Below are 57,671 nucleotides of genomic sequence, written 5' to 3'. Positions count from 1 at the left end.
CCGCGCGCGACTTCTGCGGTGTCACATCGGTGATATACGCCATCGCCGTCGGCACGCTCGCCGAGGTAATGCCGGAGATCACGCGTCCGACGAACAGCCATCCCAGCGTCGGCGCCAGCGCCATCACCAGGTAATCCGCGCCCAGTCCGAAATTCGACAGCAGAATCACCGACCGGCGCCCAAAGCGATCTGAGAGCGAGCCCAGCAGCGGCGAAAAAAAGAACTGCATCAGCGCCCATACCGTCACAAAGACGCCGTAGATCTCCACCGCCCGCGACTCGTTGCTGCCGATAAAGTCGGTCACCAGTCTCGGCAGCACCGGCGCGATCATCCCCATCGCAAACATATCCAGCGAAATGGTGACAAAGATGAATGCCACCGCCGCCCGCCGGCGTCCCTGGCTCTGCTCTGATCCGTTTTGCAGAGAATCGCTTCCGGCCGCGTTCTTCGACTTCTCCGCGGCTGACTTCTCTTCACTTCTGTTCGCCATACTTCCTCGATTGTCTCTGATCGCGCCACTGCGTGCCTGCAGAAAACGGACCCCTGCGGTTTTCGTGACCGGCTGCCTGTTTTCAGGGGTATTTCCGCCGAGTTCTCAGCCGCGTGAGCCTCCGGCATGGTTTGCTACCCTTTCCCCATGTCCGGCTCACGCTCCCTGCGCGCCCACGTCCTGCTCTTTGCCGTGGTCTTTATCTGGGGAGCCACCTTTGTCCTCGTTAAGGACGCGCTGCACGATATCTCTCCGCTGCTCTTCAATTTCCTGCGCATGACGCTGGCCTTTCTCTGCCTCGCGCTCTTCTATCGCCGGCACTTCCGGCGCATGAGCCGCCGGTCGTTCCTCAGCGGCGCTGTGGTCGGTCTCTGTCTCGCCACCGGATACCAGTTTCAGACCGCGGGACTTCGTCTTACCACGCCATCAAAATCCGCTTTTATTACCGGGTTGGTCGTCGTCCTCGTTCCGCTTCTCTCCGCGACTCCCTTTCTTCGTCCCGGCGGCGGAGACCCTCCCCGCTGGAATGCCTGGTGTGGCGCCCTCGCCGCTTTTGCCGGCATCGTTCTGCTCACGACACCCGCCCGCTCCGGCTTTGCTTTCTCCGCCATCGGCATCGGAGACCTCCTCACCCTCGGCTGCTCGCTCGGCTTTTCACTCCACGTGCTGGCTCTTGCCCATCTCGCGCCGAAGATTGCCTTTGAGCAGCTTGCCATTCTCCAGACCGGCTTTGCCGCGCTCTTCATGGCGATCAGTATGCCGCTCTTCGAGCGGCCCTTCGTTCACTGGACGCCTCGTCTTGTCACCGCCCTTCTGATCGCCGCCGTACTCGCCACGGCCGTAGCTTTTACCGTCCAGAGCTGGGCGCAGCAATACCTGCCTGCCACGCATACGGCTCTCATCCTTGCCTTTGAGCCGGTCTTTGCCTGGATCACCTCATTTCTGCTGCTCGGCGAGCGCCTCAGCCTTCGCGCCTCCGTGGGAGCTCTGCTCATCCTCGCCGGTATTGCCCTCACTGAATTCCTTCCCGCCGCCGTACAACCAACCGCTCACGAAGGGGTTCCACTGAAAGAAAGCCGCTGAACAAAGGACCGGCTGCACTTGTTTGTGACTGTTCCGCCCGCATCGGCGTCTAATAGCATTAACCAGGATGAGAGTTACGACCGATTCGTCCATCCCGCCCATATATCCCGCTCGCTTTATACTGGGGAGCAACACTTTCTAAGGCTTGCAAAGAAGATTCGAGGTTAGACCTGAAATGAAATCTCTGTCCGGATGGCTCCGCTATCGCCGTCTCACTTCCACCTTTACGATCCTCGCCACCCTTTCGGCCGGAATCCTCATCGGCTCCGTCGTGGCGCACGGCGTACGCGGCCAGGAATCCAAAGTGGACAGCACGGATGCAACGGCTCTGCAGATTCCCGCTCCGCGCCAGTTGCCCACCGATTTCACCCGCATCGCAAAGGAAGTCGGCCCGGCGGTCGTCAACATCAGCACAGAGACGCTGCCCAAACAGTCCTTGCAGCAGCCGCATCGCCATAACCCTCACTCCATGCAGCCTTTTCAGCAGCAGCCGCCCGATGGCGGCGACGGTGGCGATGACGATCAGGACCAGGATCAGGGACAAGGACAGGGCCAGGGTGGCCTGCAGGACTTCTTCAACCGCTTCTTCGGCATGAATCCCGATCAGGTCCCCGACCAGAGCGGCCAGGTGCGTGAATCCCTCGGCTCCGGCTTCATCGTCGATCCCAAGGGCTACATCATTACCAATAATCACGTGGTCGAAAAGGCCGACAGAATTATGGTTCGCCTCGCCAGCGATCCCGACGGCAGCCAGCCCCGCCCGGCAAAAGTGATCGGCGTGGACAAGTTCACCGACATAGCCGTGATTAAAATCAGCACCGACCGTCCTCTGCCGACCGTAAAACTCGGCAACTCCGACGGCTCCGAGGTCGGCGACTGGGTCATTGCCATCGGCAGCCCCTTCGCACTCTCCAAAACCGTCACCGCGGGCATCGTCTCGGCCAAGAACCGCACCCTGCCCGGTGGCGGAGCCGCCAGCCAGTTCCAGCACTTCATTCAGACCGACGCCGCCATCAACCCCGGCAACTCCGGCGGCCCGCTGCTGAACATGGCCGGCGAGGTCATCGGCGTCAATACTGCCATCTATACCCAGTCCGCGGGATACGAAGGTATCGGCTTCGCCATGCCGTCCAACACCGTTATCAATACTTATAACCAGCTCATCGGACCTGAGCACAAGGTCATCCGCGGCAGCATCGGTATCAGCTTCCAGGCCAATACTTCAAGCGCCGTCAGCCGCATCTATGGATTCAAATCCGGCGGCGTGCTCATCAGCTCGGTCCGTCCCAACCAGCCCGCGGCCAATGCCGGCCTCAAGGTGGGCGACATCATCGTCTCCATCGACGGCCAGCCCATCAAGGACGGCGACGAGCTGGTGTCGAACATCTCCTCGCGCCACCCCGGCAGCACGATTGACATCGGTTACCTGCGCAACGGCCAGGAACAGCATGCAAAGGTCACCGTCGGCGACTGGGAGAAGGTACAGGCCGGCGCCGGCGCCGATGATGACCAGGGCTCGGACAACAACAGCACGCCCGACACCGCGCAGAGCAGGCTCGGCGTTACCGTGAGCAATCTGCCCCAGGGAGCTCCGCAGACCCTGCACGGTGTTCTCATTCAGTCCGTCAAGCCGGGCTCGTTTGCCGATGAGATCGGACTCGATCAGTACGAGGGTGGAGTCATCACCTCCGTGAACCGGCATCCGGTGCGGAATGTGAATGACTTCCAGACTGTCGTCGCCGCCATTCACTCCGGGCAGGACATTGCCTTCGAGATCGTCGATCCGCAGCACCCAGGGAACGGCAGCGCGTACATCGGGGGCACCCTCCCGTAACGAAGCACAGGAATCAGACTCGGCTCCTCCGGTACAGGGGCCGGGTCTGGTTTTTGTTGCATTTTTCAGGATTCGCCGTTAGTCTGCACTTTTAGCGTGGTGCGGGCGGCCGCGTAAGTCCCCTGTTTTGAACACCGGCGTCTTCAGCAAATCAGGAGATGGCAGATGTTCCCGGAGATTTTCGCGGAAACGTACTGAGACCGGAAGCTGGAATCTCAACATGCCCGTACCTCTCGTCCGTCATATCAGTCGTTGAGGTTTACCGCATGGTTTCTGTTCGAACCTGTCAGATGGTGCTGTTGAGCGCAGCGCTTGCTGTCACCCCCGCATTTGCAAGCCGCTCCCACCGCGCCGCCACGGCAGGCCACTCGCACAGCCTGCACAAAAAGCACCATGCCGCTGTGCATATCGTTCGCGGCCAGCGTGAAATCGCTCCTGAGCGTGCCCGTGAAATTCAGGAGGCGCTGATCCACCAGAACTACATGAACGGCACTCCCTCCGGTCAGTGGGACACGGAGACCGAATCGGCGATGCAGAAGTACCAGGCCGATCATGGCTGGCAGACGAAGCTGACCCCTGACTCCCGCGCGCTCATCAGACTGGGCCTCGGTCCCGATCACCAGACGGGTGGCCTGCAGACCGCCGCGGATAACAATAGTGGTCCCGCGCCTGCTTCTCCTGCAGTGGCCCTTCCCTCTTCGAATTTCTCGAATACTCTCGCGGACGCGCACTCGATTCAGAACTAGCAACGGTTCAGAACCAAAAACAAAGACCACAGAGGATCATCCCCTGTGGCCCATCGTTTTTCTGCGGTCTGTTCCTCTGAATCAGCCTTTGCTCGCTGCCAGGTGCCCGGAAATGCGCTTTGCCGTGTACATCGCACCGTACGCAAAACGTGTCAGCGGTCCGAAGGAGTTCGCCGAGGCCACGCCCACGAAATACAGCCCCGGAACCGAAGACTCGAAGGAGCGGTTCAGCACCGGCGTGTCCTCAATCGCATGAATCTCATGCCGCAGCGTGTCATCCAGGAATTTCAGCCTCTGCAGAGAGACGCGATAGCCGGTTCCGGCAATCACATGATCGACCACCAGCTCCTTTGCATCGCCGTTGCTGCCGATCTTCAGGTGAACCTGGTTTCCTTTCACCTCGGCCTGCATCAGCTCAGTGCTCATGTGCAGCGGGACGCGCCCTACCACCTTTTCCTTTACAAACCATCCAGGCGCGGGCCCCAGATGCCGCCGCACCACGCGGAAGCGGAAATCCTGCGGCATGGCGTGAAAGACCAGAGGAGCATCGGTGCAAAGCCGGGAGCGCCAGCCCAGTCCCAGTCCTGAGCGCGGCTTCGTGAGGCGCTCCATCAGCGGGCGGGGCTCGTTCGGCGGATCATGAAACGTGATCGCCTTCCGCCGTGCCACGATCTCCGCCTCTGCGCCCTCGTCCTGCAGAATCGCGGCGATATCCACCGCCGAAGCGCCGGCTCCCAGCACCGCAACTCTGCGGCCTTTGAACGGCGACAGATCTCCGTATGCCGAGCTGTGCGTCACAAACTCGCGCGGAAGCGACGCCAGCTCCGGAGGCAGCCATGCGAAGTGTGTAATGCCGGCGGCCACGACGACCCGGCGCGCCAGTACCTTCTCGCCCGTCTCCGTTTTCACTTCAAATCCCTGCGGCACGCGCCGAACCGAAGCGACGTTGACCGGCTCCAGGTGAGGAACCATCCGCTTCTGAAACTCCAGCCCATAAGAGGTGAAGGTATCCACCGGAACAGGAATACCCACATCCGCATACGGCTGGCGTGTCTCATCGCAGTAATGACGCAGCGTGAAGGCCCCGTCCGGATCGTAAAGGCTTGAGGCAAAGCCGTCGGACTTCAGCAGCATGCCCTTTGGCATCATCGTCTGCCAGCTCTGCATCGGGCGGCCGAAGATGCGATAGCTAACTTTTTTCTTATTGAGATGGGCAGCAATGGAAAGCCCGTAAGGCCCGGCACCCACAATAACGACATCGATAACCGGTGAATTCACGGTCACGCTCCTGTCCGATCGAATTCTGACACTTTTTCTGTAACAGCCGGATTCACATCCGGTGAACGGATATACAGATTTGCCATAGGGGAGAGAAATACGCTGCAGTCTGTCAAGCTCTGCGCAGCATGCTCAGGCATCAGCATGCGTGACTATAGTAGCCTTTTTTCGTTTGGCTGCTCATGCCACGAACGTGCTATTCTTGCCACCCCGGATCAGAGATACTGTCGGTATCATGGTATCGGCAGATTGCTACAGGCGATACCTTCCCCGTCTATCTCAGCACCTGTGACAACACCTGCAGCTGGCATCGCGCAGCGTTGCCGGCGAACGACCTGCGGCATTCTGAGACTCTGAGCCATCATTCCGGCAGAAGTAAGCACGAGCTTTTTTGAACGACCCACAGCAACCCGCCGTTCTCCTGGCAGCCACCGTATGGTGGCCTCTCTCCGCGCGCATGGCGATGCGGATGATCGCCTGTGGCTGCCGTGTGTCGGCGCTCTGCCCGCGCGGCCACATGCTGCGCCACGTGCACGGCCTCACTGCAATCTACCGTTATCGCGGTCTCCGCTCCATGGCCTCTCTTGAAGCGGCAATCCGCGCCGCCCGGCCCGATATCATCGTTCCCTGCGACGATCGCGTCGTTGCGCAGCTTCATGCGCTCCATACACAGCATCCCGACCTGCGGCCGCTGATCGAATCCTCTCTGGGATCGCCTGCCGCATACAGCATCGTCAGCCAGCGCGAGCTGCTGCTGAAGACCGCTCAGTCTCTCGGCATCCGCATTCCCGAGACGCGATGCATCCGCTCCGAAGCCGACATTCACTCCTGGTTCACCGGCTCCGCCTCTTCTGCCGTCATCAAGCTCGACGGCACCTGGGGTGGTCTTGGTGTCGAGATCGCTCACTCCGAAGAGGAAGCGGTCACCGCCTTCCACCGCTTTTCCCGTCCACCCGGCCTCGGCACCGCCATCAAGCGTCTGCTCATCGACCGCGATCCCGTCGCCATCTGGGGATGGCGCACCCGTACGGCCCCGGTCATCACCATCCAGCAGTTCATCTCCGGACGCCCGGCCAATGCCATGCTGGCCTGCTGGCGCGGTGAATTACTCGGGCTCGTCAGCGTCGAAGTCCTCAGCTCACAGGGCGCTACCGGAGCCGCTTTCATCGTCCGCATTCTCGATAATCCGGAGATGGCCGAGGCCGCGCGGCTGCTCGCCTCCCGCCTCGAGCTCACCGGATTTTATGGCCTCGATTTCATGCTCGATTCCGCTACCGGCCACGCCTGGCTGATCGAGATGAATCCACGCTGCACGCAGCTCGGCCATCTGCCGCTGCCAAAACAGGGTGACCTGGCCGGTCTCCTCTGCACCCGGCTTACCGGAAGACCCTGCATCAGCGGCGAAATCCCCGTCACCGGCGGAATCGTCGCCTTCTTTCCGCAGGCCATCTCATGGAACCCGCGCAGCACCTTCATCCGCAGCGGCTATCACGACGTTCCCTGGGAGCAGCCGGACCTGGTGCGGGAGCTGCTCCTCGACATCTGGCCCCGCCGCCAGTGGCTCTCCCGCCTCTATCACCACTTCCGCCGCATGCAGGCACCCGAAGCCGCCGACTTCAGCGCACAGGACTCAGCCGCCGAAAAATCTCCGGATGCTCTCTCTGCTTCGCTCTCGTCAAAGGGTTCGCGCGGGCCGTCGTCCTCTGATCCGTCCTAACGCTGGCCTGCGCCGACTCTCATCGCCGGCTCCCTTGGAACAGCTCGCACGCCCGTGACTCCTGCTGCTGCGCTCGCTCCCGATACCTCCGCCACACGAAAGATCTCGAAGTCGGCTTCAGGAAAGGTGCCTGACCGGCGCGAGAGCAGCGGCTCCTGCGTTCCGCGCAGATAACGCGAGAAGAAGGCGAGCGCATACTGGCCGATAATCGCATGAGCACGCGCCGGAGCGATCGTGCCCGCTCCGGTCCGCGACCGCAGCGGTGAATACAGTGCGCGATCGCTGAAGTTCCAGTGGCTCGTTCCGTCAATCGCCAGCCGGAAGCCTCCAAAGCGCCGTAACCCGGCCTCCACCGCCGCACGGTTCTCACGGTCCATCTGCCAGTATCTCTGCGCCGGCTCAGGAAGCGATGCAAGCTCACTGTCCGGAGGAGCCATCATGGTTCCCTTCTCGTACATCAGCATCAGCGGCTTGTTCAGCCCACGTGCCAGCACATCGCCGAAGCTCCATCCGTCCATATTGAGCGCCGCGCGAATGCGCCCATCGAGATAACATGCCTCTTCTGCCGCTGCGCCGCCCAGCGAGTGCCCCAGCGCTCCCACCCGGTTCGCATCCATGCTGCGATACCACTGGCTTCGCGGATCGTTGTTCAGGGCCAGCATCTGGTCGAGAACAAAAATATCGTCCTCGGCCTCGATCCGCGTATAGCGGCTGCCCAGCGCCAGTTGTTCCTCAATCGTCGAATGATCGAAATTCCCGATATCCGGCGCCCCGCTCGCATCCGTCACCTGTCCGTCTGGAAAAGCCACCCTGCCTGAATACCAGGTGTGATCGATCGAGACCACAATAAAGCCGTGGCTCGCCAACTCCTGCATCAGGAAGGTGCTTTGCGTGCGCTGTCCCATCCATGCCGGATTGAAGATCAGCAGCGGCCACGGTCCGCCATGCGAAAACAGCGGAGCATCGGTGCGGGACCGCGTGCGCAGCACCGACTGGTACGACGAGACCGGCGTCGTCTCCTTCCAGCGGCGATACACAGCGAACGGATGATTTGAAGGGCGCGCCGGATACCAAAGCTGCACCATCAGCGGACGTCCGCCGGCATCTTTTCCCTGCTGCTCTCCGGAAAGCGGATCGCCGGAGGTGTCGCGGCCTGTATCCGTGAAGCAGAGAAGGCTCGTTCCTGTGGCGTAGGGTCCGGTTGGCGTGGGCAGATGAAACATGGGCAGCACGTAGCAGAGCACGCACGAAGCCGCCGTCAGCAGCAGAGCCACAAGCCCGGTTCCCCGCAGCGCGACCACCGGTGCCACATCTTCGGCACGCACCGCGAGGCTCACAAACAGCAGCAACGCCACCGCCAGATACAGCGGTCCGAGCTGCCAGTGAACGCCCTCATAAATGGCATGAACTGCCGTCACCACCAGCAGCAGAAGAAAGAACAGGTGCGTCTCGCGCACCCCCAGCCGCATGCCTGCCAGCAGCGCAAACGAAACAGGCACGACGAGGCAACACATTAAAAATTCAAGAGGCCGCATAGCTCACCCGGTCAGCAGGAGCAATTGCCGAAAGAGTCGGAAGTTTTCAGGCGTTTTCCTTGTACTCGATCAGCTTCTGTCTTCTGCCTTGCCTTGCATTGAGATCGAACTGCAATTGCCCGATGCCGATGGGGATCTGCTGCAGATGAGAGTGGATACCGTAGAGGAGGAGGGTGAGTGGGGAGGCCGATTTCCAGCGTGCATGCCATGCAGAGCGCATCGACAGAATCAATAACAGACCCGTCCAGACTGCGACAGGCAAAAACGACCGCCACAGAATACTCGCGGCAATCGCACTCAGCAGAGAGATGGCCCAGAACCCCCCGCGAAGGAAGTTCTTTCTTCGTTGTGGCTGCCAGAGCGGGTCCGGAGTGTTACGAAACCGTCTGGAGACTTCAGCATATGCATGACCGGCGCGAAGTGCGCGCTTCCAGTACTGGCTGAAGCGTGTCATCGCCAGGTCATGCCCTGTCATGGGGGTGTCTGTATGCAGAATACTATAACCCTTCGTGCGCATGCGGCGGCACAGTTCAGGCTCCTCGCCGGCAATCAGCGTGGCGTCGTAGCCTCCGACCGCCTCCAGCGCTTCGCGCCGCATCAGCACATCACCGCCGCAATAGTCGGTCACTCCGGGCGCAAAGACCCAGTCAAGATCGAGAATGCGGTTGTAGACAGACTTTTCCGGATGAATCTCGCGGCGATGTCCCCACACCGCGGCAATCTTCGGATCGGCGGAGATCGCCTCCATCGCATGGCGCACAAAATCCGGGTGAAGAATCGTGTCGCCGTCGAGAAACAGAATGTACGCCGACCGCGCCATCGTCCATCCGGCATTGCGGCCCAGTGCCGCCGTGGGGCGCTCAGGATGCAGCTCCGCGACCCTCGCGCCGGCCGCAGCCGCAAGCTGCACGCTGCCGTCGGTCGATCCTGAATCCGCGTAAATCACCTCAATCTCGCCTTCGACTCCGCGCAGCGCGCGAATCGAATCGAGACAGCGCGCCAGCCGCTGCCCCTCATTGCGTCCGATGACCACAACGGAGAGCGCGGGAGCCGCCGGAAGCGCGTCGGGTTGCCTCATGGCAGCCTCTGCGGCTGGAATCGGTGTCTGCATCAGATCACCGCCTCCATCTGCGTCGTCGCGGCAGCAATCTCCACGGGAGCAGCCTGGTTCCGGTCTTTGCGCGGCAGGATGCGTGCCGGAATCCCGACCGCAATCGAGTTCGACGGCACGTCCGTAATCACCACTGCATTTGCGCCGATCGCCACATCGTCTCCGATATGGATCGGGCCCAGAATCTTCGCGCCCGCGCCGATATCCACGCGGTTGCCGATCACCGGCGATCCGCGATGTCCGGTATGACGAAGCCCCACCGTGACCCCGTTGCGAATCACGCAGTCATCTCCGAAGACCACATCGCCGCTGATAATGATGCCGCCAAAGTGGTCGATCCGGAATCGCCGTCCCAGCGTCACCTCGCACGGCAGCTCGATCCCGGTCAGAATCTCCGAAACCGGCTTGAGCAGCTTGTACAAAAAAGAGAATGGCACCCGCAGCAGGCGGGGGCGAATGCCGTAACGCCAGCGTCCGAAGCGGTAGACCACCATCACCCACAGACCCTGGCGCGCAGGATCGCGCTCATAGGTACGCCAGTCCTCGCGCAGATTATCGAACACAGCCGGCTCCCGGCGCCGTTTGTCGCGTTATAAACGAGCCGTATGCCGCGCGGATTGAACGATCAGGTGCCACACTCCGCCTCCGGCTTGTCTTTCTTCTCGGCAATACCGAACTTCTGCAGCTTGTAGAGAAACGCCTTGTACTCCAGGTTGAGGCGTGCGGCCGCCTGCCGCCGGTTCCAGCGCGTCGACTCCAGCGTATCCAGCAGCAGCTTCGCCTCAGCCTGCCGTGACTCCTCCGCCAGCTTGTCCATCGACGAGACATTGCCGTTCCCGGCGAAGCGATAATTTTCCGTCAGGCTCAGCACCGGACGCGGACGGCTCTGCTCCATGTTTCGCGCCAGCTCGTCCACCAGCATCGTCGCGCTCTGATACACCAGATAGCGCCGCATCACGTTTTCCAGCTCGCGGATATTTCCCGGCCAGTGATACTCAAGCAGAATGCTCTTCAGATCCTCGGTCATCATCGGCGCTGCCGTTCCAGGCCGCAGATGCCGCCGCAGCAGATTCTCCGCCAGCGGCAGGATCTCGTCCCGGCGCTCGCGCAGCGGCGGAATCACGATATTGATTACGTTGAGCCGGTAATAAAGGTCTTCGCGGAAAGTTCCCTGCTCGATCGCGCGGCGCAGGTCGCGGTGCGTCGCCGCCAGCACCCGGACATTGACCTTGATCGTGCGGCTGCTGCCGAGCGGCTGAATCTCACCGTCCTGCAGAACCGTAAGCAGTTTGGCCTGCAGGCGAACGTCCATATCGCCGATCTCATCCAGCAGAATCGTGCCGCCCTGAGCAATCTCAAACCTTCCCGGCTTATCGGTCACCGCGCCGGTAAATGCGCCCTTCTCATAGCCGAAGAGCTCGCTCTCCACCAGCTCCGAAGGCAGCGCCGCGCAGTTCAGCTTCAGAAACGGCTTGTTCGCCCGCGGCGAATACGCGCACAGACGGCGGGCCATCACTTCCTTGCCCACTCCCGTCTCGCCGTGCAGCAGCACGGGCACATCGGCCAGGCCGACGCGGGTAAGAAACGCGGTCGAAAACAGCGGCAGGCTGTCATCCGCCATCTCCGGAGCCGGCATCGGCTGATGCTTCGCAGCCTTTTCGGCAAGCGCTTCGGCAGCATGCACTGCGTGCCGCACGGTGTCGCACAGCTCGCTCAGCGTCGACCCTTTGTCCACCGTGCGAAGGTTGGCGTTTCTGACCGGAAGCTCCGGCAGATCGCCGTGGATGGCATCCGCCATCACAATAATCTGCAGATAAGGATGCAGCGTGGAGATTTCCGTGAGTGCGCTTACGTCGTGCTGTCTCCGCATGCTGACCGGAAAGAGAGCCACGGCCGCGGACGCCGCCGGGTCGCGCAGGTAGGAGATGGCATCGGCGATCTCCCGTATCGGGAGAACGCTGAATTCCTGGTCGCCAAGGCGGCGGTAGAGATCCGAATTTTCACCAACGAGAACAATTTCGCCAGACATATTGAGGTAGTAAGGACCCGAAGAACTCCGCATAAAGAATGGAGAAAAAGAAGCAGGACACTCTGATCCGGCACCGGTCTTTATATATATACAGAGCGGAGTCCGCTCCCGTGCCGGTTGCCATTCCCACCCAGACCGCTTCAGCAAATCTCTGAAGCCTGTTCTCTCTGCGCGGGAACTACTTCATTAGTACCGGTCCGTTGGAAGGAGGGCAATAACGCTTTCGTGTCGATTACCATCGTTTTTCTCCACGCTCCATCCGCGTAACCAGAGTAAGTGTAACCCCATCCGCGTCCCTTCCCCTTTCTCTTTCAAAGCCTGACTCCGCCGCCATCTCTGCTTTTGTTTTTTGCAGAAAACAAGAGCGCCCTTCTATGGAGAAGCGGACTCCCTTCTCGTGGCGCGAAGTGCAGAAAAAGCAGCGCAGAGCCGCATGATTGCTGCCTCGCCCACTTATCTGTTTTCCATCCGTCTTTTTCAGCGTCCGAACGACGCACTCCCCAGGAACATTTCTTGCCGTTTGGGAATCATGGATAAATTTGGGAACATCTCCGGCTCGATCCACAGCGAGAAGTTCAACAAAATGTTGCCAATTGCTCTTTTCCCGGTTTGGCACACCGATTGCACTATGTCCAGGCATCAAGGTTCCGTACCAGATGGCCGGCGCCTGGAAATACATAACGTTGGGTAACAAAAAGTGCCAATTAACCGAGACATATACCCAAACCTGAAGCTGAGGATGTTCACCAGCGGGATTCGACAGAATCGCCTGGCGAAGATGCTGGGCATCGACGAAGCCCACCTCAGCAAAATCGTTAACGGATTCCGCGAACCCAGTCATGACCTTCGGACTCAGATCGCAGAGATACTTCACAGCGATCCCGAATGGCTCTTCCACAAGATGCTGGTGACCGAGGAAGGCCTGGTCATCGATAACCAACCCGCGTACCCGAACAAATAGATTCGGATCGCCAGATACACCTTTTTAACTGCTACCTCCCCGTTGTGTTACTTCCGACAAATTTCAGTCTGCTGCGATCAGTTCCTGTAACTGACCTGGGCTGAGCCCGGATGTCAATTGAAGGAAACGAGAGAGATCATCATCATGGAATCCACCACCTCAGCTGCTTCCGCATGGTTCGCACTCCAGACGCGCTACCGCTTTGAAGAGCGGATCGCGACGGAGCTCGAAGCCAAAGGATTTGAGAGCTATCTTCCCCGTCTGAAGGAAACCCATCAGTGGAAGGATCGCAAAAAGGTCCTGGATGTACCGGCGTTCGGCGGCTATATCTTCGCCCGTTTCGACCCCTCCCTCCGGAACCGCGTGCGCGTTCTGGAAACGGCCGGTGTGGTTCGCGTCCTCGGCCATCATGGCCGGCCCGAGCCCGTTTCGGAGCTGGAGATCGAAGCCCTGCGCCTCGCCCTTGAAAGCGGAGTGCAGTGCGAGCGCCATGAGCACCTCGAGGTGGGATCGAAGATCTCTGTGCGGCGCGGTCCTCTGGCCGGTCTCAGCGGTCAGGTTATGCGCCTCGGAAACCGGGTGAGGATCTTCGTGAATGTCGTTTCGGTGCACCAGTCGATCTCGGTCGAAGTACCCCTTGAAGACATCGACCCGCTCGACATCCCTGCCGAACAGCTGCCCGTTGTCTAGGGCTGTGACGCTTATGCCTGTAGCTGTGTATACCGCTCCCCCAGAGAACGGAATCAGAGAAATGCAGAATACGACTTTTAATACAGTGGCTGTCCTTGGGGTCCCGTTTCACAACGTCACAATGGACGACGCCGTCTCCTTCATCGACAGAAAGATCGAGGAAGGCGGGTTCCATCAGGTTGCGACCGCAAACGTTGATTTTCTCATGCACGCCATCCGCGATCGCGAGCTGCAGGAGATTCTCTGCTCCTGCTCCCTCGTCGTTCCCGACGGCATGCCCATCCTCTGGGCCTCGAAGCTGCTCGGCAGCCGCCTGCGCCAGCGCGTCTGCGGTGTCGATCTGGTCCCGCGCCTGGCCGAGCTGGCCGTGCGGCGCAACTACCGCATCTTCCTCCTCGGCGCCAGCGAGTCCGTCTCGCAGCGCGCCTCCGAGAAGCTGAAGCAGAAGTATCCCGGCCTTCAGATCTGCGGGCGTTATTCCCCGCCGGTCCGCCCGCTGCAGCAGATGAATCATGACGAGATTCTGCAGAAGATCGAAACCGCCAATCCCGACATCCTGCTCGTCGCTTTCGGCAACCCCAAGCAGGAAAAGTGGCTCTCGATGCATCGCGACCGGCTCAAGGTCCCTGTCTGCATCGGCGTCGGCGGCTCGCTGGACTTCATCGCCGGGTCGGTGGCCCGCGCTCCGAAGTGGATGCAGCGCGGCGGCCTCGAATGGCTCTATCGCATGCTTCAGGAGCCGAAGCGGCTCGCGCAGCGCTACATCGGCGATGCGCTCGGACTCGCGGCGCATATGCCGCAGCAGCTCGTTACTCATGCCATGCAGCCGCGGCAGGTCACCCGCTCCGGCATCTTCGCCGACCGCACCGAGAACACCATGGTCGTTTCGATCTATGGCGACTTTGCAGGAGGCACCCTGACCGAGTTCAGCACCATCGCCCGCGATGCCGTCTTCAGCGGCATGAACCTGGTCCTGAACCTCTCCCAGACCACCTATCTGAGCGCCGATGCGCTGGGCGAGCTGATCCATCTCCGCTCCACCCTGCTGCCCGGCCAGCAGCAGCTCTGGCTCGCCGAAATGCGTCCGCACCTGCTCCGTCTGCTGCAGGCAGCGCGCCTCAACACATACTTTATGACGACCTCCAGCGTGCGCGACGCTCTCTACCGCACCGCCCGGGCCGAGCAGCGGATGCTGGCCCATGCCGCAGCTCTTCCCGGACACGAGTGCGTGGCTCAGAGCGGTGTGCAGGTTCGCGTTGAGCTGCTGCAGGGGATCTGCCAGCGCGTAGCCGCCGCCAGCCACCCCTCCCATGACGGATTTACCGGACCGACAGGCACCGTTGGTGGGTATACCTTCAACACTTCTGTGGGATAACAACGCAGCCGGGATTAAGAGACACTATCAGCGTATTTAGCTCAGGTTAAGCCATGCCAGCGATCGTATTTGCAGCGTTAATAGCATCGATATACCAGATAAAGCGCCGCGGCGTAAGCGAAGCGGTGCTGCGGGTCTATCTGCCTGCGCTGCTGCTGATCCCCGGCATTTATTCCCTGCGCCTCTCGCACCTGCCGCCTCTCAACTTCAGCAGCCTCGCCATCTACCCCATCGGTATCGCTCTTCTCTTCGGCCACATGCGCGAATGGAAGCTGACCCGGACCGATCTCTGGGTGATGGTCTTCATGGCCGGCGCGTTTTACTCCAATCTCGTCGCCACCGGCATGAACGATGCCATCTTCTTCATGTTCGACATGGTGGCCTCCGCGCTCTTTCCCTACATGATCGGGAAGCTGCTGCTGGAACAGCCGGGAATGCGTGAGCGCTTTGCGCGCCGCTTCGTTGGCCTTATGTTTATCGCCGCCGTGCTCTCCCTCTGGGAGTTCCGCATGGGAACGAACATCTTCACCACCGCCTTTGCCAGCTTCTTTCCCGGCCAGCAGCCGTGGCTGATGCAGGTTCGCGGCGGATGGGTTCGTGTCGCCGCCTCCTATCAGTCCGCTGAGCTCTGCGGCATCGTCTTCCTGGGCGCGCTGATGTTCGGACGCTGGCTGGTCTTTGTCGATAAGGACAGGCCGGAGAAACGGTACTTCCGCGTTCGCCGCTCCGTCATCATCTTTCTGGCCCTCGCGCTCGGCGTCTTTATGTCGGAGTCGCGCGGACCCTGGCTGGGTGGAATCCTCGGTCTCGTCATCGCCCAGGTCGGCGCCTCCAAAAATGTGCGCCGCGCGGTCACCATCGTGGGACTGCTCCTGGCCATCGGCGGCACCGCAGGCTACTTCTATGCGCAGAGGTACACTGCCGGCTCCATTTACGACGCCGACAACCTCGAGCAGGAAAGTGCCATTTACCGCCGTCAGCTGCTTGAAAACTACAAACCGATCGTCGAGCAGGGCGGATTCTTCGGATGGGGCGCCGTCAACTTCCCCAAGGTCCCGGGACAGAACTCGGTCGATAATGAGTTTCTCCTCGTACAGATCACCCAGGGCCAGCTTGGATTCTGGCTGTACGTGCTGCTGTGCGGCGAGGCGGCGTTCTCTATCCTGCGCGCCACGCAGAGAGGCACCAATCCGGTCGATCTCTGCTTCTATACCTGCCTCGGAGGACTGCTGGGCGGTGAATTGCTCACCCTGACCACGGTCTACATGGGCGGCCAGACCTATATGTTGTTTTTCCTTGCGGTCGGCTGGAGCCAGTCGCTGCGTGAGACGCAGACAGCCACCGCTACAGCTCCACAACTCGCGCCTGGACGGTTCGCCTTCCAGAAGGTTTTTGCCTGAACGGACAGGACTGCAACGTGACAGCGGAAATGAGCACTATGATTTCGATGACTTTGACGGCGATGGGAGCCCTCCTGGCGGTTGCCACGCTGCCGCTCGTGCTCGAGCTGCTCACGCTGACCGCGGCCTTCCTGCTGTTGCGCCGCCGCCGGCAGCTTTACCCCGGCAGCGCTCCGGCGCCACGTCTGACCGTCGTGGTCCCCGCTCACAACGAGCAGGGGCTGGTCGGCGGCTGTGTTGCCAGCCTGCTCGCCTCCGCCGCCGGATGGGCAAAGGTGATGGTGATCGCGCACAACTGCAGCGACGCGACGGCGAAAAATGCCGCCCTCGCCGGAGCCGATGTCCGTGTTTATGATGACCCGGCCATGCGCGGAAAAGGGCACGCTCTGCGTTACGGATTCGCGAAGGCCATCGAGGAGGGCGCGGAAGCCGTTCTGGTCGTCGATGCCGACTCCACTGTTTCGGCCGGCCTGATCTCCGCGGTGCTTCGTCATCTTCAGGATGGCGAGGCCGCAGTACAGTGCCGCTATGAGATGCTGAGCGCGACCACAAAGACGAAGAGCCGGCTCACCTCACTGGCCTTTCGCGCTTTTACATACATTCGGCCCATGGGCCGCGAGCGGCTGGGCTTCTCCGCCGGCATCCTCGGCAACGGATTCGCGCTGACCGCCGATCTGCTGCAGCGCGTGCCCTACGAGGCCTTCTCCGTGGTGGAGGACCTTGAGTATCACATCCACCTGCTGCTGGCCGGTGAGCGTGTCCGCTTCATCGGCGAGGCCATCGTCTCGTCCGACGGACCTTCTTCGGCAGCGGGAGAATCGGTGCAGCAGTCGCGCTGGCAGGGAGGCCGTCTTCGCGTGGCCCGCGTATGGCTGCCCAGGCTGTTCAGACAGCTCCTGCGCGGCCGTCTCCGGCTGCTGGAGCCCATGCTCGATCTGGCCGGTCTGCCGATGGCCTTCGGCGTGGCGGCACTGGTGGCGGCCTGTTTTGTGCCGATTCTCTGGGTAAGGATCTACGCTCTGACTTCGCTCGCTGTGGCCGTCATCCACGTGCTCACCGCGGCCTTCGCCGGACCGGATGTGGCCGGCACGCTGCGGGCGCTGGCGATGGCGCCTTTTTATATTCTCTGGAAATTCCGGCTGGTGCCGGGTCTCCTGCGGGCCTCCGGCGCGCAGGCTACATGGGTAAGAACGGAACGCAGGACATCACTTTAAAGGAACGGTAAGGGACGCGGATCGCAGATACAGAAAACTTTGTCAGTGACGATTTTCTGACGTAACCGCTGAAAGGTTGTCTTCACATGAAACACGCATACTCCTCCATTCCGGTTTGCATGGCGCTGCTGCTGGGGCTTTCCCCGGCCGGCATGCGCGCGCAGCAGACGCCCGCACAGGCCGTGCCGGTCAGCACCACCGGCGCGAAGCCCGCCGCGGACCCGCAGCTGAAGATCAGCCCCCTGCGCCAGCTGCAGGAGTTCGAGCCGGCCGCCGACGCTCAGTACCAGATCGGCGCGGGAGACACCATTGATCTGTACGTCGCCGGCCATCCTGAGCTGAGCCACCCATACACCGTCGGACCCGACGGACGCATTACGCTGCAGATCGCCGGATCGGTCACCGTCGTGAACATGACGCGCGACATCGCCGCGAAGGCCGTCGCGGATGCGCTCTCCGCTTACTACACCAGCCCGGCTGTGACCATCGGCGTCGAGAAGTACGGCTCCAACACCATTATGGTCTTCGGCGCTGTGCAGCATCCCGGCGTGCTCGACTATGAAGGCACACCGCCCACGCTGCTCGATGCCATCGCGCGCGCCGGCATGACCACCGTTCCGGGCTCGAAGGACGGACTGCCCGAGCGCTGCATGATCTACCGCGGCAACGACCAGGCCGTCACCGTCGAGCTGAAGCAGCTTCTGACCAGCGGCAATCCGCTCTCCGATATCCGTCTGCGGCGCGGCGATATGGTCTTCATCCCCATTCAGCAGCAGCAGTTCATCTCTGTGCTCGGCGAGGTGCTGCGGCCCGGACCGGTGCCCCTTACGGGCGACCTTGATCTCAAGATGGCCATCACCGATGCCGGCGGCCTCGGCGAAGGGGCCGGCTCGAACCCCACCATTCACATTGCGCAGACCGCCACCAACAAAGAAATCACCATCTCCTTCCATCAGCTGATGAAGCCCGGCGGCGGCAATGAAATCAAGCTTCAGCCCGGCGACATGGTCTTTATTCCCAAGAGCGGCTTCTATAAGCTGACGTATCTGGTTTCGAAGATCAGTCCGGTTGCCACCATGGTTTCGCTCGGAGCGCTGGCAGCTCCTTAAAAAGAGCGCGGCTGTCTGCCCTTTCGATTCTTGTTGTTTTTTATCTGATTCAGGTATCTGCTTTATGGCCCAGGGAAACGATCGTATGTATATTACCCAGTTCAATCCGAACGATGCGCGCAGCACGCAGTCTCCGACTACGCCGCACCAGCCTCTGCGTCCGCCTTCCAAAGGCTCTGCACTGAAGATCAATATCCTCCGCAGTCTTCGCCTCCACGCGGTCACGGCGATCCTCGTCACCGTGGTGGTGCTTGGTCTCGGACTTGCCGTTCTGCTGCGGCACGGGCTCATGTACTCGTCGACGAGCACCATTTACGTCTCTCCGACCTTCCCCAAAACCCTCACCGAAGATCACGAGACGGAATATCCCTACGACTCCTACGTCGCGCAGCAGGTGCACTCTATTACCCGCTATGACGTCATCGCCGACGCGCTCCACCATCTGCCTCCGGGCGTATGGCAGAAGCCCGGCGAAGTGGAGCAGTCCGCCGTGCAGCGTCTGCAGGAGACGCTGGAGATCAAGCGCATCGGTATCACCTATCAGGTTGGTATCGAGCTGACCGCCATGCGGCCCGACCATCTGGCCGATATCGTCAATGCGGTCACCCAGTCTTATCTCACCAAGGCCAAGGAAGAGGAGTTTTACGGACGCGACGAGCGCCTCGCCACTCTGCGTGACACCCGCGACGAGCTGCAGAAGGAGCTCGACGCCAAGCTGCAGGAGCAGGCCGCCATCACCCGCCAGCTCGGCGTCGCCGTCATCGGAGCCAGCACGCCGGCCAACCCCTTCGATGAGCAGCTCAACAAGCTCCGCACCGACCTGGAAACGGCGCACGAGCAGCGGATCGATGCCGAAGCTCAGCTCACGACGCTGCAGGCGGGAGATCCCTCCTCGCCCAACTCCGCGCTCAGTGCGGAAGCCGATTCGATCATCGCCAGCGATCCGCAGCTCACCGCCCTCAAATCGGCGCTCGGACAGAAGCGCAGCTCTCTGATGGAGCAGCTCGCCGGCCTCACCCCGAACAACCCGCTCCGTCTCCAGACCGAAGCCGATCTCGCTCAGATCGACAAGGGCCTGAAAGACATGCAGACCGATCTGCGCCGCAAGGCTGCCATACAGCTACAGGAAAAGCTGCATACTAACGTCAACCGCGCCGCCACCATCGAGTCGCAGCTGCAGAACCAGCTGGGGAAGTACACCTCCGCAGCCAATACCGCCGCTCCCCGCTTCCAGCGCGCCGATGAGCTCAAGGCCGACATCGACCGCCTCCAGGCTCGCTACGCGCAGGTCGACAACCGTATCGACGATCTCGAGATCGAAAGCACCTCGCCCGGCTCCGTGCATCTTTTCTCGCCCGCGCTGCCGCCGCTCGGGCCGGAGCCCAGCAAGTCGAAGAAGCTGATTCCGCTGCTGATTCCGATCGCTCTGGTGATGGGCGTCCTTTCCGCCATCGCCTTCGACTTCTTCGATCCTCATGTCTACACCGCTGCCGACGTCGAAGCGGTTCTTGGCTTCGCTCCCATCGGCTCGCTGCTCGACGATCGCGATGTGACTCAGCTCGTCTTCGATGAGTGCATTCTCCGGCTCGCCGCCGGTGTCGATCACGCCACGCGTGTCGCCGGAGTGCGCACCTTCGTCATCACCGGCACCGGCTCCCGCGCCGGCACAACCCTGATCGTCGAGAACCTGGGCAGCACCCTTGCCCGGCTCGGCCGCAAGACCATCACCATTGACGCCTCCGGAAACAGCAATCCGGTTGCGTACGTCACCGTTGGGATGAACGACAACAACGCTGCTTCGGGAACCGGCGACGGCATCCCGTCCACCTCCACTGCGCTCAATCTGCAGCCGGAGACGGTCTTCTCGCAGTCGCTGCCCGCCCGTCTCACGCCCCTGTCCAGCTTTGTGGCCCGGGCCTTCCAGGATCTGACCAATGAGTACGACATCGTGCTCATCGATACGCCCCCGCTGCTCAGCTCGGCGGAGACCGAATATCTCTCGCGCTGCGCCGACGTCACGATTCTGGTGGCCGAGGCCGGCAAAACCACCAAGAGCAAGCTGACCCGCGCCGCGCGTCTGCTCGAGCGCCTCGATGTCTCCGGCGCCGCCGCGGTCATCAACAAGGTTCGCCTCGTGCGCGCCGAAGACACGCTGAAGCACGATCTGCAGGAGTTCGAAAAGCGGACCAACGAAACCAATCTTCGCTGGAAGCCGGGCAGCCGTCAGGCAGCGGCCGCGGCAGCCGCAGGAGGCTTCCCCTTCGCGCGCACTTCAGAGAAGCAGGCAGCGGAAGAGCCGATCAGTTTTGCGGGAAAGGGATAGGAGCAGATTTACAGAGACCGATACCACAAATGGTGTACTCTGAATAACCCCTCACTACGCCGAAAATATAGTTCACTACAAATAACGGCAATCTGACTCCCCCGATGATGATTGGTCGCCCCTTCTGCGGTTCGAGCGTGTGCAAATGATAAACAGACACAATTCGCAGAATCCGGTTCCGGACCTTCCCTCACCCGTCGAGTCGAAGACGTCGCGGACTTCATTCGAGATCGAAGTGGCGCGTCTCTGGCAGGAGGTTCTCGGCTTCCACGTCACCGGACACGACGAAAATTTCTTCGAGATGGGCGGCACCTCTCTGCTGGCCACAAAACTTCTCACCCGCCTGAATCAGGCCTTCGAGCGCAATCTTCAGGTCGCCTCCGTCTTCGAATATCCCACCGTCCGCTCCATGGCCGGGCTGCTTGCCGGAAATGCGGTGGAGGAGCCGGTCACGGCTCCGGCGGCTGCTGCGCCTGCCCGTGAGCCGCGCCGCTCCACATCGGCCGATATCGCCATCATCGGCATGACCGGCCGCTTCCCCGGAGCCGATACCGTCGAGCAGTTCTGGAATAACCTCTGCTCCGGCGTGGAATCAGTCACCTTCTTCGATCAGAAGGATCTCGAAGGCCGCGACCGGTCGGCACAGCTTCCCGATAACTATGTCGCCGCGCGTCCTATTCTTGAAAATCCCGACCTGTTCGATGCGGAGTTCTTCGGAATCTATCCGAAGGAAGCCGAGCAGATGGACCCGCAGCACCGCGTCTTCCTTGAATGCGCCTGGGAGTTACTCGAGCGCGCCGGATACGATCCCACGCACACCAAAGGTATGACGGGCGTCTTCGCCGGCTGCAGCATGAACACTTACTTCATGCACAACCTCGCGAACGGCCGCCGCTTCCTCGAAGACTTCACCGGTTCCTACCAGGTCGGTTCCTATGTCACGATGCTGGGCAATGACAAGGATTTCCTGCCCACCCGCATCTCCTACAAGCTCAACCTGAACGGACCCAGCGTCGCCGTGCAGACTGCCTGCTCCACCTCGCTGGTCGCCGTCTCCCAGGCCTGCCAGAGCCTGATGACCGGCGGCTGCGATATGGCGCTTGCCGGGGCTGTTTCGATCACCTTCCCGCAGCGCCGCGGTTATGTTCCGCAGGAAGGCGGCATCGTCTCGGAAGACGGTCACTGCCGCCCCTTCGATCACCGCGCCACCGGAACCGTCTTCGGCTCCGGCGCTGCCGTTCTTTTGCTCAAACGCCTCGACGACGCCATCGCCGATGGCGATCAGCTTCTCGGCGTCATTCGCGGATTCGCCGTCAATAACGATGGCGCCAACAAAGTCGGCTACACGGCTCCCGGCGTCGAAGGCCAGTCCCAGGTCATCGCGCGCGCGCAAAAGATGGCCGGCATCTCTGCGGACTCCATCAGCTACATCGAGGCACACGGCACCGCGACGCCGCTCGGCGACCCGATCGAGATTGCCGCACTCAGCAAGGCCTTCAGCCAGACCACCGGCGAAAAACAGTTCTGCGCCATCGGCACGGCCAAGGCCGGTATCGGCCACCTCGACGTCGCCTCCGGCGCTGCCGGACTCATCAAAACCGTTCTTCAGCTCGAGCATCAGAGCATCCCGAAGCTGCTGCACTTTGAAAAGCCGAATCCGCACCTCGGTCTCTCTGATACGCCTTTCTTCGTTCCCACGGAGACCCTTCCCTGGCCGCGCCATGGCCGGACCAGCGAAAAAGGTCCGCGCCGCGCAGGGGTGAGTGCCTTCGGCATCGGCGGCACGAATGCGCACGTCATCGTCGAGGAAGCGCCCGAGACTGCCCCCTCCGACGAAGGCCGTCAGCATCAGCTGCTGGTCTGGTCGGCAAAAAACTCCGCCGCTCTTACCGAGCTCACCTCCAGCCTCGCCCGGCATCTTGCCTCCGGCCCCCGGCAAAGCCTCGCCGACATTGCCTTTACGCTTCAGGCCGGCCGCAGTGCGCATCAGCATCGCCGCGCGCTGGTTGCGTCCTCCGTCGAGGAGGCCGCTTCTCTGCTCGGCCGTCCCGACGGCGTGCTCAGTGAAGATCGCCCGCTCGCCCATCCCGGCGTCGTCTTCTGCTTCCCCGGCCAGGGGATACAGACGCCGCAGATGGCCCGCGAGCTCTATGAGACGGAGCCCGTCTTCCGCGCAGCCCTCGATGCCTGCAGCGAAAAGCTCCGCCCCTTCCTCGGCGAGAGCCTCATCGATCTGATCTATCCCGCTGTGACCTCGCCTGAAGCCGCGGCCCGCCTCAGCGAGACACAGTATGCGCAGCCGGCCATCTTCGCCGTCGAATACGCGCTCGCGCAGCTCTGGATCTCCTGGGGTATTCGTCCCGATGCGATGGTCGGTCACAGCATCGGCGAATATGTTGCCGTCTGCCTCGCCGGTGCGCTCTCGCTCGACGACGCGCTGCGCCTCGTCGCAGAGCGTGGACGCCTCATGCAGCAGATGCCGCGCGGCTCCATGCTGGCCGTACGCACCGGTGAAGAGCGTCTTCTCGACCTTCTCAGCGCCTCGCCCGATCTGCAGCTCGATCTCGCTGCCGTCAACGGCCCGCAGCTCTGTGTCGTCTCCGGCCCTGATGCCGCCATCGATGCCTTCGTGGAAACGCTCGACAACGAGCGCATCGCGCACCGCCGCCTCATTACCTCGCACGCCTTTCACAGCCGCCTCGTCGAGGACGCGCTGCCGCCCTTTGCCGAAGCCGTACGCACTGTCTCCTTCGGCAGGCTCGGCATTCCCTGTGCCTCCACCCTCACCGGCAGCTGGCTCACCGATCACGAGATCGCCGATCCCGGCTACTGGACCCGTCAGCTCCGTCACACCGTCCGCTTCGCCGACGCCATCCACACCCTGGCAAAGACGCCCGACCGGGTCTTCCTCGAGGTGGGTCCGTCCGAGACGCTGACCCAGCTCATGCGGCAGACACTCGGAGCCACTGCGAGTGATCCGGCCGCACACCGCTATATAGTGATGGCTTCTCTGGCAGGCACGCGCGACGGCGCACCGGCCAACAAAGCGATTCTGACGGCCCTTGGCCGTCTCTGGAACGCCGGCATTTTCCCCGACTGGACCAGCTTTCATGCAGGTTTTGAACGGAAGCGTGTTTTGCTTCCTACGTATCCATTTCAACGCAGGAGCTACTGGATAGCTCCGCCGCAAGAGGGCCCGCTCGCCGCCGATGCAACATTTGTACGCACGGCTTCACTACCTGTCGAACATACTTTTGCTGAGGATTCGATCATGGCTTCACCGGTTGCAGGCCCCGCCCCTGCAGACAAGATAGCGACGCTGAACGAAATCAGATCGCTGATTACCGACCTCTCCGGCATGGAACTGGGCGATGCTGATCCGGACTCGTCATTTCTTGAGCTCGGCTTCGACTCGCTCTTTCTGACGCAGCTCACTCAGGCTATTCAGAGCCGTTACCGCGTCAAGCTGACCTTCCGTCAGATCATGGAAAGCTATCCGACCATCGCGTCGCTTGCCGCGCACATGGAAGAGACGGCAGCGCCTGAGCTGCTCTCTGCCTCCGTGGCCGCCGCTCCGGCGCCTCAGAGTTCCACGGCCTCTTCTGCCGCGGCTGCAGTCGTTCCGGCATCAGTGGCAGTGCCGGCGACCGTTCCGGTCATCGCTCCAGGTTCTTCTGCTGCCTCGCTTCCCGCCGGCAGCTTTGAAGCGCTCTTTGCCGCGCAGACGCAGGCGCTCGCCAGCCTCTTTCAGCAGCAGCTCGCCATTCTGGGAGCCGGTGCGCCCGCACTTCCGGCACCTGTACAGCCCGTCGCGGCCCAGCCTGTCGCCGCACCCGTTGCCCAGCCGCAAACGATCGCGGAGTCGGCCGCTGCGGCTCCGTCCAAACCCGTCTTCACCCCCTTTAAGCCGCTGCAGCGCGGCGAAGATAACCGGCTGAATGAGACGCAGCAGCAGTACCTCAACACCTTCATTGCCGATTACAACCGCCGCACCCTGACCTCGAAGCAGTTCACGCAGCAGCACCGCTCGGTCTTTGCCGACGGCCGCGTCGTCTCCGGCTTCCACGCCCAGATCAAGGAGCTCATCTACCCGCTCGTCGTCGATCGCGCCAAAGGCGCTTACCTCTGGGACAAGGACGGCAACCGCTACATCGACATCCTCAACGGCTACGGCGCCATCCTGTACGGCCATTCGCCCGACTTCATCGTCGACGCCGTTCACCGGCAGCTCGAGCTTGGCTTCGCCATCGGTCCGCAGACCGAGCTCGTCGGCGAATGCTCCGAGCTGATTCGCGAGCTCACCGGCATGGAGCGTGTCACCTTCTGCAACACCGGCTCAGAAGCCGTCATGGGCGCCATGCGCCTGGCCCGCACCGTCACCGGCCGCAATCTTATCGTGATGTTCTCCGGCGACTACCACGGCAGCTTCGATGAAGTTCTGGTCAAGGCCGTCGGCGGTCACCGCACCATGCCCGCCGCTCCCGGCATTCCCCGCGAAAGCGTCGCCAATGTGCTCGTCCTTGACTACGGCACGCCCGAGAGCCTGGAGATTATCCGCCAGCGCGCCGGAGACATCGCCGCCGTGCTCGTCGAGCCCGTACAGAGCCGTCATCCCGAGCTTCGCCCCGCGGAGTTCCTCCATGAAGTCCGCCGCATCACCGAGCAGAACGGCGCCGCGCTCATCTTTGACGAGGTCGTCACCGGTTTTCGCACCCATCCCGGCGGCATGCAGGCCGTTTACGGCATCCGCGCCGACCTCGCCACCTACGGCAAAGTCGTCGCCGGCGGATTGCCCGTCGGCATCCTCGCCGGTCGCCCCGCTTTCATGGACGCCCTCGACGGTGGCTCCTGGCAATACGGCGACGAGTCCTTTCCGGAGGCCGGCGTCACCTTCTACGCGGGCACCTTCATGCGCCACCCTCTGGCCATGGCCGCCGTCCGCGCCAGCCTGCGCCACATTAAAGAAGAAGGCCTCGCCCTTCAGAATGGTCTCTCTGCGCGCACCGCGGCCCTCGCCACGGATCTGCAGAAGATGTTCGCCGAGTTCTCGCACCCGTCTTCGCTTGAGACCTATGCCTCGTGGTTTTACTTCCCGGCGGCGCACGAGCCCTTCCTCTCGCGCCTGCTGCACTTCCACCTGCGCCATCGCGGCATTCACATTCAGGAAGGCTTTCCCTGCTTCCTTACCACGGCGCACACGCCGGCCGATCTCGACTTCGTCCGCGAGGCCTTCCGCGACAGCCTGTCTCAGATGCACGCCATGCAGGCGTCCGCACATGCAGAGCCGCCGACCATCGACGCGCCCGCTCCGGAATCCACCGCGCCTGTCGCCGAGTCCGTCCGCGAGTTCGCCATTACCGAGCCGCAGCGTGAGATTCTGCTGAGCGCCGAGATGGGTGAAGACGCCAACTGCGCCTTCAACGAATCGACCTCGCTCACGCTCAAAGGTGCGCTCAACGAGACCGCGCTGCTCGAAGCGCTGCAGCAGCTTGTCGACCGCCATCAGGCCCTGCGCCTCACCTTCAACCGGGTTACTGAAACAGCGATCATCGCACCGCCCTCCGAGCCCTCCCTGCAGCGCGAGGATCTCAGCGATCACTCCGAAGCGGCAAAGGCCGATCGTCTGAAGGCGCTGATCGAAGAAGAAGGCTCCACGCCGTTCGATCTTGCGCAGGGACCGCTTTTCCGCCTGCGCCTCGTCCGTCTTTCCTCCTCCGGGCACGTTCTTTTCTTCACCGCGCATCACATTATCTTTGACGGATGGTCGACGAACGTTTTCTTCAGTGAACTGAGCGAACTTTATAACGCCGCGGACAGCGGCAGAAAGGCCTCCCTGGCCGCACCGCTTACCTTCAGTGCATATGCGGCGCGGCAGAGCGAACAGACCGGGACCATGGAGTACAAATCTGTAGAAGAGTACTGGATCGAGAAGTTCAGAACGCCGCCATCCCCCCTGCAGATCCCTACCGATCGCCCCAGGGCTGCCGTGCGTTCTCATGAAGGGGCCACCAAACGCTTCGTGTTCGATTCGGAGCTCTTCCGTGCCGTGCGAAAGACCGGCGCGCGCCAGGGCAGTACTCTGTTCGCCACGCTGCTCGGCGCCACGGCCTTTCTGCTGCACCGCCTCTGCGATCAGGATGACGTCGTTATCGGCATCCCTATGGCCGGACAGTCCAGAGTCGAGAACGGCTCCACGCTGGTCGGCCACTGCGTCAACTTCCTGCCCATTCGCAGCGGTCTCGAGAGCGAGCAGCAGTCGCTGGCCGAGTTCCTCAAGCAGACGCGCCGCACCCTGCTCGACGCCTACGATCATCAGGACTACACCTACGGCACGCTGCTGCATAAGCTGCGTCTGGCCCGCGACCCCTCACGCCTGCAGCTCATCGAGATCCAGGCCAATGTCGAACAGGTCGGTGCCGATCTGCAGTTCCGCAACCTCACCGCTGACCTGCGCGCCAACGGCAAGACGCACGTCAACATGGATCTGTTTTTCAACTTCGTCGATCGCGGCAGTGAGCTGTGGCTCGACTGCGACTACAACACCAACCTCTTCGACGCCACAACCATCGACCGCTGGTTCGGGCACATTGAGGCCATCCTCCGCGCCTTCGTGCAGAATGCCGACGAGCCCTGCTCGCAGGTCTCCCTGCTGACCGCCGCGCAGGAAAAGCAGCTGCTCACCGGCTGGAACCAGACCGCGGCCTCTTACCCCTCCGATTCCTCCATTCACCGCGTCTTCGAGGATCAGGTGCGCCGCACTCCGTCCTCCATCGCGCTGGTCGCGAAAGACCAGACCCTTACTTACGCTCAGCTGAACGAGAAGGCCAATCAGCTTGCCCGCTATCTCTTCCACTGCGGCGTCACTCCCGGCTCGCGTGTCGCGCTCTGCCTGCATCGCTCCCTGGAGTCCATCGCCAGCCTGCTGGCCATCCTGAAGGCCGGCGCCTCCTACGTCCCGGTCGATCCCGCATACCCGGCTCCCCGCCTGCAGTATCTGGTAAAGGATTCCGGCGCAAAGGTGCTGCTCACGCAGCAGTCCATCGTCGCCGGCCTGCCCGCGCTAGACGTCAACATCGTCTGCCTCGATCATGACTGGCCCGCCATCGCCGTCGGAGAGACCGGCAACCTTTCGCAGGATGTACGGACCGACGACCTCGCCTACGTCATGTACACCTCCGGCTCAACCGGAAACCCAAAGGGCGTGCTCGTCCCGCAGAAGGCCGTGCTGCGCCTGGTCAAAAACAATCCCTTTGCGTCCTTCTCTGCGGATGAAGTCTTCCTGCAGCTTGCTCCGATGTCCTTCGACGCCTCCACCTTCGAGGTCTGGGGCGCGCTGCTCAATGGCGGCCGCCTGGTCCTTGGACCGGCCGAGCGCGTCGCTCCCGAAGAGATCGGGCGTCTCATCGCCGATCACAATGTCACCACGCTCTGGCTCACCGCCGCGCTCTTTCACCTCATGGTCACCGAGCACCTTGAGGCTCTGCGCCCGCTCCGCCAGCTGCTGGCCGGCGGCGATATCCTCTCGCTGACTCACGTCCGCCGCGTCTGCGAAGAGCTGCCGCATCTGCGGCTCGTCAACGGCTACGGCCCCACTGAGAACACCACCTTCACCTGCTGCCATCCCATCACCCTCGACAGCCTCGGCGCGGGAACCGTGCCCATCGGCCGCCCCATCGCCAACACCCGCATCTATATCCTGAACGCGCAGCGCAAACCCGTGCCCATCGGCGTCAGCGGAGAGCTTTACGCAGCAGGCGACGGACTGGCCCTCGGCTATCTCAACGCGCCCGAGCTGACTGAACAGAAATTCGTCGCGCATACCTTCGGGAACGGTGTCACCGAGCGCCTCTATCGCACCGGAGACCTCGCCCGTTACCGCGCCGACGGCATCGTCGAGTTCCTGGGCCGCATCGATACCCAGGTCAAGATCCGCGGCTACCGCATCGAGCTGGCCGAGATCGAGTACGCGCTCGAACAGTCGCCGAAGGTGAAATCCGCCGTCGTAGCCGTGCGCACCGACTGGGTCACACCCGGCGATACGCCTGGCGACAAGCGCCTCGTCGCCTACGTTGTTCCTGCTCAGCCCGGCGACTCCGCCGCTCTTGTCCAGGATCTGCGCCAGCTTCTGCAGGAGCAGCTCCCCGATTACATGCGTCCCGCGGCGATCATGGTGCTCGACAGTCTGCCGCATACCATCAACGGCAAAGTCGACCGCCGCGCTCTGCCCGCTCCGGTGCCGGAGCAGATGCTGCGCAAACGCAGCGTCGTCTATCCGCGGACTCCCAACGAAGAACTGCTGGCCGGCATCTGGTCGAAGGTTCTCGGCGTAAAAGACCTCGGCGTCGAAGACAGTATCTTCGAGCTTGGCGGAGACTCGCTTCTTATCTTCCGCATTACGACCCTCGCGCAGCAGGCCGGTCTCGGCATCAATGCGCGTCACATCTTCCGTCTGCGGACCATTGCAGCCATCTGCGCAGAGCTCGATCAGGCCGGCCAGGAAGCCGCCTCGCCGGTAAAAATCAACCCAATTCAGGCTATTCCCCGTTCGCAGTACCGTCAGAAGCTAAAAACTACGCAGGCCGGCAGCTGAACCATGACCTTTGCACCTAAAAATAACCTGATACAGGAGATCGAGCTCACAGATGCGACTGTGGACGGGCTCGATATACAGACGCCGTCTGAAGGCGCAGACGTCTATATTTTTCCCGCCAGCCTTGAGCAGCACCGGTACTGGATACTCGATCAGGTTGACAGGCATTCGACAGCCTCCAACATGGCCATCGCCTTCCACCTCGAAGGCGAAGTGGATGACCTGCTGGTCGAGCGCTGCATCCGCGATCTGACCCTGCGGCATGAGGCCCTGCGCACCACCTACCGCATGGTCGACGGTGAGCTCTCGCAGATCATCTGCGAAGAGCCGCTCTACGACTTCGCGGTAACCGACCTGCGCTCGCTTCCCGCCGGGCAGAGACCACAGCGCGCGGAAGAGGTCATCCGCGACCAGAGCCATGTCGCCATGGATCTCGCCGCCGGTCCCGTCTTCTACACGCGCCTCATCCATCTCAGTGACGAGGAACACTTCCTCGCCTGTACCGTGCATCACATTGCCTGCGATGGCTGGTCCAACGGTGTGCTCGTCCGCGACTTCGCCGAGATCTACACCGCGTATGCGCAGCAACGGGACCCAAAGCTCGCCGACCTTCCCTTCCAGTTCGCCGACTTCTCCATCTGGCAGAAGCAGTGGCTGGAAAGCGAGGAAGCTCAGGCTGCGCTCACCTTCTGGAAAGAGCAGATCCAGCGCGGCGCGGTCGCCGTCGATCTCCCCACCGACGAGCCGCGCAATGCCCGCAAGGATGGCCCCGGCGACATCGAGTGGGAGATGATTCCGCCCGAGCTGCACAATGCGCTCAAAGCATATTGCCGCCAGCGCGAAGCCACCATGCACCAGGTGCTGCTCACCGCCTTTGAGGCCCTCATCTCGCGCTACACCGGTCAGGACCACTTCCTGCTTGGGTCGAGCATCGCCAACCGCACGCAGCTCGGCATGGACGATGTCGTCGGCCGGTTTGCCAATCCCCAGGTCATCGTCGCCGAAGTCGAGAAGAACCCCTCATTCCACGAGCTGCTGCAGCGTGTGATCGAATGGAGCGGAAAGGCCTATGCGCATCAGGACCTTCCCTTTTCGCGCCTCATGGAAGAGTTCCAGCTCGATCAGAGCGGTGCCGCCTCGCAGTTTCTTCAGGTCTACTTCGTCTACCAGAAGGCCTTCATGCAGCCGCAGCAGGCCGGAGAGCTGAAGATCGTTCCCCGCCCCTCGGTCAGCGGCGGCGTCAACTTCGACATGCTGGTCAGCATCGTCGAGCGCGCCTCGGGCCCGCGTCTGCAGATTGAATACAACACCGATCTCTTCCGCCAGGATCGTATCCGCCATTTCATTCTTCGCTACCTTCGGCTGCTCGAAGCCGTGATGGAAAACGACCGGCTGCGTGTCTCCGATATCCCGGTCCTCTCCGCCGAAGAAGAGCTTGCTCTCGACCGGGCAGGCCGTGGTCCCGTCCGTCTCGGCGAGCTTCCCGCTTCGCTGATCGAAGCCTTCGACCGCCATGCTGAGCATCGCGGAGAGGCCGCCGCCATCATCGCCGGCAGGCATCGCACCTCCTGGATGGAGCTGGCGGAAAAGAGCCTCGTCTTTGCCGCCGCTCTGCAGGAGCGTGGTGTTCGTCCCGGCCAGCATGTCGCACTGCGCATGGAGCCGAATGCCGATGCCGCCGCCGCCGCGCTCGCCATCCTGCGCCTGCGCGCTGTTGTGCTCGCCGTCCCCGGCGCCACCACTCCCGAAGAGTGGGACCGTATTCTGATGGCTCTGCAGCCGCCCATCGCGCTGGCCTCCGCCGGTTTTACCGGCAGGACCTCGACCACCACCTGGTTCGATCAGCTCAAAAAAGCCGAAGCGAAGCTGCAGCCCCTCTTCGTCTCCAAAGACGATGATCCCGCCTGGGCTGGCATCGCAATCGACTCCGCCGAGCATTATCACAGCTACCTCGCCTCGCACCGCACCGCGCTCGAAAGTCTCACGGCAGCGGCTCAGACGCTGCGCATGCGCGCCGGTGATACGGCTCTGGTCGTTCCCGCTGAAACATCGGCCGACGCCTGGACCGATCTGATGCTGCCGCTGACAACCGGAGCCGGTATCGTGTGGCACACCGGCCATGCTGCGGATCACCTGCAGCAGATACTCGATCGCGAGCAGGTCAGCCTCGGCTTTGCCACACCCTCTGACTGGCTCACCCTCACTGCCGGCGGATGGTCCGGCGATCGCCGTCTCGAAATGGTTTGCCGCGGCAGCCGCCTTCCTTCAGGACTTGCGAAGCGTCTCCAGCCCATCGGCCGCATCTGGTCCATGGCCTCTTCTGCGCAGACCGGGGGCATCATCGGACTTACGGCTCTTGCTCCCGGAAAAACCGGCATACACTGGCCCATCGCTCCTCTGCCCGGACAGCAGCTCACCATTCTCGATCACCGCGGCAACACCGTTCCCGGTGAGGTTCCCGGCGAGCTGGCGCTTGCAAACGACGGCGACGCCGTTCGCACCGGCTGGCTCGCCCGCCGCTCTCCGCAGGGAGAGGTCGAGCTCATCGATGCCGTGCAGCGCCAGATTCGTCTGCACAACTACCGTCTGCGCCTCGGTGAGCTCGAAGATCACCTTCTGAATCATCCGTCCGTCACAGCGGCCAAAGCCTCGGTGCAGAACAGCCCGAACGGCACGCCCGAGCTCGTCGCTTATGTTGCCGGCGGTCCGGGATCGCAGCCTTCCGCACAGGTTCTCAGTGAGTTCCTGCGCTCCACCGCGCCTGCACACCTTGCTTCGGCCGAGATTCTTCCCGTGCCGTCCATTCCCCTGCGTCTCAATGGCACACCGGATCTGGCTCTGCTGCCGCGCCCTGACAAAAAGCATTCGGCGCGTGTCAAAACCGGCGATTACGTTCCACCGCGCGATGAGCTGGAAAGCAGACTCGTTCGCATCTGGGAGGAAGTGCTCGGCATCGAAGGCATCGGTGTGCGCACCAGCTTCTTCGATCTCGGCGGCTATTCGCTGATGATCGTGCGCCTCTTCGCCCGCATCAACAAGACGCTGAGCACCTCGCTGCCCATCACCACCATCTTCAACGCGCCCACCGTCGAGCAGCTGGCCGACATTCTTCGCGGACGCAGCGCCTACTCTTCGCTCGTCCCGGTACAGAAAGGGACGAACAAGCCGCCGTTCTTCCTGATTCACTCTTACCTTCTCTATGGCGGTCTGCCGTCGGTCATCGGAAAGGACTATCCCTTCTACGGACTCCGCGAGCTCGACCGGGATGGCGATATGACCATCGAGCAGCGCATCGCCACCTACATCCGCGAGATTCGTACTGCGCAGCCGCACGGGCCGTACTACATCGGCGGATGGTGCGCAGCCGGCCCGCTCGCCGTCGAAACCGCCCGCCAGCTCGTCTCCGAAGGCGAACAGGTTGGCCTCGTGGTGCTCTTCGATTCATGGCGCCCTGGTTATCCCGAAGACCTGGCGCGGGACCAGGACACGAAGGCGCACATGACCCTCGGCGGAAAACTCTCCCGAAAATACACCTATCACCAGCGGAAGATGCAGTCCATGACCTCCGCTCAGAAAGCGAAATACTTCTGGACATCAGCCATTCATAAGGTAAAGACCGTCCGGGATCAGCTCTACCTGCGTAACTGGGCAGCCGTGCAGTGGCTTTTCAAACACTTCGGCCTCGAGCTGCCGCATTTTATGCACAACATCAGCCTGAACACCCTCAACGCTGTCCGGCTCTATAAAACCGAGCCCTTCGACTGCCGCATTACACTCTTCCGCGCAACGGAGACCCAGCATATTTCGGGAGCCAGTGCGGACTGCGGCTGGTCTGCCATCGCCAAAGATGGCGTCGAAGTCTTCTGGGCTCCGGGCAGCCACGAATCGATGTTCATTGAACCGAACCTGAGCATGGTCGGTAACATGCTGCGCGAGTGTCTGGAAAAGGCTTATCGGCAACCGGCCTGATTACTTCAGATATGGTGCCTTCCCCGGGCATCCGGCATAAAAATAAAGGGAACAGATGTCATCCATCCGCGGCGCAGGCCGCCTGAACAATTTCGATACGCTTCGGCTTATCTTTGCGGTGCTGGTGATCTTTTCACACAGCTATCCGCTGGGTCGCGGCTCCAATCAGACCGAGCCGCTCTCGGTGCTCACCCATGGGCTCATCACCCTCGGCAGCGTCAGCGTCTGGGCCTTCTTCGTCATCAGCGGCTTTCTTATCACGCAGAGCTGGATGCGCTCTCCTTCGCCTCTGAAGTTCCTGCGCCGCCGCGTGGGGCGTATTTATCCGGGCTTTATCGTTGCCGCTCTCTTCGGTGGCCTTGTCGTCGTTCCTCTCGCCGCCGATCCGCACACGTATACGCCGGTCTCTCTCCCCAGCTTCTTCTGGCAGACACTGCGGCTGCAGACATTCTCCTGCCCGCCCGTCTTCCTTCACAACGCCAATCCCAATGCTCTCAATGGCTCGCTCTGGTCGGTGGCCTTTGAGTTCTGGTGCTACATCGGGGTCCTCTTCCTGGGCATGACCGCCGTCTTTCGCCGCCGCTGGATGGTCCTTGCCATCTTTGCGGCTGTCATCGCCTTTCATCTCTGCCTGGATATCACCGGATGGATACCGGGGGGCGGCATTCTTGGGACCATCTTTGGCTTTCCGCTCTACTGGGCCGTCGTCCTGCCCTTCTTTCTTGCGGGATCTATCTTCCATCTTTACGGTGGCGCGACGCTCCTTCGCCGTTCCTGGCTCGTCGCTGCCGGCATACTGCTCATCGCCTCCAACTTCATTCCGCACGCGTATGTCATTACGCTTCCCACCTGCGGCGCGTATCTGCTCTTCGGCCTGGCCTATCTGCCTCTGCTGCACCCGCTGAACCTCGGCCGTTATGGTGATTTCTCCTACGGAACCTATCTGTACGCCTACCCGATCGAGCAGCTCATCGTGATGTACGGCGGCGGCAAAATGGCTCCCTTTAAGCTCTTCCTGATCGCCGCGCCCATCGCTCTGTGCGTCGGTGCGCTCTCGTGGTTCCTGGTCGAGCGGCATTTCCTCTCCCGCAATTCACAGCTCAAACACGAGGGCAAGGAGAATCCCCGCCCGGAAGATGTGCGCATCGCATCGTCTTCGCCACGCCCCGCGCCTGTCGAAACAGCCACACCCCTCCCCGCAGAGAGAGAGACGTATGTCGAAGCCAGACTCTAGCTTTCACGTTCTCTCCTGGCCCAAAACCTTAGCCGGAGAAGGCCACGAAGCCGCTTCGCGCCAGCATGCGGCCTCGTTTCGGCCTGCGCCTCACCTTGCCGCCGATCAGGTGCATGTGTGGACGCTGAAGGATTATCCGGCAGACATCGCCGCCTGTGCCTCTTTGCTCAGCCGCGAGGAGCTCGACCGCGCCTCCCGCTTCCGCTTTCCGCATCTCTTCGATCGTTTCGTCGCCGATCACGGACGTCTGCGTCTGCTGCTCGGCGCCTATCTTGAGACCGATCCCCGCAGCCTCGTCTTCGCCGTCAACGCCTTCGGCAAGCCTCGTCTCGAAAAGCCGCATTGTCATCTGCGCTTCAATATGTCGCACTCGCTGGCCGTAACCATGGTGGCCGTCTGCCTCGATGCCGAAATCGGTATCGATGTGGAAGCGGTTCGCCCTGTGACCGAGTGGGTCTCGATCGCATCCTCGCACTTCTCCGCGATCGAAAATGAAGCGCTTGCTGCCCTGCCTGAAGAAGAATCCATCCCCGCCTTCTTCCGCTGCTGGACACGGAAAGAGTCCTTCATCAAGGCGAAGGGGACCGGGCTTTCCCTTCCGCTGCACTCCTTCAGCGTCTCCACTGCTCCCGGAGCTCCTCCCGCGCTGCTTCACTGCGACTGGGACACGCACGAAGGCCCTCGCTGGTCTCTTAGCCATCTTGAACCGGAACCCGGCTACGTCGGTTCGCTGGCCCTCGAACGAAAAGGCTGGTCGACCCTGTATTTCGCATGGCCTGAAAGTGAAGTTACGCTATGACATCCAACTCCCCTCAAAGCAGTACGGCCCTCAGACGGCGAATCTTTATGGTGCTTTCGCCACGCTCGCTCAGCTATTCGCGGTACGCGCTCGAAAGCCTCTTCCGCAACTCGGCTGAGCCTCTTCATCTGCATCTTGTTACCGATTCGCCCAGCGACAAGGCTCTCCTCGAAGAAGAGCTCACCCTGCGGCAGCAGACCTGCGGCCATGCCTGGAGCATCTATGACGAAACAGAGCTGAAGGACGCCGAGGCGGCCATCTTCGGACGTTTTCCTCATCTCCGCCAGTTCCGGCGCGGCCATCCCTGCTGGCGCAAGATCACGGACCCTCTGCTGCTCAGCTCGCCTGGCGAAGAGATGGTGCTGCTCGATCCTGACCTTTACTTCCCCAACCACTTCCGTTTCGAGCCCACTCCGGAACACGGCCTTCTGCTCATGTGGCAGAAGCCGAACTGCCTCTTTCCGCCGGAGACCGTGCGCGCCGCCATGACCGCAGGTATCCCGCTCGCGCATCACGTCGATATCGGTGTCGCCCACTGGCGGGCCACCGCCGATCTCGAATGGCTCGACTGGCTGGTGGAAAAACTCAATTTTTCCCGCTTCCCGCAGATCATGCACATCGAAGCCATCGTCTGGTCAGCCCTCGCCATTCACATCGGCGGCGGATATCTCGATCCGCGGCGCTGGCACTGCTGGTATCGCAGCCAGTACTCCCGTTTGCTCAGCCGCTTCGGTGTGAACGGCGTCCGGTCTCTGCGCAATGAGCCCTTCACTTCGATCAAATGCTTCCATGCCGGAGGACGCGCCAAATCATGGCTCGCTGACGCCAAAGCCGCAGGCATTCTCGACGGCAACAGCTCTCTGACTGAGCCTGGGAGCATTCTTCCCTTCGTCGAGCTCACCCCGCGCGCTTACCGCCGTCAGCAGAACATCAAGCACCTGCTTGCCAGACTCGGCTATTACGCGGTATTCCAGTCGATATAGATATGCGCATCTGTATCGTTGCCGAACATGCCTCTTTCCGCTTCGGCGGAGAGGCATCGATTCCTCTGCACTACTTTCTCGGACTTCGTGCCGCCGGTCAGGAGGCCTGGCTCGTCATCCATTCGCGCACCCGCGATGAGATGGAAGCAGCCTTCCCCTCCGAGCTCAGCCACATGCGCTTCGTCTCCGATACCTGGCTGCACAAGGCGCTGCTGCAGATCAGCCGTCCGCTGCCGCGCCGTATCGCCGCAGCGAGCTTTGGGCTGCTCAGCCACATGCTCACGCAGTTTCTCGAGCGCCGCGTCGTGCGCCGTCTGATTGCCGAGATGTCGATCGATGTCGTCCACCAGCCCACGCCCGTCTCACCGCGCTTTCCATCGCTGATGACGGACCTCGGTGCCCCGGTCGTCATCGGCCCCATGAACGGCGGCATGGATTATCCCCGCGCTTTCCGCCACGCCGAATCGCGCCTCAGTCAGATCAGCGTCCGCTACGGCCGCCGCCTTACGAACCTGATCAACGCCTGCTTTCCCGGAAAGCGCCACGCCGCCGTTCTGCTCGTCGCGAATGAGCGCACACGCCTCTCGCTTCCCGCGCCCATCGACGGACGCGTCATCGAGCTGCCTGAAAATGGTGTGGACTTCGCCACCTGGTCGTCTCCTGCATCCGCCAGCGCATCGCCTCTTCCCGCCCGTTTCGTCTTCATCGGGCGCCTCGTGGACTGGAAGGGCGTCGATATGGCCATCGAAGCCCTCGCCAGGGTTCCCGGCGCCACGCTCGATATCATCGGCGACGGTCCTATGCGTCCCGCATGGCAGGCTCTCGCGGAAAAACTCGGCATCGCCGGCCGTGTCAGCTTTTGCGGCTGGCTCAGCCAGAAAGACTGCTCGGCGCATCTGCAGAGCGCCACGGCTCTTGTGCTGCCCAGCATCTACGAATGCGGCGGCGCGGTCGTGCTGGAAGCGATGGCCGTCGGCATTCCCGCCATTGCCACCCGCTGGGGCGGCCCTGCAGACTATCTGCGCGAAGACTGCGGCATTCTCGTTGAGCCCTCCAGCCGCGAAGCGCTCATCGATGGCTTTGCGGCAGGCATGCAGCGGCTCATCTCCACTCCCGACCTGCCGGCGCAGATGGGCGCAGCGGGACGCAGGCGCGTCGAAGAACACTTCAACTGGAAGAGAAAGATCGAGCAGATCCTCGAAATTTACAACGAAGCCCTGCCGGCCCATCACTCCGAGACGGGAGCCGTCTCTCTTTCCCGCTGATCTTTCACCGCATCGATATCGAGCGCTCCGGCCGTGGGCACATTGAATCGTTTTGTATCAGGGCACGGCTTCAGTCGTGCCGCAAAAGTTTCAAATGAGTGCGGCTTCAGCCGCTGAGGAATGGCTTGTTTTCTCTGTTGCTGTAAATGAACCCGCGAGCAGCAATTCCGATACACTGCATGACAAAAAGTAAGGGCGGCCATTGCTGGCCGCCCTCATAACAGCCTGCGCTGTTGGGTTTAGTTGGTGGTGTAGGTCCAGCTGAGAATCTGCTGTGTGGCAGTTCTCGCGCCGGTGCTTCCGGTAAATCCGGCGTACGCGGTGTTGGCGCCCACCGTGGAAGGAATATTCACGGTGAACTGCTTCGTGAAGGTGGCAGCCGTCACCGTGTCCGTCACCGTCAGCGTCAGCGTCGTTCCGCTGTAGACGATATGCGCCTTGAAGATATCGCCGCTGTGGAAGTTGATCCCCGCGGAGGACATATCGACCGAGGAGGCCACCGGAGACGCTCCGTTCACATACACACCCGTCGTGCTGGGATTTGTACCTGAACCATTCTCCAGATCGAACTTCACCGCCACGCTCTTTGTAATGCCCTGGTATCCAAGAGCGCTTCCGTTTCCGCCGAACGCCCACAGACCTTTCGGAGCATTCTGCAGAGTGAAGGTAAGACCATCACCCGACGCGTTGGTATCGCGGAAGGTAAAGTCGGTGGTGAAGCCGCTGACCGAAACAGGAGTCGTATACCATCCTGTCCCGATCTGTCCGGCCGTGTTCTTTGTGAGCTGCAACGCCGTACCCGAGAATAAAGCACTCACGTTCAGGTTGACCTTGGCGGCGCTGAAGCCATTGGGATAGTTGATAGTCGGAGACGGACTACCGATCGTATAGGTTGCCGTAGCCACGCTGCTTGGATCGACCGAGTACACAGCAATGGCTTTGATCGTCTCGCTGCTGCCCACCGTAATCGGCCCTGTGTACTGAGTCGAGGATGCGGAGGGTGTTGTTCCGTTCGTGGTGTAGTAAAGCGTCACACCCGAAGTTGTATCTGTGATCGTTACTTTCTGGCCGGTGGTATAGGTTCCGCCCGCCGGTGAGAAGGTCGGTGTGGCGATGCCTTCCAGGCTGTAGACCGCCGAAGCGACAGTGCTCGCCGTGTGTCCGGCCGCCACCGCGATGGCCTTGATCGTGCCCGGTACCGTTGCGGTGAACGAACCCTTGTACACCGTCGAGGAGGTCGTCGGAGTTGAGCCGTCCGTCGTGTAGTAGATCGTGGCGCCCGATGTCGTATCGCTGATCGTTACAGCCTGCGATGCTCCATAGTTTCCCGTTCCCGGCGTAATCGCCGGTGTTGCGGTGGGCGAGGACTGACTCGTTGTTGCTGCGGTAATGGTATAGCTGACGCTGCTTACCGCGCTGTTGGTGTAGCCGGAAGCGACCGCGATAGCCTTCAGTGTCGTCGTTGCGCTGAGGGTGATCGCGCTGCTGTACTTCGCCGAAGAGGTCGTCGGAGTCGAGCCGTCCGTGGTGTAGTAGATCGCTGCTCCCGATGTCGCGTCGCTGATGGCCACCGGGATCGACCCCGTGTAAGACCCTGCAGCCTGCGAGAACGTGGGCGCAGCCGCCGTCGGTGTGGTCGTCTCCGTTCCTCCGCCCCATGTCAGCACCGTCATCGAATACGGCGGCAGAACATACTGCGATGAGGGATTGAAGCCGGTAAGCGTGCTGTTGACGATCTGCACGTTATTGGCGGTTTCGTTGTTATCGGTAATGTTCGCCGAGGTCAGCCGTCCCACCTGCACCGTGCCCGTCGGAGCGTTCGGCCCCGAGAAGGTCACCGGCAGCGATGTTCCCACCGTCAGGTTGAACAGCACCACGCTCGATTGCGTCCCGTTCGTGAAGGCGAAGGACTGAATCTCGTGCGCGCCGTTTAACTGAACGTTATCGCTGCTCAGAGGCTCGTTCCAGGTCGGATTCGCGCCCGTCTGCTGCGTCTGCAGCATGTCTCCGAAGACGGCCGTGTTGGCCAGCTGCTCGGCAAGGAACTGAGGACGCTTCCGGTTTGTCGTCCCCATATCGACGACCGTGCCCCACAGTTTCACCATGCTGCCATCCGTGCGTCCGAACTCGTACTGCGGCAGAGCGAACATGTTCTGCACGGACACGCCCAGACCCATCATCTGCAGCATATGGTCTGCCACGGCGACACCGGCTCCCACTGAAGGAGTAAGCTGATTCAGCTCCGTCTGTGTGATGCTGCCGAGCACCGTTCCCAGGTTCACTTCATACACATTGACCTTGGTCGGTGTCGAAGCAGTTGCGGCCGCCTGCATGTTCTTGTAAACCTCGCCACCAGAGGTGTTGAACATTTCCGGCTCGGCAAACAGCGACTGGAAGAGGCCGTTAACCGTGTCGTTGTTGGCGCTGTACAGCAGGTAAGGCGCAATATCAATGGAGTCATGCTGCGTGCTGTAGGTCAGCAATGCGGAGTTATAACCGGGCGTCGCCGCAATACCACTCAGCACCAGGTCAAACTTACTCGGCTCGTAACCGCTCGTCTGCCGCGCCGCTCCGAAGACTTGGTTTGCCCAGTCCGGATAGGCCGGATACGTCATGTATTCGCCGAGAAACACACCATTCCAGGTCTCATTCCCCAGTTCGATATGAATCTTGTTGAAGACCGAGGTCCACGGCGCCGTCTGCCCGCGTGCAATACGCGATGCGCTGTAAGGATCGGAGCCGTTCCCGGTCAGGTATTCGACCAGATCCGTCATCTCCTGCGGCGTGGTAGCCGTCGGAATCGTGATCCACGGATCAGCGCCCACTGCCGCGCAGAGCTGCAGCAGCTCGTGGATACCGTATGGGATGGAGTCCACTTCTGTTCCACCCGTGTTGTAGCCCTCGCGGTACCGGGCAAACGGAACTGCCAGCTGATCCGGAATATCCGCACCAAGCTCCGCATAGCTTGCCATCATGCGGATCACACCGGGCTTCAGCGACTTCAGCGCATTCACCACATCGTCACGGAACGCCGTCGTATTTGTCGGATCGGAGTTGGTCTGCTGCAGTGCCACATCGTCAAGCAGCACATTGGCGCCCGACGCGGTAAAGCTCAGCTCCACCGGACCAAGTGCCGAACCGGTCTCAGCCGCGGTAAAGGTAAGCGTGTAATCCTTCCACGCGTTGGTCAGAGTCACCGTCTGATTGATGTAGCTCGGCAGGCCCGCCATCAGGCGCGCCACCGTCACGTTCATCGAGTTGGAGCCGCCAGTCGCCTTGGCCCGGAAAGTCACCTGAAAGGTGCCGTTCAGCTGGATGAAGCTCATGTTCTGCATCGAGTCGAACCAGGAGGTCAGATTCACCGACTGCCCTTGTCCGGCTGCGTTCATGCTCACTGCCTGCTTACCCGGTGTCTCCGGAGAGAGATCGGTAGTATCCGTGGTAATCGTGCCGCCGCCCGAGGTACTGGTCCACCATCCCGCCTGGGCATTGCCCGGGAATGTATTCCGGACAATCACGTTGTCGTTGTGCGCCAGCGACAGGTTCTTGTCAAAAGTGATGGTCTGACCGCAGCCGTAGCACGACGACACAGCCGCGCTGCTGACAATCGTTCCCGTCGCGCCTGCCGATGCGCCCGAGACCACTTCGTAGGTTCCACCCGTCCAGAACCCGGCGGGCTCGGGGCTGTACTGATTATTGTCCACGCAGGTATTGGCCGTCGACGATCCGCAGGTCAGAATGCTGCGCCATACCATGGGCTCAAACCCGGGGTTATCGAATACCAGGTTCTTCACCATCTGACCGGAGTCATAATAGTCCTGATCGCCAAGGTTGATGCCCAGTCGCGTTACACTCGATTGCTGGACGGCGCTTGAAACCTGAATATTGGTGGCAGACTGCGCGCCGGCGACACCGCTGCAAATCGCAAGTGTAATCAGCGTAACAATCTGAAAATAAGTTACATACACCTTCCGCGATATTTGATACACGTATTCCATGCCAACACTCCTGGAAAGTTGGTGCAGGGGGAGACTTCCTCAACAACGACGTATCTGAAAATCGATTACCCTGGTTATAAGACCGGATGAATGTTCTGCTTCACCTGGGCGATCGGAGCAGGAGAGTGGGCTCGCCCGAAACATATGACCCAAAAGTCACATGCAGGTTTCACTACTATTAGCTGGTAAGGTTGTAACCGATTATACAAGCGGGGTCCAAAATTTGGTTACGATTTGCACCCCATTGACGGTACTTTTGTTACGTATCTGCTGTGTTTCACTGCAACGGTAAATATTTCCTGGCCTTATGCAACTTATTCCCACACGTCCGCATCCCACACAGCTAACTGAAGAACCTTCAGTTGTTGAAAAGCCGCGTATTGCTTACCTTCTAAGCCAGTACCCGGCTGTTTCGCATACTTTCTTTCTGAAGGAACTACTTGGCCTTAAGCAATTTGGTTTCCAAATAGAAACCGCATCCATCAATCCCCCGGATCGTCCTCACAGCAGTCTGCCCCCTGCAGAAGCATCTGAAGTCGAGCGGACCTGGTACATCAAAAGCACCAGCCGCTGGAAGGCTGCGGCAACGCTGTTTGGCGTGGCGCTGAAGCATCCCAAAGTCTTTCTCCGCGGGTTCAGTTCCATTTTGGAACTGCCTGCGTGTGGTCTATATCGGCGAGGCTATGCGCTTCTTTATCTCCTTGAAGCATTCCTTGTCGGAAACTGGATGAAGCAGCGCGGACTCACTCATCTCCACGTCCACTTCGGGGGACCCGTCGCCACTGTCGGCCTGCTGGTTTCCAAGTCCTGGGGGTACTCGTTGTCGCTCACCATACACGGCCCCGAGGAGTTCTATGATGTAGATCTCTTTTATCTTCAGCAAAAAATTCGCCAGGCGAAGTTCATCTTCTGCATCAGCGACTACTGCCGAAGCCAGCTCATGAAGTACTCCGCCCCCGATCACTGGAAGAAGCTGCAGGTCATCCGGCTCGGCATTCGTCCGGAGGAGTTTGTCCCACGGGCGGACACTTCCCCTCGCGCAGAGTCTTCCCAAAATGAAATCACCCTCGTCTGCGTCGGCCGTCTCGTGCCCGCCAAGGGGCAGATGATCCTTCTGGAAGCCGTGGCCTCCCTGCTCGCCGCCGGGCACTCCCTTCGCGCCGTCTTCGTCGGCGACGGCTCCGACCGCAAGGCACTCGAAGCCTTTACCGCCTCACACGGCCTCTCCGCTCACGTCACCTTTCGCGGCGCCCTCAATCACGACCACACCCGCGAACAGCTCGCGCAGGCCGACATCTTCGTGCTGCCCAGCTTCGCCGAAGGCGTCCCCGTCGCGCTCATGGAAGCTATGGCCATGGAAATCCCCTGCGTCAGCACCATGGTCGCCGGTATCCCCGAGCTGATTCGTAACCGTGTCGATGGCATTCTCGTGCCCGCCTCTTCGGTTGAAGAGCTGGCCGCCGCCATTAAGCTCCTCATCCTTGACGCGCCTCTGCGCCGCCGGCTCGGAGCCGCAGGCCGCGCTCACGTCCTCGAGCGCTACAATCTCCCGAAGAACCTCGAACGGCTTGCCGCTGCCTTCGAGCAGGCTCTCGCGCAACCATCCTCGTCTGAGGAGAATGGCTGACCCCATGACGTTTCCGGCATCTCCAGAGCACCCGATCGACGTGTCCATCGTCATCGTCTCTTTCAATACACGCGAAGTTCTGCGCGAGTGTCTGCAGTCGATCGAGCGCGAGGCCGGCGGTCTCAGCGTCGAAGTCCTCATCGTCGACAACCACTCCTCCGACGGCTCGCCGGAGATGGTCGAAAAGGATTACCCCTCCGTCCGTCTCTTTCGCAGCGATGTCAATCTCGGCTTCGGAGCCGCCAACAATGTTGCGCTTGCGCACACGCGCGGCCGCTATGTCGTGCTGCTCAACTCTGACGCCTTCCTCTGCCCCGGCTCACTTCATCTCGCCGTCGCGCACATGGATGCCAACCCGAAGGCCGGCCTCGCCGGCGGCCGCCTCGTCGGGCGCGACCACTCCTGGCAGCCCTCGGCGCGCATGTTTCCCGCTCTCTGGAGCGATGCCTTCGTCTTCACCGGCCTCGCCGGACGCTTTCCCAAATCCCGTCTCTTCGGGCACTTCGATCGCACCTGGGCCGACCAGTCGGTAGCTTCTGAGGTGGACTGGGTTCCCGGAGCCTTTTCCATCCTTCGCGCCGAAACCCTCGCTCAGGCCGGATTCTTCGATCCCGTCTTCTTCCTTTATTCCGAAGAGGTCGACCTCTGCCGCCGCATCAAACAGGCCGGCTGGCAGATCTGGTACTGGCCTGATATTGTCATCATCCACATCGGCGGCGAATCCTCACGCCAGGTGAAGACCCTCGAAATGTCCTCGACGGGCGCGCAGCTCATCCTGTGGCGCATGCGCAGCACCCTGCTCTATTACCGCAAGCACCACGGCTCGGCAGCCTGGTTCGCGAAAGCTCAGGAGACGACCCTCTACCGCCTCACAGCCCTGCGCAATGCCTTCAGTAAAGACCCGCGCCGCATCGCCCGCGCCCGCGAGAGCCGTAACCTGGTTACACTGATGCGGCAGGCCTGGAACGATACCTCCGGCGGCCGTATCTCCCCGCCCCGCCCCTGGTGATACCATCTCCCGTGGCCGTTACTGCGCGAGTATAAAGAATCCATCCTATGAAGCGCGCTCTCAAGGCTGTTCTCGGAACCCTGCTCTCCCGCATCCTCCGCTACACGCGGGGCCTGCGTGAAGCGGTGGCGCGCATCTACGCCTGGTCTCTGCTCGCCGCCGATATCAATCGTCCTCTGCCCGCCTCCGCCGTCATCCTCGGCAGAGTCGATGTCCACGGCATCGGCAATATTTCCATTGGAGAAAACGTACTCTTCTATCCCGGGCTGCACCTCGAGACACAGGAGAATGCCGTCATCACCATCGGCGATGACGTCGTCGCCTCCCGCGGTGTTCACATCGTCGCCATGGCCGGGGTCATCATCGGAGACGGCACCATGATCGGCGAGTATTCCAGCATTCGCGACGCCAATCACAGCCGGAGCGAAGACGTGATCATCCGTTACGCAGGTCACGTCGCCAAACCCATCGCTATCGGCCGCGAGGTCTGGATCGGCCGCGGCGTGACTATCCTCGGCGGCGTCACCATCGGCGACCATGCCACCATCGGCGCGAATGCCGTCGTCACCCGCGACGTTCCCGCCGGAGCCGTCGTCGTCGGTATCCCCGCCGCGCCCATTCGCGCCCGCAGCACCCTTTCGCCCATCCGGTGACCGGCCTTTTCCCAAGCACCACTTCCGCAAAGATCATCCCTCTGAGCAGACCCGCCTTCTGGCAACCTTTTGCGGTTTACCTCTGTGTCCTCTGTGGTGAAATCCTTTGCGCGGGAAACGCAGCTCAGACCGCTGCTCTCACGCGCGGCGCGAACTTCCTCCTGTAATAGGCCGTGGTTGCGATCATCGCCGGCACACCCACTGCGGTCGGCAGCAGCCACAGCCACCATGCGTGATGCAGCAACGGCCCGATAGTGACAATGCAGAAGGCCGTCCACGCTGCGATGTAGCTGCCCAGCATGCCCTGCAGGTGCCCATACCACCAGAACATCTTCTCCTTCGGAGGATGCGTGAACCCCCACACTGCATTCACCGCAATCCATATCCCGATCCCGCCAAACACCATCGCGGGAATCCCCAGATTCTGCACCATCGCGGGACGCACCGCGCCCAGTGCCGCCAGCGTCGCGCTGCACACAAAGTCGATCACAGCGGCCGCCCAGTCCAGCCTCGTCGCCACCTTCTCGCCCTTCCATGCCGCTTTCTGTCCGAGCACACGGTAAGCCACAAACGCCGAATAAAAGCTGAACACCGAGACGAAGGCCAGAAACAGGATCGGCCTCCACAGCGCCATCACCAGTGCTGTGACAGCCACTACTGTCATGCACCAGAAGTAGATCTTTCCCCAGAGGCGGTGCGCCTTTCCGCCCTTTGCCGTCATCAGCGCCAGCGGCGCCAGCACAAACGCTCCACTCCCGGCGCCGATATGAACAGTCAGAAAAGCCCGCATCCACAACGGATCGTGTCCATGCATACGTCACCTCCACGGTTACATGTTGGAAACAGCGGCGCTCCGCCCGCCGGGCCCCGCTACTTCAGCTCTTTCAACATCTCCTCACACCAGTTCATTTGTGCCTGGGCTATATGGATTCCATAACGCAGCGTCATCAGCCAGTGCTGCTTCTGCCGGGGGCTGCCCTGTTCGCCCTCAATGCGCTTCTGCACCGCTGCGTATGCCGTCAGCTCTGCCTCCGACTGAGCCTTTTGCCGGGCAATATGCTCCACGGTGAACTCCGGCGCCACCAGATCTCCGAAGAAGACCTTCAGCAGCATCTCGTTTCTCGGAATCTCCTCCGCTGCCGGCTTCGCCAGCCAGCGCTGCAGCGTCTGCTTCCCTGCAGCCGTCAGCCGATACTCGTGCCGGTCCCTGCGGCCGGTGCCGCGCTCCGTCTTTCGCGCCACCAGCCCGTCTGCCTCCAGCCGCTTCAGGTGCGGGTAGATCTGTCCATAGCTCTCCCGCCAGAAATAACCGACTGACCAGTCGCTAAGCTGCTTCAGATCGTACCCCGACATCGCGCCGAAGCTCAGCAGTCCCAGCAGCGCAAGCTGGCTCTGATTCAGCCTCTTCATAAATTGCGTGGCAGCCTCATATATCGGAACAATATATCTGTTTGATAGGTATGGCAACAAAAAAGAAGCAGAATCTCTCCTGCTTCTTTTTTTGTTGCTACTTGTCCAGCGAAAACTGGTACGTGATGATCTCCTTCAGCTGATCGTAGGAGAGCGCTCCCCCCGTCGCCGGGCCATCCACCACCCCACCGATCGGAATCGGCCGTCCGTCGATATACAGCATCGGCGTCTGGTCCACATGCAGGTCCTGCGCCAGCTTCAGCGACGCGTCCACCGCCGCCTTGCCCTCCGCGGAAGCCGCGCACGCAGACACCTTTGCCGGGTCCTGCCCCGCCGTCGTCACCGCCGCCGCCAGCGTCTTCTCCACACCCGCGGGCAGCTGCTCCTGGCTGTTAAAGACCGCATCGGCGTATTTGAAGAACGCATCGTTGCCGCCCTGCTTCGCCACGCACAGGCCGTAGTTCGCGGCCTGATATGCTGCCGGATGAATCCTCACCAGCGGAAAGTTCTGGAAGACGAAGTGCGCCTGCGGAAAATCCTTCAGCAGCTTGTCCACGATCGGCTGCGCCGCCTTGCAGTGCGGGCATTCGAAGTCTGCGAACTCCACCAGCTCGAACTGTTTGGCCGACGCTCCGCGTGAAGGACCATCGGCGCGCTGCTGCAGCACCTGGTTCGCCGGCGCATAGGGCTGCGCTCCGAAATCCAGGACCGATTCATTCGCGATCAGATGCTTTCCGTCCGGCGCGACAAAGAAAGAGAGGTTCGCAATCTGCTGCGGATGCTCTCTCTGCGCTACCAGCACCAGCACCTTCGACAGCCCTTCCACCGGAGTCTTCTCGATCGCGTATACCTCCCAGACACGGCTGTTGTCGTATCCCCATGAGGCCTTCAGAAACGCATTCACCGTCTCCGCAGTTGGTGAATCCGCGGTGAAATTTGCCTTGTCCACCGGAGGAAAGCGCGGCTCGCCCGGCGCCGCCGGAGCCGAAGGAACCGTAAACGGCTGAGGGGCTTTCTGCTGCTGGGCGGCCTGGGCCGCGCAAAGAGACGCTCCCGCCAGAACAAGCGCAGGCAGGGTGCCGCTGAGGATAAAACGAAAACGCATCGAGATCCTTTCCAGTGGAAACTTTTCCTTCGTCACTCCGGCCTCGCGTTGCCGCCGGCACCTTCGCAGACAGGGCTGCCGACAGCAACACCCGTCGAAACCCTTATACCTGAACCTTTACCGCGATGGGAAAGCGCCGTCCCATTCCGAAAGCCTTCGACGTCACCTTCAGCACCGGAGCCGCCTGCTGCCGCTTGTATTCGCTGCGCTCCACCAGCTTCACCACCGCGCGCACCGTCTCCAGGTCGATTCCCTTCTCCGCGGCAATCGTCTCCGGCGTCTCGTAGCGCTCCACATAGGCTTCCAGTATGGGATCAAGCACTTCGTACGGCAGCAGAGAATCCGTGTCCTTCTGATCGGGCCGCAGCTCGGCCGACGGAGGCTTCTCGAGAATCGCCCGTGGAATCACCTCCCGCTCGCGGTTCAGCGACTCGCAGATCGCATACACCCGCGTCTTGAACACATCGCCGATCACCGCCAGCGCGCCCACCATATCGCCATACAGCGTGCAGTAGCCCGTCGACATCTCGCTCTTGTTACCGGTCGTCAGCACCAGCGCATTGAATTTGTTCGACAGTGCCATCAGCAGATTGCCGCGAATCCGCGACTGAATATTCTCTTCCGTGATATCCGGCTTCGTACCCGCGAACAGCGATTCCAGCGCGCCGCGATACTCTTCAAAGAGTCCGCTGATCGGCACAATCTCGAAGCGAATCCCCAGGTTTTCCGCCAGCCGCCGGCTGTCGTCGATCGAGCCCTGCGACGAATACGGACTCGGCATACCCACCGCCGTAACGTTCTCGCTGCCCAGCGCCTTTACGGCAATCGTCGCCACCAGCGCCGAATCGATGCCGCCGCTCAGACCCACCAGCGCCTTCGAGAACCCGCACTTGCGCACATAATCACGCGTGCCCAGCACCAGCGCTTCCAGCACCGCGGCGTCTTCGTCTTCAATCTGATCGTGCCGGTCGCCGGTCAGCGCCGCCGTATCCACGAAGATCAGGTCTTCCTCGAAGCCCTTCGCCTGCGCGATCACATCGCCGTCCGGCCCCACCACCAGGCTCGACCCGTCAAAGATCAGACTGTCGTTGCCGCCCACCTGGTTCACCATCACCACCGGCGCCTTGTGCCGCGCCGCAATCGCCGCCAGCATCTCGCGCCGCACCTCGCGCTTGCCGCGCCAGTAAGGCGATGCGGAAATGTTCAGGATCGGCGCGCCTGCATGGCCGCGCAGCAGCTCCTCCACAGGATCGACCGTATACAGCCGGTTCTCCCAGAAGCTCTTGTCGTTCCAGGCATCCTCGCAGATCGTCAGCGCCAGATCCTGCCCGTCGAAATGGCAGATGCGCTGCCGCGCCGCCGGAGCGAAGTACCGCTGCTCGTCGAACACGTCATAAAACGGCAGCAGCATCTTCGACTGCACAAACTCAATGTGCCCATGCCGCACCAGCGCCGCCGAGTTCATCACATGCTTGCCGCTGCCATGCTCGGCTGCCGTCACATAGCCGGTGATCACACCGATCGAATCGCGCGCCGTCGCCCTGGCAATCTCGCAGACGGCCTCACCGCATCGCGCCACGAAGGAGGGCTTTTCCAGCAGGTCCGCCGGTGGATAACCGCACACCGCCAGCTCCGGAAACAGCACCAGCGACGCTCCACCCTGCTGCGCCCGGCGCGTAAACTCAAGAATTTTGCCGACGTTGCCTCGAAAGTCGCCGATGGTGGGATTGATCTGGGCGAGCGCGATCTTCACTCTTTCAGTGTAACCGGACCCCGGTCTTCGCAGCTCGCCTCCGCGCTCTCCTCGGTCTCCGTGTTCTTCGTGCTCTCTGTGGTGAACTCTCTCTGCGCGTTCTCAGCGTTTAGTTCACACCACCGCGAAACACCGCGTAGGTCCCGAACTTCCGGTTGATCGCCAGATCGCCCGCAGCGTAATCCGGATAGCTCAGCTTTCCCGACGCCATCACATCATCCACGGTCAGCGGATGCCCATTCGCCTGAAAGCTGCGCGTCGCCGTCTCTGCCGCAAAGCGCTCGAAGACATCGCGCCGCACAAAGAACCGCTTCTGATCGATGATCATCTCCACATATTCGCGGTAGAACTGCGGCGCCGCTTCCAGACCCGTCAGATCGGTCCAGAAGCTGTGCAGCTCGATCACCTCCGGTCGCCGCACATCCAGAATGTAATGCGGAGCAATCGCATAGCCCTTCTGCGCCAGAGTCCGGTCGCACAGCAATCCCAGATCCATCACGCGCAGATGATCGCCGAACAGCATCACACCGCCCACATCGGGAACGGCAAAGGTCAGATCCTGCAGCCCCGCCGCCGTGCGAATCTGCTCCACCGGAGGCACCAGTCCCGCAATCGCATGCACCGTCACCATCGGCATATACAGCGGCGCGTAAGGGCTCGCCAGCCGTTGCGCATTGCGCACCTCGCGGTACGCCAGCAGCACAAAGAGCAGCGCGCACGCCTGCCTGCGCAGTGAAGCCGTGCCCGCCAGCCGGAACGTCAGCCGCAGCAGCAGATAGATCAGGAACGGCAGCGCGCTGTAGAGCTCTCTCTCCGGAGGGCCCCAGTTCTTCCCCACTCCGAAATCCAGCAGCAGACCCGCTGTCGTCAGCACTCCGGCAACCTTCACATCGTCGTCCGCAAAGGTCTCCCGCAGCCAGGCCGGCGCCGAAAGCTGCCCCATCCGCTTCAGCAGCCTCCACAGCTCACGCCGGTTGCGCACCGCCACATAGATCAGCACCAGCAGCACCATCGCCAGCCCGCGTGCCAGCGTCTCCGCCGGAGCCAGATGCCGCATCAGCTCCTGGTGCCTCGTCGGCATCGAGTAAGGGAAATGCCTCTTGGCAATGATGGTGTTGGGCAGCAGCGCCCCGAAGTACTTCCGGCGAATCACCGTCGCCGTGCCCAGCACGCCGAACCACACCGCAGCCGCCACAATCGCACGCCGTACCGGACGCACCAGCAGCAGCAGCGGCGCAATCAGCACAAACGCTTCGTGCCGGCACAGCACGAACAGAGCGCCCGCAAGCAGAAAGACCGAGCGGCCTCTCACGCTCCGGCTGCGCAGGCAGTACACCGCGGCCAGCAGCAGAAAGAGCATCAGCGGGTCTTCCATCCCGTTGATCGACTCCTGAACCGTCAGCTCCATCAGTCCGAATGCGCCCGCGGCATAATCCGCGAGATCCGGCCGCCCCCATCGTCGCACCACCGCCCGCAGCAGCACGATGTTCAGCACATTCAGCAGGCACGAAAGCACCTTCGCCCCGCCCAGCAGCGCCATCGGAGTCGCCGTCACCTTCGCCACGGCCGCCAGCACCAGCATCCACAGCGTCGTCGAGTAGCCCTCCACGATGCCTGATCCGGGCGTCGCCTCCACTACGCCCGTATGCGCGAACGTGTGCGCATACGCCGCGGTAATCGCGCTGTCATCCCATGTATCGGCGTGAAAAAAGTAAGCCAGCAGCGGCTGGGCCGCCAGCGCAAGCGCAAACAGGCAAACGCCCAGCGAGCGGGTCCATCGATCCTGCATTCATCTTCCTCGCATCAGGAGTGGCACAGCGGAAAATGGTGCTCAGGCCATCCACCGGAGTCAAAAAACACCGGAAGACCGCCCTGCAGGGGGATGGTTTGATTGAATCACAACACCGGAGCATCCCGCTCTGCCCCGTTCTGGTCATTGCCGTATCAGATCGTTTTGGTCTGCGGCGCGGGCAACACACGCTCCCAGGTAAGCTGGGCCACAATCGTACTCCGGCCTTTGCGCAGCGGCAGCGTGCGCAGAATCAGCCGGTTGCCTGCGAAGACATACTGCCGCACCTCCGCCTGCCCCACCCAGTTCGGAAACAGGCTGACTTCCACATGATGTGTCACCTTGTCTCCGTCCACGGTAAAGCGGCCTGAGTATGCGATGTAATCGCGCGGAATTCCCCGCACGTGCAGCCTCGCCTCGGCCTTCTCCGCCGCTCCCGGAACCTCCGCCGTCAGCCGCCGCAGCCGTGAGCGCCAGGTACGCCGCGCAGGGCTCAGATTCCCGCTCATATACCCTTCGACGGAGTAAAACAGGTAGCCGGTCACGTCCGTTCCCCACGGCTTCTCTTCTCTGCCGTCATCGTGAAAAAACGTATAGTCGAGCAGCCGCCATGTGCCCACAAAATCACTGGTCTCTGCCGTCGTCTTTGTGTTGCGTGCCTCTGCGGGGGAAATAGAAAAGCCTCTCTCGGTTGGACATATAGGAATACAGCTCGAGCCATGAAAAAGGGCTCAGCCCTCCGGCAGCACCAGCGCGTCCAGAGTCAGAAACTGCCGCAGAATCTCGTCATTCGACTGTTTCATCTCCTCCATCGTCCCGAAAAAATGCGCCTTGCCCTGGTGCAGAAACAACACCCGGTCCGCCAGCCGCTCCGCGAAGCGCATATCGTGCGTCACCACAATGCTGGTCAGGTGCAGCTGATGCTTCAGCTTCTGAATCAGATCGCCCAGCAGCCGCGCAATCAGCGGATCGACCATCGTCGTCGGCTCGTCATACAGAATCGCCTGGGGCTGCGCCGCCAGCGCCCGCGCAATCGCCACCGACCGCTTCATCCCCGTCGAAAGCTCCGACGGCAGACCCTCCGCCATCTCGGCGACGCCCACCATCTCCAGCAGGCCGCTCACGATCTGCTGAATCTGATCCTCCATCAGCGTCCGCTGCTCCCGTAGAGGAAAGGCCACGTTCTCCCGCACGCTCAGCGAATCGAAGAGCGCTCCGTTCTGGAAGACCATCGTCACCTTACGCCGCACCACCTGCATCTGCGCTTCGGTGTAGCCCACAATATCCTCGCCGGCCACCAGCACCTGCCCGGCATCCGGCTTCAGAAAGCCCATAATCTGCTGCAGTGAGACCGATTTGCCAACGCCCGAGCGCCCCAGAATGCACAACGTCTCGCCCGGCATCACAAAGAAGCTCACGCCATCCAGCACCGTCTGGCTGCCGAAAGCTTTAGAGACCTTCTCGAAAGCGATATACGGCTGACGCCCCCCGTGGTCGTTCGGCGCATCGGGCTGCTCAGCCACCACTTCAATCGGAATATCGGCGGAACCGGCCAATCCTCAGTCCTCGTCTTTCAGCGTACATCGCTTCCCCGGCTTAGTGGCCGGCATGGTGGATAGAGGGTGCGGTTTGCTCAACCGCCGCCACATCGTCCGGTGCATTCAGGTTCCGGAACCACTCGTACACTGGCCGCTCCTGCGGCCATTCCCCTGCCTGCAGCGCTGCGGCAACCGCCTCCACGTCGAAGACATCCATTCGTCCCCGCGCGCCTTGCGCTGCCTCCTCGACCGCCGTCATCACCCTGTACCGCCCTTCCCTGAGCGCCTCGCTCAACCCCGGCAGCAGCTCCCTGCGATACACCGAGCACAGCGGCTGCGCCCGCCCGTTCACCGTGGGAATCGTCGCCGGCGCCTGCGTCGTCTCCGCTCTCCGCGCCAGCCAGCGCAGAAAGGCGCCGGGCAGCAGCGGCAGATCGACCGGCAGAAACAGATTCACTTCCTCATCCGATGCCGCCAGAGCTGCTTCGATCCCCGCCAGCGGCCCGCACCGTTCGTCTCCGCCGCCCTGCCGATCGAAGACTACCGGAGCAAACCCCTCCAGATCCGGGCGCAGCCCAGCAATCCGCGGCGTAAACCCCAGCTCGCGCAGCTTCTCCAGCGCAAGCTCGATCAGCGGACGCCCGTTCACCTCCAGCAGCGCCTTGTCGCGCCCCATCCGGAGGCTGCGCCCGCCGGCCAGCACAAAAGCGTTCACCGGCTCTCACCCAGCCGCTCAAAGAACACGATGATCGACTCGATCCCCCGGTAGAAATTCGCCAGGTGAAACTTCTCATTCGGAGCGTGCAGGTTATCGTCCGGCAGCCCGAAGCCCATCATCACCGTCGGAATCTTCAGGTGCCGCTCGAAATCCCCCACAATCGGAATCGACCCGCCCGAGCGAATGAACACCGTATCCTTTCCCCAGACCTCGCGCAGTGCCTCCGTAGCCGTCCGGATATATGGATTCTCCGTCCCCACCACGATCGCATCACCCTGGTGGATCAGCCGCACCTCCACCGTCACTCCGCGCGGCGCAATCTTCTCCACATATGCCTTGTACAGCGCAAAGGTCTGCTGCGGCGTCATCTCCGGCACCAGCCGCATCGACACCTTTGCCAGCGCCTTCGCCGGAATCACCGTCTTCGCCCCCGCGCCCGTAAACCCTCCCGGCATGCCGTGAACATCGAGCGTCGGCCGCGCCCAGGTCCGCTCGATTACCGAGTACCCCGGCTCCCCCGTCAGCTCCGGCGATCCCACCTCCGTCTGCCGGTAATGCTCCTCGTCGAACGGCAGCGTCTTCCACGCCCTCAGCTCGTCCGCACCCGGAGCTTTCACCGCGTCATAAAATCCCGGAATCAGCACCCGCCCATCGCTGTCCTTCAGCCCCGCAATGATCTGCGCCAGCGCCACAAACGGATTCGGCGCCGCTCCGCCATACATACCCGAGTGCAGGTCCGTCTTCGCGCCCCGCACCTCGATCTCCGTGTAGATCATCCCCCGCAGGCCCACGCACAGCGTCGGCAGCTCCGGCGCAAACATCTCTGTATCCGACACCAGCGCAAAATCGGCCTTCAGCCGCTCCGGATGCTCCCGGATAAACGCCGCAATCTGTTCGCCGCCGACCTCTTCCTCGCCCTCCAGAATCACTCGCACATTCAGCGGCAGCTTCCCGCTGTGCGCCGCGAACAGCGCCTCCAGCGCCTTCACGTGCATATACATCTGACCCTTGTCATCCACCGCCCCGCGCGCGTACAGATTGCCGTTCCGCTCCGTCGGCTCAAAGGGAGGCGTCGTCCACTCCTCCAGCGGGTCCGGAGGCTGCACGTCGTAATGTCCATAGCACAGGCACGTCGGCCTTCCCTCTGCGCGCAGCCAGTCTGCATACACCAGCGGATGCCCCTCCGTCGCAATCACTTCCACGTGCTCCATGCCGATCCGCTTCAGCTCCTTCGCCAGCCACTCGGCGGCGCGCTGAACGTCTTCCCGATGCTCCGGCAGCGTCGAAACCGAAGGAATGCGGATCAGCGTCTTCAGCTCCTCGAGAAAGCGAGTGTGGTGGCTGCGGGCGAATTCAACTGCGGCAGAGGCCATAACGTCTCCTGGTCAATCTGTAAAAATCCGTGGTGCGGACAGTCGAGTATAACCACCCCCGGCGGCCGGCGTCGGCTCCTGGTCCTTCTCGGAGTAATGACGCAAAAGTATGACTCTGGTAATGCGTGATAGTCATTGAGTTACCGCTTTTCCCTTGTTACCGTGAGATGAGCATTTCACGATAGAAACAGTCTGCCTCCTCAGCTCGCGCTCGCAGATTTCAGCAGGTGTGAACTGCTCATCGAGGTACATCATCCATGGAGACCATCGGCAGTTCGGTCCCGTATACGTGGAACATCCCCCTGGTCGGCCTCTCGATTCTCATTGCCGTCGCCGCCTCCTTTTCCTCTTTCGGCTTCAGCGAAAGGCTCTCCACCGCCGCAAAAGGACGCCGCATCTCCTGGCTGACCGTCGGAGCCTTATCTATGGGCTTCGGCATCTGGTCCATGCACTACATCGGCATGCTGGCCTTTCAGATGCCGGTTCCGGTGGTCTACCACATCGGCACCGTCGCTCTTTCGCTGCTGGCCGGCATCTTTGCCTCCGGCGCGGCGCTCTGGACCATGCAGCGCCCGCACCTCCGCAGCGCCGATCTCCTGCTCGGCTCCCTCTTCATGGGCGGCGGCATTGCCACCATGCACTACACCGGGATGGCCGCCATGCGCTCGCAGGCCATGCACCACTACAACCTGTGGCTCTTCGCGCTCTCCGGCGTCGTCGCCTTCGGATTCTCCGCGCTCGCTCTCCACATCGCCTTCCTCGCCAGACAGCATCAGCGCCAGTCGTTTCTTCGCACGCTCTCGGCCGCCGTCATCATGGGCATCGGCATCGCCAGCATGCACTACACCGGCATGGAAGCCGCGCGCTTCACCCTCATGAGCGGCACCGTCGACACATCGGGCAGTATTGGCATCTCCTCGCTCGGCACCGCCGCCATCATCGGCACCACCATCCTCGTCCTCGCCGCCGCTCTGGCCTCCATATCCGTCAGCCGCTACCTCTCAGAGGAAAAGCGCGTGAAGCAGATCATGGCCAGCGAGCTCGAGGAGTCCAGCCTCCTGCGCAGCGCCATTCTCGACAGCGCCGCCTCCTCCATCATCGCCACCGATCTCCACGGAACCATCGCCTCCGTCAACAAAGCCACCGAAACCATGCTCGGCTTCTCCGCCCGTGAGCTGATCGGCATGAAATCGATGACCGATCTTCATGACCCGCAGGAGATCGCTCACCAGGCCCTCCAGTTCAGCCGCGAATTCCGCGAGAACCTTCAGCCCGGCTTCGACGTCCTCAGCTTCCGCGCCCGCAAAGGCAACTGCGATCAGCGTGAGTGGACCTACATCCGCCGCGACGGCTCACGTCTTCCCGTCAGCCTCTCGGTCACCGCCCTCCGCGATCCCTCCGGCAGACTGCGCGGCTTTCTCGGCATCGCCAGCGACATTACAGAGCAGAAGCGGGCCGAAGAGCGTCTCCGCCACATGGCCCTCCATGATGTCCTCACCGGCCTTCCCAATCGCGCTCTGCTCCGCGAGCAGGCCCGCTTCGCCATCGACAGCGCCCAGCGCAACCGCCGCCAGGTCGCACTCGCCCTCATCGACCTCGACAACTTCAAGCGCATCAATGACTCGCTCGGCCATCACGCCGGCGATCACGTTCTGCGCTGCGTCGCACAGCGGCTCACGGAATCCGCCCGCAGCAGCGATCTCGTCGCCCGCATGGGAGGCGATGAATTCGTCATCCTCATGCCCGAGGCCGACCATCCCCATGGCACCGCCGAGATGGCCCGCCGCATTACCCACATCCTCTCCCGGCCCATTCATGTCGACGGAAACGAGTTCTGCGTCACCCCCAGCATCGGCATCACCTGTTACCCTGCCGACGGAGCCGACCTCGATAACCTCCTGCGCAAGGCCGACTACGCCATGTATCGCGCCAAGGACCAGGGCCGGAACACCGTGCAGATCTACACCCCGTCCATGGAGATCGACTCCTCCAACCGCTTCGTGCTCGAAAGCGAGCTGCGCGAGGCCTGCCTCCGCAAAGAATTTCTGGTGATGTATCAGCCGGTCTTCGACTCCGGCAGCGGCGAGATCACCGGCGTCGAAGCGCTGGTGCGCTGGAGGCGCCGCGACGGCACTCTGGTCGCGCCCAATGACTTCATTCCTCTTGCCGAGGAGACCGGCCTGATCGTCGAAATCGGCGAGTTCGTCTTCCGCACCGCCTGCCGCGACTGGAAGCATCTCTCCCGCGCCGCCGGACGCCCGCTGCGCCTCGCCATCAATCTCTCGCCCCGCCAGTTCCGCGATGAACATCTCACCGCGATGATCCTCCAGGCCCTCCGCGAGAACGATGTCGATCCGCACTACCTCGAAGTCGAAGTTACGGAAGGCGCCCTCATCGGCGACTGGGATGGCGCCGCCGAGGTCCTCAGCCGTCTGCGCGAGCCCGGCATCCACATCGCCATCGACGACTTCGGCATCGGCTACTCCGGCTTCGCCTATCTCCGTCACATCGCCGTCGACCGCCTCAAGATCGACCGCTCCTTCGTCGGCGACATCGGTCACGACATCGGCAACCCCGCCCTCGCCGGAGCCCTCATCGCTCTCGCCCGCGGCCTCCACATCTCCGTAACCGCCGAAGGCGTCGAAAACGAGAACCAGCTCGCCTTTCTGCAGGATCAGGGCTGCCACGAGGTGCAGGGCTTCTATCTCGGCCGCCCCATGCCCGTCGACGAAAGCGTCAGCTTCTTCGAGAAAGAGCGCCACGCCGCCAGCCCGGAAAAGCAGACCGCGATCGCAACCCTCCGCAACCTGTCCTTCGGCCGGCTCGCCTCCGAAAGCCGCTAAGCGCTCAGAGGGCCGGCTGCGGCACGCACTCCGGCCTGTTTATCAGCCGGAGTACCCCGTCTCCCGGTCCACCTTGTCGAGGAAGCGCTTCAGGTGGTCGATCTCCAGCCGAAACCCTCC

Annotated in this window: 38 protein-coding genes (2 of these 38 running past the window's edge); 21 read left to right on the top strand and 17 right to left on the bottom strand. The window is 61.8% G+C overall.

Annotated features, from left to right (window positions below; translation table 11 throughout):
- Positions 1-490 carry the start of a TCR/Tet family MFS transporter gene (locus D0Y96_RS04380; RefSeq protein ID WP_117298154.1) on the bottom strand. 827 nt of this gene lie to the left of the window's left edge, so the window shows 490 of its 1,317 coding nt (coding positions 1-490); its start codon is at positions 488-490; its stop codon lies beyond the left edge, outside the window.
- A 126-nt stretch (positions 491-616) separates the two neighbouring features.
- Here D0Y96_RS04380 and D0Y96_RS04375 point away from each other — a divergent pair, with 126 nt between their 5' ends.
- The 3 genes from D0Y96_RS04375 (at position 617) to D0Y96_RS04365 (ending at position 4,153) form a co-directional block, all read left to right on the top strand.
- Complete coding sequence (locus tag D0Y96_RS04375; protein WP_252263485.1) at positions 617-1,573, top strand: DMT family transporter; 957 nt, start codon at positions 617-619, stop codon at positions 1,571-1,573.
- A gap of 175 nt (positions 1,574-1,748) precedes the next feature.
- Entirely contained in the window at positions 1,749-3,407 is a 1,659-nt protein-coding gene (locus D0Y96_RS04370; RefSeq protein ID WP_117298152.1) for a trypsin-like peptidase domain-containing protein, read from the top strand.
- 266 nt (positions 3,408-3,673) lie between these two features.
- Entirely contained in the window at positions 3,674-4,153 is a 480-nt protein-coding gene (locus tag D0Y96_RS04365; protein ID WP_117298151.1) for a peptidoglycan-binding domain-containing protein, read from the top strand.
- Between the two features lie 81 nt (positions 4,154-4,234).
- Here D0Y96_RS04365 and D0Y96_RS04360 read toward each other — a convergent pair whose 3' ends face one another.
- Positions 4,235-5,431 (bottom strand): NAD(P)-binding domain-containing protein, encoded by a 1,197-nt coding sequence (locus D0Y96_RS04360; protein ID WP_117298676.1) that lies wholly within the window; start codon positions 5,429-5,431, stop codon positions 4,235-4,237.
- A gap of 391 nt (positions 5,432-5,822) precedes the next feature.
- On the opposite strand from D0Y96_RS04360, the gene D0Y96_RS04355 reads away from it, so the two are divergent.
- Complete coding sequence (locus D0Y96_RS04355; protein WP_117298150.1) at positions 5,823-7,148, top strand: ATP-grasp domain-containing protein; 1,326 nt, start codon at positions 5,823-5,825, stop codon at positions 7,146-7,148.
- Here the strand turns inward: D0Y96_RS04355 and D0Y96_RS04350 are convergent.
- The 4 genes from D0Y96_RS04350 to D0Y96_RS04335 form a co-directional block, all read right to left on the bottom strand.
- Positions 7,145-8,647 carry an alpha/beta hydrolase family protein gene (locus tag D0Y96_RS04350; protein ID WP_215601607.1) on the bottom strand — a complete coding sequence of 501 codons (1,503 nt, stop codon included), beginning with the start codon at positions 8,645-8,647 and terminating at the stop codon, positions 7,145-7,147. The two genes, D0Y96_RS04355 and D0Y96_RS04350, sit on opposite strands and share 4 nt — an antisense overlap.
- Before the next feature lie 82 nt (positions 8,648-8,729).
- Positions 8,730-9,761 carry a glycosyltransferase family 2 protein gene (locus tag D0Y96_RS04345; protein ID WP_117298675.1) on the bottom strand — a complete coding sequence of 344 codons (1,032 nt, stop codon included), beginning with the start codon at positions 9,759-9,761 and terminating at the stop codon, positions 8,730-8,732.
- A gap of 32 nt (positions 9,762-9,793) precedes the next feature.
- Positions 9,794-10,357 (bottom strand): serine O-acetyltransferase, encoded by a 564-nt coding sequence (locus D0Y96_RS04340; protein ID WP_117298148.1) that lies wholly within the window; start codon positions 10,355-10,357, stop codon positions 9,794-9,796.
- A 62-nt stretch (positions 10,358-10,419) separates the two neighbouring features.
- Positions 10,420-11,823, bottom strand: a complete 1,404-nt coding sequence (locus D0Y96_RS04335) for a sigma-54 interaction domain-containing protein (RefSeq protein ID WP_158562199.1) — start codon at positions 11,821-11,823, stop codon at positions 10,420-10,422.
- A 739-nt stretch (positions 11,824-12,562) separates the two neighbouring features.
- Here D0Y96_RS04335 and D0Y96_RS20675 point away from each other — a divergent pair.
- The 13 genes from D0Y96_RS20675 to D0Y96_RS04270 all read left to right on the top strand — a co-directional run bounded on the left by D0Y96_RS20675 (position 12,563) and on the right by D0Y96_RS04270 (position 37,735).
- On the top strand, positions 12,563-12,784 hold the full coding sequence (locus D0Y96_RS20675; protein WP_117298145.1) for a helix-turn-helix domain-containing protein: 222 nt from the start codon (positions 12,563-12,565) through the stop codon (positions 12,782-12,784).
- A 117-nt stretch (positions 12,785-12,901) separates the two neighbouring features.
- Positions 12,902-13,474, top strand: coding sequence for a UpxY family transcription antiterminator (locus D0Y96_RS04325; RefSeq protein WP_117298144.1), 573 nt, complete (start codon positions 12,902-12,904; stop codon positions 13,472-13,474).
- 61 nt (positions 13,475-13,535) lie between these two features.
- Positions 13,536-14,849: a WecB/TagA/CpsF family glycosyltransferase gene (locus D0Y96_RS04320; protein ID WP_158562197.1), complete on the top strand. Its 1,314-nt coding sequence runs from the start codon at positions 13,536-13,538 to the stop codon at positions 14,847-14,849.
- Positions 14,850-14,902: 53 nt separating this feature from the next.
- Complete coding sequence (locus D0Y96_RS04315; protein WP_117298142.1) at positions 14,903-16,249, top strand: O-antigen ligase family protein; 1,347 nt, start codon at positions 14,903-14,905, stop codon at positions 16,247-16,249.
- A gap of 29 nt (positions 16,250-16,278) precedes the next feature.
- Positions 16,279-17,463 carry a glycosyltransferase family 2 protein gene (locus D0Y96_RS04310; protein ID WP_117298141.1) on the top strand — a complete coding sequence of 395 codons (1,185 nt, stop codon included), beginning with the start codon at positions 16,279-16,281 and terminating at the stop codon, positions 17,461-17,463.
- A gap of 86 nt (positions 17,464-17,549) precedes the next feature.
- The gene (locus D0Y96_RS04305; RefSeq protein WP_117298140.1) at positions 17,550-18,572 is read left to right on the top strand and encodes a polysaccharide biosynthesis/export family protein; all 1,023 of its coding nucleotides are present in this window, start codon (positions 17,550-17,552) and stop codon (positions 18,570-18,572) included.
- 85 nt (positions 18,573-18,657) lie between these two features.
- On the top strand, positions 18,658-20,895 hold the full coding sequence (locus tag D0Y96_RS04300) for a GumC family protein (protein WP_158562195.1): 2,238 nt from the start codon (positions 18,658-18,660) through the stop codon (positions 20,893-20,895).
- Between the two features lie 145 nt (positions 20,896-21,040).
- The gene (locus tag D0Y96_RS04295; protein WP_117298138.1) at positions 21,041-29,485 is read left to right on the top strand and encodes a hybrid non-ribosomal peptide synthetase/type I polyketide synthase; all 8,445 of its coding nucleotides are present in this window, start codon (positions 21,041-21,043) and stop codon (positions 29,483-29,485) included.
- Positions 29,486-29,488: 3 nt separating this feature from the next.
- Positions 29,489-33,454, top strand: a complete 3,966-nt coding sequence (locus tag D0Y96_RS04290; RefSeq protein WP_117298137.1) for a condensation domain-containing protein — start codon at positions 29,489-29,491, stop codon at positions 33,452-33,454.
- 55 nt (positions 33,455-33,509) lie between these two features.
- Positions 33,510-34,688, top strand: coding sequence for an acyltransferase family protein (locus D0Y96_RS04285; RefSeq protein WP_117298136.1), 1,179 nt, complete (start codon positions 33,510-33,512; stop codon positions 34,686-34,688).
- Complete coding sequence (locus D0Y96_RS04280; RefSeq protein ID WP_158562193.1) at positions 34,669-35,487, top strand: 4'-phosphopantetheinyl transferase family protein; 819 nt, start codon at positions 34,669-34,671, stop codon at positions 35,485-35,487. The genes D0Y96_RS04285 and D0Y96_RS04280 overlap by 20 nt, the downstream gene beginning before the upstream one ends.
- Positions 35,488-35,534: 47 nt before the next feature.
- Positions 35,535-36,470 carry a hypothetical protein gene (locus D0Y96_RS04275; protein WP_117298134.1) on the top strand — a complete coding sequence of 312 codons (936 nt, stop codon included), beginning with the start codon at positions 35,535-35,537 and terminating at the stop codon, positions 36,468-36,470.
- 2 nt (positions 36,471-36,472) lie between these two features.
- Positions 36,473-37,735, top strand: coding sequence for a glycosyltransferase family 4 protein (locus D0Y96_RS04270; protein WP_117298133.1), 1,263 nt, complete (start codon positions 36,473-36,475; stop codon positions 37,733-37,735).
- 239 nt (positions 37,736-37,974) lie between these two features.
- On the opposite strand, the gene D0Y96_RS04265 is transcribed toward D0Y96_RS04270, so the two are convergent.
- Positions 37,975-41,733 (bottom strand): chitobiase/beta-hexosaminidase C-terminal domain-containing protein, encoded by a 3,759-nt coding sequence (locus D0Y96_RS04265; protein WP_117298132.1) that lies wholly within the window; start codon positions 41,731-41,733, stop codon positions 37,975-37,977.
- 307 nt (positions 41,734-42,040) lie between these two features.
- Between D0Y96_RS04265 and D0Y96_RS04260 the strand changes: the two genes are divergently transcribed.
- From D0Y96_RS04260 to D0Y96_RS04250, 3 genes are read left to right on the top strand one after another with little or no spacing between them, the layout of a single operon-like run.
- On the top strand, positions 42,041-43,360 hold the full coding sequence (locus D0Y96_RS04260; protein ID WP_117298131.1) for a glycosyltransferase family 4 protein: 1,320 nt from the start codon (positions 42,041-42,043) through the stop codon (positions 43,358-43,360).
- A 4-nt stretch (positions 43,361-43,364) separates the two neighbouring features.
- A complete protein-coding gene (locus D0Y96_RS04255; protein ID WP_117298130.1) occupies positions 43,365-44,369 on the top strand; it encodes a glycosyltransferase family 2 protein in 1,005 nt (334 codons plus the stop codon).
- Between the two features lie 47 nt (positions 44,370-44,416).
- On the top strand, positions 44,417-45,022 hold the full coding sequence (locus D0Y96_RS04250) for an acyltransferase (protein ID WP_117298129.1): 606 nt from the start codon (positions 44,417-44,419) through the stop codon (positions 45,020-45,022).
- 124 nt (positions 45,023-45,146) lie between these two features.
- Here the strand turns inward: D0Y96_RS04250 and D0Y96_RS04245 are convergent, their stop codons facing one another.
- The 9 genes from D0Y96_RS04245 to D0Y96_RS04205 all read right to left on the bottom strand — a co-directional run bounded on the left by D0Y96_RS04245 (position 45,147) and on the right by D0Y96_RS04205 (position 54,708).
- Positions 45,147-45,836: a hypothetical protein gene (locus D0Y96_RS04245; RefSeq protein WP_117298128.1), complete on the bottom strand. Its 690-nt coding sequence runs from the start codon at positions 45,834-45,836 to the stop codon at positions 45,147-45,149.
- 56 nt (positions 45,837-45,892) lie between these two features.
- A complete protein-coding gene (locus tag D0Y96_RS04240; protein WP_117298127.1) occupies positions 45,893-46,432 on the bottom strand; it encodes a PadR family transcriptional regulator in 540 nt (179 codons plus the stop codon).
- A gap of 97 nt (positions 46,433-46,529) precedes the next feature.
- Positions 46,530-47,537 (bottom strand): thioredoxin domain-containing protein, encoded by a 1,008-nt coding sequence (locus D0Y96_RS04235; protein WP_117298674.1) that lies wholly within the window; start codon positions 47,535-47,537, stop codon positions 46,530-46,532.
- A gap of 103 nt (positions 47,538-47,640) precedes the next feature.
- Complete coding sequence (locus D0Y96_RS04230; RefSeq protein ID WP_117298126.1) at positions 47,641-49,290, bottom strand: NAD+ synthase; 1,650 nt, start codon at positions 49,288-49,290, stop codon at positions 47,641-47,643.
- Positions 49,291-49,399: 109 nt separating this feature from the next.
- Positions 49,400-51,079, bottom strand: a complete 1,680-nt coding sequence (locus D0Y96_RS04225; protein WP_117298125.1) for a hypothetical protein — start codon at positions 51,077-51,079, stop codon at positions 49,400-49,402.
- A 155-nt stretch (positions 51,080-51,234) separates the two neighbouring features.
- Positions 51,235-51,699, bottom strand: coding sequence for a lipocalin-like domain-containing protein (locus D0Y96_RS04220; protein WP_158562191.1), 465 nt, complete (start codon positions 51,697-51,699; stop codon positions 51,235-51,237).
- Positions 51,700-51,810: 111 nt separating this feature from the next.
- Positions 51,811-52,617, bottom strand: coding sequence for an ABC transporter ATP-binding protein (locus D0Y96_RS04215; protein ID WP_434090772.1), 807 nt, complete (start codon positions 52,615-52,617; stop codon positions 51,811-51,813).
- A 58-nt stretch (positions 52,618-52,675) separates the two neighbouring features.
- Positions 52,676-53,332 (bottom strand): molybdenum cofactor guanylyltransferase, encoded by a 657-nt coding sequence (locus D0Y96_RS04210; RefSeq protein WP_117298122.1) that lies wholly within the window; start codon positions 53,330-53,332, stop codon positions 52,676-52,678.
- Complete coding sequence (locus D0Y96_RS04205) at positions 53,329-54,708, bottom strand: dipeptidase (protein ID WP_117298121.1); 1,380 nt, start codon at positions 54,706-54,708, stop codon at positions 53,329-53,331. Before D0Y96_RS04205 ends, D0Y96_RS04210 begins: the two co-directional genes overlap by 4 nt.
- Before the next feature lie 257 nt (positions 54,709-54,965).
- On the opposite strand from D0Y96_RS04205, the gene D0Y96_RS04200 reads away from it, so the two are divergent.
- Positions 54,966-57,551, top strand: coding sequence for a bifunctional diguanylate cyclase/phosphodiesterase (locus tag D0Y96_RS04200; RefSeq protein ID WP_117298120.1), 2,586 nt, complete (start codon positions 54,966-54,968; stop codon positions 57,549-57,551).
- A gap of 42 nt (positions 57,552-57,593) precedes the next feature.
- Here D0Y96_RS04200 and D0Y96_RS04195 read toward each other — a convergent pair whose 3' ends face one another.
- Positions 57,594-57,671, bottom strand: the end of a protein-coding gene (locus tag D0Y96_RS04195) for a glycosyltransferase family 61 protein (RefSeq protein ID WP_158562189.1). 912 nt of this gene lie beyond the right edge of the window; the window shows 78 of its 990 coding nt (coding positions 913-990); its start codon lies off the right edge, out of view; it ends in the stop codon at positions 57,594-57,596.

Source organism: Paracidobacterium acidisoli (assembly GCF_003428625.2).
GTDB classification, from domain to species: Bacteria; Acidobacteriota; Terriglobia; order Terriglobales; family Acidobacteriaceae; genus Paracidobacterium; species Paracidobacterium acidisoli.
This window is presented reverse-complemented; position numbering and strand designations above follow the sequence as displayed.

Excerpts from the sequence above, each read along its gene's own strand:
- D0Y96_RS04375 (WP_252263485.1), top strand. The coding sequence starts at position 617 with ATGGTTTGCTACCCTTTCCCCATGTCCGGCTCACGCTCCCTGCGCGCC.
- D0Y96_RS04370 (WP_117298152.1), top strand. The coding sequence starts at position 1,749 with ATGAAATCTCTGTCCGGATGGCTCCGCTATCGCCGTCTCACTTCCACC.
- D0Y96_RS04365 (WP_117298151.1), top strand. The coding sequence starts at position 3,674 with ATGGTTTCTGTTCGAACCTGTCAGATGGTGCTGTTGAGCGCAGCGCTT.
- D0Y96_RS04345 (WP_117298675.1), bottom strand. The coding sequence starts at position 9,761 with ATGAGGCAACCCGACGCGCTTCCGGCGGCTCCCGCGCTCTCCGTTGTG.
- D0Y96_RS04335 (WP_158562199.1), bottom strand. The coding sequence starts at position 11,823 with ATGTCTGGCGAAATTGTTCTCGTTGGTGAAAATTCGGATCTCTACCGC.
- D0Y96_RS20675 (WP_117298145.1), top strand. The coding sequence starts at position 12,563 with ATGTTCACCAGCGGGATTCGACAGAATCGCCTGGCGAAGATGCTGGGC.
- D0Y96_RS04320 (WP_158562197.1), top strand. The coding sequence starts at position 13,536 with ATGCAGAATACGACTTTTAATACAGTGGCTGTCCTTGGGGTCCCGTTT.
- D0Y96_RS04315 (WP_117298142.1), top strand. The coding sequence starts at position 14,903 with ATGCCAGCGATCGTATTTGCAGCGTTAATAGCATCGATATACCAGATA.
- D0Y96_RS04310 (WP_117298141.1), top strand. The coding sequence starts at position 16,279 with ATGAGCACTATGATTTCGATGACTTTGACGGCGATGGGAGCCCTCCTG.
- D0Y96_RS04305 (WP_117298140.1), top strand. The coding sequence starts at position 17,550 with ATGAAACACGCATACTCCTCCATTCCGGTTTGCATGGCGCTGCTGCTG.
- D0Y96_RS04300 (WP_158562195.1), top strand. The coding sequence starts at position 18,658 with ATGTATATTACCCAGTTCAATCCGAACGATGCGCGCAGCACGCAGTCT.
- D0Y96_RS04295 (WP_117298138.1), top strand. The coding sequence starts at position 21,041 with ATGATAAACAGACACAATTCGCAGAATCCGGTTCCGGACCTTCCCTCA.
- D0Y96_RS04290 (WP_117298137.1), top strand. The coding sequence starts at position 29,489 with ATGACCTTTGCACCTAAAAATAACCTGATACAGGAGATCGAGCTCACA.
- D0Y96_RS04285 (WP_117298136.1), top strand. The coding sequence starts at position 33,510 with ATGTCATCCATCCGCGGCGCAGGCCGCCTGAACAATTTCGATACGCTT.
- D0Y96_RS04280 (WP_158562193.1), top strand. The coding sequence starts at position 34,669 with ATGTCGAAGCCAGACTCTAGCTTTCACGTTCTCTCCTGGCCCAAAACC.
- D0Y96_RS04275 (WP_117298134.1), top strand. The coding sequence starts at position 35,535 with ATGGTGCTTTCGCCACGCTCGCTCAGCTATTCGCGGTACGCGCTCGAA.
- D0Y96_RS04270 (WP_117298133.1), top strand. The coding sequence starts at position 36,473 with ATGCGCATCTGTATCGTTGCCGAACATGCCTCTTTCCGCTTCGGCGGA.
- D0Y96_RS04265 (WP_117298132.1), bottom strand. The coding sequence starts at position 41,733 with ATGGAATACGTGTATCAAATATCGCGGAAGGTGTATGTAACTTATTTT.
- D0Y96_RS04260 (WP_117298131.1), top strand. The coding sequence starts at position 42,041 with ATGCAACTTATTCCCACACGTCCGCATCCCACACAGCTAACTGAAGAA.
- D0Y96_RS04255 (WP_117298130.1), top strand. The coding sequence starts at position 43,365 with ATGACGTTTCCGGCATCTCCAGAGCACCCGATCGACGTGTCCATCGTC.
- D0Y96_RS04250 (WP_117298129.1), top strand. The coding sequence starts at position 44,417 with ATGAAGCGCGCTCTCAAGGCTGTTCTCGGAACCCTGCTCTCCCGCATC.
- D0Y96_RS04245 (WP_117298128.1), bottom strand. The coding sequence starts at position 45,836 with ATGCATGGACACGATCCGTTGTGGATGCGGGCTTTTCTGACTGTTCAT.
- D0Y96_RS04240 (WP_117298127.1), bottom strand. The coding sequence starts at position 46,432 with ATGAAGAGGCTGAATCAGAGCCAGCTTGCGCTGCTGGGACTGCTGAGC.
- D0Y96_RS04235 (WP_117298674.1), bottom strand. The coding sequence starts at position 47,537 with ATGCGTTTTCGTTTTATCCTCAGCGGCACCCTGCCTGCGCTTGTTCTG.
- D0Y96_RS04225 (WP_117298125.1), bottom strand. The coding sequence starts at position 51,079 with ATGCAGGATCGATGGACCCGCTCGCTGGGCGTTTGCCTGTTTGCGCTT.
- D0Y96_RS04205 (WP_117298121.1), bottom strand. The coding sequence starts at position 54,708 with ATGGCCTCTGCCGCAGTTGAATTCGCCCGCAGCCACCACACTCGCTTT.
- D0Y96_RS04200 (WP_117298120.1), top strand. The coding sequence starts at position 54,966 with ATGGAGACCATCGGCAGTTCGGTCCCGTATACGTGGAACATCCCCCTG.